Source organism: Aquipseudomonas ullengensis (genome assembly GCF_014174475.1).
GTDB classification, from domain to species: domain Bacteria; phylum Pseudomonadota; class Gammaproteobacteria; order Pseudomonadales; family Pseudomonadaceae; genus Aquipseudomonas; species Aquipseudomonas ullengensis.
The window spans coordinates 1-54,775 of record NZ_JACJUD010000008.1; the positions used below are offsets into that span (position 1 = coordinate 1).

55 protein-coding genes and 2 tRNA genes (1 of these 57 cut by a window edge) are annotated in these 54,775 nt (G+C 63.4%); 31 read left to right on the forward strand and 26 right to left on the reverse strand.

Annotated elements, in window-relative coordinates:
- The first annotated feature begins 254 nt into the window (after positions 1-254).
- Positions 255-1,223, forward strand: a complete 969-nt coding sequence (locus H3H51_RS19760; protein WP_183090801.1) for an integron integrase — start codon at positions 255-257, stop codon at positions 1,221-1,223.
- 117 nt (positions 1,224-1,340) lie between these two features.
- Here the strand turns inward: H3H51_RS19760 and rimO are convergent, their stop codons facing one another.
- Positions 1,341-2,663: a 30S ribosomal protein S12 methylthiotransferase RimO gene (gene rimO, locus H3H51_RS19765; protein WP_183090802.1), complete on the reverse strand. Its 1,323-nt coding sequence runs from the start codon at positions 2,661-2,663 to the stop codon at positions 1,341-1,343.
- Positions 2,664-2,897: 234 nt separating this feature from the next.
- Between rimO and H3H51_RS19770 the strand changes: the two genes are divergently transcribed.
- Complete coding sequence (locus H3H51_RS19770) at positions 2,898-4,799, forward strand: potassium transporter Kup (protein WP_183090803.1); 1,902 nt, start codon at positions 2,898-2,900, stop codon at positions 4,797-4,799.
- A gap of 64 nt (positions 4,800-4,863) precedes the next feature.
- Here H3H51_RS19770 and H3H51_RS19775 read toward each other — a convergent pair whose 3' ends face one another.
- The 5 genes from H3H51_RS19775 to H3H51_RS19795 form a co-directional block, all read right to left on the reverse strand.
- Positions 4,864-5,412, reverse strand: a complete 549-nt coding sequence (locus H3H51_RS19775; protein ID WP_183090804.1) for a cytochrome b — start codon at positions 5,410-5,412, stop codon at positions 4,864-4,866.
- Positions 5,413-5,492: 80 nt separating this feature from the next.
- Positions 5,493-6,752, reverse strand: a complete 1,260-nt coding sequence (locus H3H51_RS19780) for a virulence factor family protein (RefSeq protein ID WP_183090805.1) — start codon at positions 6,750-6,752, stop codon at positions 5,493-5,495.
- Between the two features lie 7 nt (positions 6,753-6,759).
- Positions 6,760-9,414: a bifunctional lysylphosphatidylglycerol flippase/synthetase MprF gene (gene mprF, locus H3H51_RS19785; RefSeq protein WP_183090806.1), complete on the reverse strand. Its 2,655-nt coding sequence runs from the start codon at positions 9,412-9,414 to the stop codon at positions 6,760-6,762.
- Positions 9,415-9,558: 144 nt separating this feature from the next.
- Positions 9,559-9,635, reverse strand: a tRNA-Met gene (locus tag H3H51_RS19790).
- A 122-nt stretch (positions 9,636-9,757) separates the two neighbouring features.
- Positions 9,758-9,834, reverse strand: a tRNA-Met gene (locus tag H3H51_RS19795).
- Between the two features lie 110 nt (positions 9,835-9,944).
- On the opposite strand from H3H51_RS19795, the gene dinB reads away from it, so the two are divergent.
- Positions 9,945-11,027: a DNA polymerase IV gene (gene dinB, locus H3H51_RS19800; protein WP_220791102.1), complete on the forward strand. Its 1,083-nt coding sequence runs from the start codon at positions 9,945-9,947 to the stop codon at positions 11,025-11,027.
- A gap of 200 nt (positions 11,028-11,227) precedes the next feature.
- Here the strand turns inward: dinB and H3H51_RS19805 are convergent, their stop codons facing one another.
- Genes H3H51_RS19805 through H3H51_RS19820 form a run of 4 tightly spaced genes read right to left on the reverse strand, consistent with a single transcriptional unit; the run spans position 11,228 to position 15,864 of the window.
- Entirely contained in the window at positions 11,228-11,632 is a 405-nt protein-coding gene (locus H3H51_RS19805) for an META domain-containing protein (protein ID WP_183090808.1), read from the reverse strand.
- Entirely contained in the window at positions 11,629-12,066 is a 438-nt protein-coding gene (locus H3H51_RS19810) for a hypothetical protein (RefSeq protein ID WP_183090809.1), read from the reverse strand. The genes H3H51_RS19805 and H3H51_RS19810 overlap by 4 nt, the downstream gene beginning before the upstream one ends.
- A 37-nt stretch (positions 12,067-12,103) precedes the next feature.
- Positions 12,104-13,090, reverse strand: coding sequence for a 2-hydroxyacid dehydrogenase (locus tag H3H51_RS19815; protein WP_183090810.1), 987 nt, complete (start codon positions 13,088-13,090; stop codon positions 12,104-12,106).
- Between the two features lie 14 nt (positions 13,091-13,104).
- On the reverse strand, positions 13,105-15,864 hold the full coding sequence (locus H3H51_RS19820; RefSeq protein WP_183090963.1) for a response regulator: 2,760 nt from the start codon (positions 15,862-15,864) through the stop codon (positions 13,105-13,107).
- Between the two features lie 159 nt (positions 15,865-16,023).
- Here H3H51_RS19820 and cysM point away from each other — a divergent pair, with 159 nt between their 5' ends.
- The 5 genes from cysM (at position 16,024) to H3H51_RS19845 (ending at position 22,140) form a co-directional block, all read left to right on the forward strand.
- Positions 16,024-16,917: a cysteine synthase CysM gene (gene cysM, locus H3H51_RS19825; RefSeq protein WP_183090811.1), complete on the forward strand. Its 894-nt coding sequence runs from the start codon at positions 16,024-16,026 to the stop codon at positions 16,915-16,917.
- A gap of 79 nt (positions 16,918-16,996) precedes the next feature.
- On the forward strand, positions 16,997-18,349 hold the full coding sequence (rlmD, locus tag H3H51_RS19830) for a 23S rRNA (uracil(1939)-C(5))-methyltransferase RlmD (RefSeq protein ID WP_183090812.1): 1,353 nt from the start codon (positions 16,997-16,999) through the stop codon (positions 18,347-18,349).
- Positions 18,350-18,432: 83 nt separating this feature from the next.
- On the forward strand, positions 18,433-20,679 hold the full coding sequence (gene relA, locus H3H51_RS19835; protein WP_183090813.1) for a GTP diphosphokinase: 2,247 nt from the start codon (positions 18,433-18,435) through the stop codon (positions 20,677-20,679).
- A 71-nt stretch (positions 20,680-20,750) separates the two neighbouring features.
- Complete coding sequence (mazG, locus tag H3H51_RS19840) at positions 20,751-21,581, forward strand: nucleoside triphosphate pyrophosphohydrolase (protein ID WP_183090814.1); 831 nt, start codon at positions 20,751-20,753, stop codon at positions 21,579-21,581.
- Between the two features lie 19 nt (positions 21,582-21,600).
- Positions 21,601-22,140, forward strand: coding sequence for a DUF2058 domain-containing protein (locus tag H3H51_RS19845; protein ID WP_183090815.1), 540 nt, complete (start codon positions 21,601-21,603; stop codon positions 22,138-22,140).
- Between the two features lie 54 nt (positions 22,141-22,194).
- Here H3H51_RS19845 and H3H51_RS19850 read toward each other — a convergent pair whose 3' ends face one another.
- From H3H51_RS19850 to purM, 4 genes are all read right to left on the reverse strand, one after another.
- Positions 22,195-22,470, reverse strand: a complete 276-nt coding sequence (locus tag H3H51_RS19850; protein ID WP_183090816.1) for a Rho-binding antiterminator — start codon at positions 22,468-22,470, stop codon at positions 22,195-22,197.
- Positions 22,471-22,572: 102 nt separating this feature from the next.
- Complete coding sequence (locus H3H51_RS19855) at positions 22,573-23,289, reverse strand: DUF3108 domain-containing protein (RefSeq protein ID WP_183090817.1); 717 nt, start codon at positions 23,287-23,289, stop codon at positions 22,573-22,575.
- Positions 23,290-23,297: 8 nt separating this feature from the next.
- Positions 23,298-23,945, reverse strand: a complete 648-nt coding sequence (gene purN, locus H3H51_RS19860; protein WP_407926524.1) for a phosphoribosylglycinamide formyltransferase — start codon at positions 23,943-23,945, stop codon at positions 23,298-23,300.
- Positions 23,945-25,003 (reverse strand): phosphoribosylformylglycinamidine cyclo-ligase, encoded by a 1,059-nt coding sequence (purM, locus tag H3H51_RS19865; RefSeq protein WP_183090818.1) that lies wholly within the window; start codon positions 25,001-25,003, stop codon positions 23,945-23,947. Before purM ends, purN begins: the two co-directional genes overlap by 1 nt.
- A gap of 207 nt (positions 25,004-25,210) precedes the next feature.
- Between purM and H3H51_RS19870 the strand changes: the two genes are divergently transcribed.
- The 3 genes from H3H51_RS19870 (at position 25,211) to hda (ending at position 28,120) form a co-directional block, all read left to right on the forward strand.
- The gene (locus tag H3H51_RS19870; RefSeq protein ID WP_183090819.1) at positions 25,211-26,248 is read left to right on the forward strand and encodes a DUF2066 domain-containing protein; all 1,038 of its coding nucleotides are present in this window, start codon (positions 25,211-25,213) and stop codon (positions 26,246-26,248) included.
- Positions 26,249-26,324: 76 nt separating this feature from the next.
- A complete protein-coding gene (locus tag H3H51_RS19875) occupies positions 26,325-27,419 on the forward strand; it encodes an AI-2E family transporter (RefSeq protein WP_183090820.1) in 1,095 nt (364 codons plus the stop codon).
- On the forward strand, positions 27,416-28,120 hold the full coding sequence (gene hda / locus H3H51_RS19880) for a DnaA regulatory inactivator Hda (protein ID WP_183090821.1): 705 nt from the start codon (positions 27,416-27,418) through the stop codon (positions 28,118-28,120). Before H3H51_RS19875 ends, hda begins: the two co-directional genes overlap by 4 nt.
- 64 nt (positions 28,121-28,184) lie before the next feature.
- Here the strand turns inward: hda and H3H51_RS19885 are convergent, their stop codons facing one another.
- From H3H51_RS19885 to arsC, 3 genes are read right to left on the reverse strand one after another with little or no spacing between them, the layout of a single operon-like run.
- A complete protein-coding gene (locus H3H51_RS19885; RefSeq protein WP_183090822.1) occupies positions 28,185-28,595 on the reverse strand; it encodes a DUF2069 domain-containing protein in 411 nt (136 codons plus the stop codon).
- Entirely contained in the window at positions 28,588-29,193 is a 606-nt protein-coding gene (gene wrbA, locus H3H51_RS19890; protein WP_183090823.1) for an NAD(P)H:quinone oxidoreductase, read from the reverse strand. The genes H3H51_RS19885 and wrbA overlap by 8 nt, the downstream gene beginning before the upstream one ends.
- Positions 29,190-29,543 carry an arsenate reductase (glutaredoxin) gene (arsC, locus tag H3H51_RS19895; protein WP_183090824.1) on the reverse strand — a complete coding sequence of 118 codons (354 nt, stop codon included), beginning with the start codon at positions 29,541-29,543 and terminating at the stop codon, positions 29,190-29,192. The genes wrbA and arsC overlap by 4 nt, the downstream gene beginning before the upstream one ends.
- 92 nt (positions 29,544-29,635) lie before the next feature.
- Between arsC and H3H51_RS19900 the strand changes: the two genes are divergently transcribed.
- Both H3H51_RS19900 and H3H51_RS19905 read left to right on the forward strand, forming a co-directional pair.
- Entirely contained in the window at positions 29,636-30,853 is a 1,218-nt protein-coding gene (locus H3H51_RS19900) for a YihY family inner membrane protein (protein ID WP_183090825.1), read from the forward strand.
- Between the two features lie 175 nt (positions 30,854-31,028).
- A complete protein-coding gene (locus H3H51_RS19905; protein WP_183090826.1) occupies positions 31,029-31,223 on the forward strand; it encodes a hypothetical protein in 195 nt (64 codons plus the stop codon).
- Between the two features lie 67 nt (positions 31,224-31,290).
- On the opposite strand, the gene H3H51_RS19910 is transcribed toward H3H51_RS19905, so the two are convergent.
- The gene (locus H3H51_RS19910) at positions 31,291-31,683 is read right to left on the reverse strand and encodes a hypothetical protein (protein ID WP_183090827.1); all 393 of its coding nucleotides are present in this window, start codon (positions 31,681-31,683) and stop codon (positions 31,291-31,293) included.
- 112 nt (positions 31,684-31,795) lie between these two features.
- A complete protein-coding gene (locus H3H51_RS19915; protein ID WP_183090828.1) occupies positions 31,796-33,205 on the reverse strand; it encodes a PilZ domain-containing protein in 1,410 nt (469 codons plus the stop codon).
- A 30-nt stretch (positions 33,206-33,235) separates the two neighbouring features.
- On the opposite strand from H3H51_RS19915, the gene H3H51_RS19920 reads away from it, so the two are divergent.
- Both H3H51_RS19920 and H3H51_RS19925 read left to right on the forward strand, forming a co-directional pair.
- The gene (locus tag H3H51_RS19920; protein ID WP_183090829.1) at positions 33,236-33,703 is read left to right on the forward strand and encodes a TlpA family protein disulfide reductase; all 468 of its coding nucleotides are present in this window, start codon (positions 33,236-33,238) and stop codon (positions 33,701-33,703) included.
- 4 nt (positions 33,704-33,707) lie between these two features.
- Positions 33,708-33,980 (forward strand): acylphosphatase, encoded by a 273-nt coding sequence (locus H3H51_RS19925; RefSeq protein WP_183090830.1) that lies wholly within the window; start codon positions 33,708-33,710, stop codon positions 33,978-33,980.
- A 12-nt stretch (positions 33,981-33,992) separates the two neighbouring features.
- Here H3H51_RS19925 and H3H51_RS19930 read toward each other — a convergent pair whose 3' ends face one another.
- Together H3H51_RS19930 and H3H51_RS19935 are read right to left on the reverse strand one after the other, a co-directional pair.
- Positions 33,993-34,943: a hypothetical protein gene (locus H3H51_RS19930; RefSeq protein ID WP_183090831.1), complete on the reverse strand. Its 951-nt coding sequence runs from the start codon at positions 34,941-34,943 to the stop codon at positions 33,993-33,995.
- 23 nt (positions 34,944-34,966) lie between these two features.
- The gene (locus H3H51_RS19935; protein WP_183090832.1) at positions 34,967-36,682 is read right to left on the reverse strand and encodes a proline--tRNA ligase; all 1,716 of its coding nucleotides are present in this window, start codon (positions 36,680-36,682) and stop codon (positions 34,967-34,969) included.
- Positions 36,683-36,783: 101 nt separating this feature from the next.
- Here H3H51_RS19935 and H3H51_RS19940 point away from each other — a divergent pair, with 101 nt between their 5' ends.
- Positions 36,784-37,191: a PaaI family thioesterase gene (locus H3H51_RS19940; protein ID WP_183090965.1), complete on the forward strand. Its 408-nt coding sequence runs from the start codon at positions 36,784-36,786 to the stop codon at positions 37,189-37,191.
- Between the two features lie 54 nt (positions 37,192-37,245).
- Here H3H51_RS19940 and H3H51_RS19945 read toward each other — a convergent pair whose 3' ends face one another.
- On the reverse strand, positions 37,246-38,535 hold the full coding sequence (locus H3H51_RS19945) for an OprD family porin (RefSeq protein ID WP_183090833.1): 1,290 nt from the start codon (positions 38,533-38,535) through the stop codon (positions 37,246-37,248).
- A 796-nt stretch (positions 38,536-39,331) separates the two neighbouring features.
- On the opposite strand from H3H51_RS19945, the gene H3H51_RS19950 reads away from it, so the two are divergent.
- Positions 39,332-39,757, forward strand: a complete 426-nt coding sequence (locus H3H51_RS19950) for an HIT family protein (protein WP_183090834.1) — start codon at positions 39,332-39,334, stop codon at positions 39,755-39,757.
- A 4-nt stretch (positions 39,758-39,761) separates the two neighbouring features.
- Positions 39,762-39,968, forward strand: coding sequence for a SlyX family protein (locus H3H51_RS19955; RefSeq protein ID WP_183090835.1), 207 nt, complete (start codon positions 39,762-39,764; stop codon positions 39,966-39,968).
- A gap of 47 nt (positions 39,969-40,015) precedes the next feature.
- Here H3H51_RS19955 and H3H51_RS21340 read toward each other — a convergent pair whose 3' ends face one another.
- From H3H51_RS21340 to H3H51_RS19975, 4 genes are all read right to left on the reverse strand, one after another.
- Entirely contained in the window at positions 40,016-40,624 is a 609-nt protein-coding gene (locus H3H51_RS21340; RefSeq protein ID WP_183090836.1) for a cold shock domain-containing protein membrane protein, read from the reverse strand.
- A 166-nt stretch (positions 40,625-40,790) separates the two neighbouring features.
- Positions 40,791-41,855, reverse strand: coding sequence for a GGDEF domain-containing protein (locus tag H3H51_RS19965; protein WP_183090837.1), 1,065 nt, complete (start codon positions 41,853-41,855; stop codon positions 40,791-40,793).
- Positions 41,856-41,961: 106 nt separating this feature from the next.
- Complete coding sequence (locus tag H3H51_RS19970; protein ID WP_183090838.1) at positions 41,962-42,435, reverse strand: Dps family protein; 474 nt, start codon at positions 42,433-42,435, stop codon at positions 41,962-41,964.
- Positions 42,436-42,586: 151 nt separating this feature from the next.
- On the reverse strand, positions 42,587-43,705 hold the full coding sequence (locus H3H51_RS19975) for an HD-GYP domain-containing protein (RefSeq protein ID WP_183090839.1): 1,119 nt from the start codon (positions 43,703-43,705) through the stop codon (positions 42,587-42,589).
- Between the two features lie 332 nt (positions 43,706-44,037).
- On the opposite strand from H3H51_RS19975, the gene aspS reads away from it, so the two are divergent.
- From aspS to queE, 13 genes are all read left to right on the forward strand, one after another.
- The gene (gene aspS / locus H3H51_RS19980; RefSeq protein WP_183090840.1) at positions 44,038-45,813 is read left to right on the forward strand and encodes an aspartate--tRNA ligase; all 1,776 of its coding nucleotides are present in this window, start codon (positions 44,038-44,040) and stop codon (positions 45,811-45,813) included.
- Between the two features lie 90 nt (positions 45,814-45,903).
- The gene (locus H3H51_RS19985; RefSeq protein ID WP_183090841.1) at positions 45,904-46,650 is read left to right on the forward strand and encodes a YebC/PmpR family DNA-binding transcriptional regulator; all 747 of its coding nucleotides are present in this window, start codon (positions 45,904-45,906) and stop codon (positions 46,648-46,650) included.
- A gap of 156 nt (positions 46,651-46,806) precedes the next feature.
- Positions 46,807-47,331 carry a crossover junction endodeoxyribonuclease RuvC gene (ruvC, locus tag H3H51_RS19990; RefSeq protein ID WP_183090842.1) on the forward strand — a complete coding sequence of 175 codons (525 nt, stop codon included), beginning with the start codon at positions 46,807-46,809 and terminating at the stop codon, positions 47,329-47,331.
- A gap of 28 nt (positions 47,332-47,359) precedes the next feature.
- Positions 47,360-47,965: a Holliday junction branch migration protein RuvA gene (gene ruvA, locus H3H51_RS19995; RefSeq protein WP_183090843.1), complete on the forward strand. Its 606-nt coding sequence runs from the start codon at positions 47,360-47,362 to the stop codon at positions 47,963-47,965.
- Positions 47,966-47,968: 3 nt separating this feature from the next.
- Positions 47,969-49,021: a Holliday junction branch migration DNA helicase RuvB gene (ruvB, locus tag H3H51_RS20000; protein WP_183090844.1), complete on the forward strand. Its 1,053-nt coding sequence runs from the start codon at positions 47,969-47,971 to the stop codon at positions 49,019-49,021.
- A gap of 52 nt (positions 49,022-49,073) precedes the next feature.
- Entirely contained in the window at positions 49,074-49,520 is a 447-nt protein-coding gene (gene ybgC, locus H3H51_RS20005) for a tol-pal system-associated acyl-CoA thioesterase (RefSeq protein WP_183090845.1), read from the forward strand.
- 2 nt (positions 49,521-49,522) lie between these two features.
- Positions 49,523-50,218 (forward strand): protein TolQ, encoded by a 696-nt coding sequence (tolQ, locus tag H3H51_RS20010; protein ID WP_183090846.1) that lies wholly within the window; start codon positions 49,523-49,525, stop codon positions 50,216-50,218.
- Positions 50,219-50,226: 8 nt separating this feature from the next.
- A complete protein-coding gene (gene tolR / locus H3H51_RS20015) occupies positions 50,227-50,685 on the forward strand; it encodes a protein TolR (protein WP_183090847.1) in 459 nt (152 codons plus the stop codon).
- Entirely contained in the window at positions 50,685-51,638 is a 954-nt protein-coding gene (gene tolA, locus H3H51_RS20020) for a cell envelope integrity protein TolA (RefSeq protein WP_183090848.1), read from the forward strand. Before tolR ends, tolA begins: the two co-directional genes overlap by 1 nt.
- Entirely contained in the window at positions 51,635-52,939 is a 1,305-nt protein-coding gene (tolB, locus tag H3H51_RS20025) for a Tol-Pal system beta propeller repeat protein TolB (RefSeq protein WP_407926525.1), read from the forward strand. The genes tolA and tolB overlap by 4 nt, the downstream gene beginning before the upstream one ends.
- A gap of 55 nt (positions 52,940-52,994) precedes the next feature.
- Positions 52,995-53,483 carry a peptidoglycan-associated lipoprotein Pal gene (pal, locus tag H3H51_RS20030; protein WP_183090849.1) on the forward strand — a complete coding sequence of 163 codons (489 nt, stop codon included), beginning with the start codon at positions 52,995-52,997 and terminating at the stop codon, positions 53,481-53,483.
- Positions 53,484-53,489: 6 nt separating this feature from the next.
- Positions 53,490-54,305 (forward strand): tol-pal system protein YbgF, encoded by an 816-nt coding sequence (gene ybgF, locus H3H51_RS20035; RefSeq protein ID WP_183090850.1) that lies wholly within the window; start codon positions 53,490-53,492, stop codon positions 54,303-54,305.
- 195 nt (positions 54,306-54,500) lie between these two features.
- On the forward strand, positions 54,501-54,775 hold the beginning of the coding sequence (gene queE, locus H3H51_RS20040) for a 7-carboxy-7-deazaguanine synthase QueE (protein WP_183090851.1). The gene runs 373 nt beyond the window's last position; only the first 275 of its 648 coding nucleotides appear in the window; its start codon is at positions 54,501-54,503; the stop codon falls past the right edge of the window.

A 54,775-nucleotide genomic window follows, 5' to 3' on the forward strand; every position in this document is an offset into this window, starting at 1 on the left:
CGAAGGATTACAGTTCCGTCCTTACGAACGCCACCCCAAGACCAGCGGGAGTTCTTAAGTGGTGCGCCAATTTTCTCAAAGAAACTTGTGAGGCTCACGAAAATACTCCTTCTGTAACCTAACTATTATTAGGCGACATCGCTGTCGCATAACATCCGAGCGATGTGTCGGATAACGTTCCTTGTCGTCTTGCAAGTCCTTGTCTAGCTTGGAGGTGGTCGCGAGGAACGCGACGGCTCTCAGGGGAAAGCGACATGGACGACGGCAAGCCCAAGCTGTTGACGCAGGTGCGTCAGCAGATTCGAGTAAGAAACTATTCCATCCGTACCGAAACTGTCTATGCCGAGTGGGTGAAGCGCTATATCCGCTTTCATCAGTATCGTCATCCGCTGGAGATGGGGGCGGCGGAGATAGAGGCTTTTCTGACGCATTTGGCGGTCACGCGCAATGTGGCCGCTTCTACGCAGAACCAGGCATTGGCTGCGTTGCTGTTTCTCTATAAGGAAGTCTTGAAGGTCGAGTTGCCTTGGCTGGACGGTATTGTGCGCGCCAAGAAGCCTGCGCATTTACCGGTGGTGTTGACGCGGGAAGAAGTGGCGCGGGTATTGGAGCAGCTGGTTGGGGTGCGCTGGATGGTGGCCACGCTGTTGTACGGTGCGGGGTTGCGGCTGCTGGAGGCGCTGCGGTTGCGCGTCAAGGATGTGGATTTCGCGCGGGGCGAGATTCTGGTGCGTGATGGCAAGGGACAGAAGGATCGGGTGACCATGTTGCCGCGACGTCTGGTTGAGCCATTACGCGAGCATCTGCTCAAGGTGGAGGCGCTGCATCAGCGCGATCTGGAGGAGGGCTTTGGGCGGGCCAACTTGCCCTTTGCGCTGGCGCGCAAGTATCCGAATGCGGCTGCGGAATGGGGTTGGCAGTTTGTTTTTCCTTCAGGTAATCGCTCGAAAGACCCTCGCTCGGCCGGTATTTTTCGCCATCACGTGCATGAAAAGACCATCCAGCGAGCAGTCCGTGAGGCGGTTAAGCGGGCCGGATTGATCAAGCCGGCCACGCCGCACACTTTTCGCCATTCGTTTGCTACCCATCTGCTGGAGAGTGGCCAGGACATTCGCACGGTGCAGGAGTTGCTAGGTCATGCGGATGTGAAGACCACGCAGATCTATACACATGTGCTGAATCGCGGCGGCTTGGGGGTTATCAGCCCGCTGGATCGCGTATAGACGGGCGTTATACCCGACAGCTGAGGGGTTGTCGGCTTCGCCGCGGTGTTCCTCAACCCAACTTACGGCCACAAAAAAGCCCCGCATGAGCGGGGCTTTTCAATACCGGGTCTGAATTCAGACCGGCTCGGCCCAGAGGTCGTACTCGTCGGCGTCGGTGACGCGCACCTTGATCTTGTCGCCCGGCTTCACGGCGGTGGTGTCGATGAACACGTTACCGTCGATTTCCGGGGCGTCGGAGTAGGAGCGGCCGACCGCGCCTTGCTCGTCGACTTCATCGATAAGTACTTCGATTTCCTGGCCGATCTTCAGCTGCAGGCGGGCGGCGCTGATGGCTTGCTGGTGGGCCATGAAGCGGTCCCAGCGGTCCTGCTTGACGTCGTCGGGGACGATTTCCAGGTCCATGTCGTTGGCCGGGGCGCCGTCTACCGGGGAGTACTGGAAGCAACCGACGCGGTCGAGCTGGGCTTCGGTCAGCCAGTTGAGCAGGTACTGGAAGTCTTCCTCGGTCTCGCCGGGGAAGCCGACGATGAAGGTGGAGCGGATGGTCAGCTCGGGGCAGATCTCGCGCCATTGCTTGATGCGCGCCAGGGTCTTGTCTTCGAAGGCTGGGCGTTTCATGGCCTTGAGCACTTTCGGGCTGGCGTGCTGGAAGGGGATATCGAGGTACGGCAGCAGCTTGCCGGCGGCCATCAGCGGGATGACGTGGTCGACGTTGGGGTACGGATAGACGTAGTGCAGGCGCACCCACACGCCCATGCTCGACAGCGCCTCGCAGAGCTCCAGCATGCGGGTTTTCACCGGCTGGCCGTTCCAGAAGTCCATCTTGTACTTGAGGTCGACGCCGTAGGCGCTGGTGTCCTGGCTGATCACCAGCAGTTCCTTGACGCCGGCTTTGACCAGGCGCTCGGCTTCGCTGAGCACGTCGCCCACCGGGCGGCTGACCAGGTCGCCGCGCATCGACGGGATGATGCAGAAGCTGCAGCGGTGGTTGCAGCCTTCGGAAATCTTCAGGTAGGCGTAGTGGCGCGGGGTCAGCTTGATGCCTTGCGGCGGCACCAGGTCGATCAGCGGGTTGTGCTCGGCTTTCGGCGGGATCACGTCGTGTACGGCATTGACCACCTGCTCGTACTGCTGCGGGCCGGTGACGGCCAGGACGCTGGGGTGCACGTTGCGGATGTTGCCTTCTTCCACGCCCATGCAGCCGGTGACGATGACCTTGCCGTTCTCGGCGATGGCTTCGCCAATCACCTCGAGGGATTCAGCCTTGGCGCTGTCGATGAAGCCGCAGGTGTTGACCACCACCACGTCGGCATCCTCGTAGGTGGCTACGATCTCGTAACCTTCCATACGCAGTTGGGTGAGGATGCGTTCGGAGTCGACGGTGGCTTTGGGGCAACCGAGCGAGACAAATCCGACTTTGGGGCTGGCGGTGGACATGGGGGCTAACCTCGATGGGCGCTCGCGGTGCTGTGTGAACACGGGGTTCCACGGCATCCGTTTTGGCGCCTCTGATCAAAAAGTGCGCAATTCTAGCGGCAGGTCTCGTGCTTGACCAGCCTTGGTGGATGACTGATCTATGCTCTGCCGGTAGCTGGTGGGCGTATTAGGGCCCTTGCCAGCGCTCCCTGGCCGGCGCAGGATGCGCGCCGTCCGTCTGACTGGAAAGTATTCATGAGCGAAGTTGCCGCCGATCAGCCCAAACATGGCTCCGCTACGTCCTCCTCGATTGGCCTGTTGGTAGGTGCGGTCGGGGTAGTTTACGGCGATATCGGTACCAGTCCGCTGTACACCCTTAAGGAAGTTTTTTCCGGCCAGTACGGTGTGCAGGTCGGGCATGAGGGGGTGCTGGGCATTCTCTCGCTGATCTTCTGGTCGCTGGTCTGGGTGGTGTCGATCAAGTACATGCTGTTCGTCCTGCGCGCGGACAACCAGGGCGAGGGCGGGGTGATGGCGCTGACCGCCCTGGCACGTCGTGCGGCGGCACCTTATCCACGGCTGAAGGCGGTCCTGGTATTGCTCGGCCTGTTTGGCGCCGGGCTGTTCTATGGCGACAGCATGATCACCCCGGCGATTTCCGTACTGTCGGCGGTGGAGGGGCTGGAGATTGCCTTCGATGGCGTCGAGCACTGGGTGGTGCCCCTGGCGCTGATCCTGCTGGTCGGCCTGTTCCTGATCCAGAAACATGGCACCGCACGCATCGGCACCCTGTTCGGGCCGGTGATGGTGCTCTGGTTCGGCGTGCTCGCGGCGCTCGGTATCTACGGCATCCTGCGCCAACCGCAGGTGTTGCAGGCGGTCAATCCGTACTGGTGTGTGCACTTTTTCATCGCTCACCCCGGTATCGGCGTGGCGATTCTTGGTGCGGTGGTGCTGGCCCTGACCGGCGCCGAGGCGCTGTATGCGGACATGGGCCACTTCGGCCGCAAGCCAATTGCCCGCGCCTGGTTCTTCCTGGTGCTGCCGAGCCTGGTGCTCAACTACTTCGGCCAGGGCGCGCTTCTGCTGGATAACCCGGCCGCGGCGCGCAACCCCTTCTATCTATTGGCGCCGTCCTGGGCGCTGCTGCCGCTGGTGGGGCTGTCGACCCTGGCGACCATCATCGCGTCGCAGGCGGTGATTTCCGGGGCTTTCTCGCTGACCCGCCAGGCCATCCAGCTGGGCTACATCCCGCGCATGCACATCCAGCACACCTCCAGCGAGGAGCAGGGGCAGATTTACGTCGGTGCGGTGAACTGGGCACTGATGATTGCAGTGGTGCTGCTGGTGCTCGGTTTCGAGTCATCCGGTGCGTTGGCCTCGGCCTATGGCGTGGCGGTGACCGGCACCATGCTGATCACCACGCTGCTGGTGTCGGTGGTGATGCTGCTGCTATGGAAAACCCCGCGCTGGCTGGCGATTCCGTTGTTGCTCAGTTTCCTGCTGGTGGATGTGCTGTTCTTCGCTGCCAACGTGCCGAAGATCATCCAGGGGGGGGCGTTCCCGGTGTTGGCCGGTATCGCTTTGTTCATCCTGATGACCACTTGGAAGCGTGGCCGCCAGTTGCTGGTGGATCGCCTGGACGAATCCGCGCTGCCATTGCCGTTGTTCATCAGCAGCATTCGCAGCCAGCCGCCGTTCCGCGCCCAGGGCACTGCGGTGTTCCTCACGGCGCGTTCGGATGCGGTGCCGCATGCCTTGCTGCACAACCTGCTGCATAACCAGGTGCTGCACGAGCAGGTGGTGCTGCTCACCGTGGCCAGCGAGGACGAGCCGCGGGTGGCGCCGGATCGGCGTTTCGAGGTCGAGGTTTATGGCGAAGGTTTCTTCCGGGTGATCCTGCACTTCGGTTTCATGGATGAACCCGACGTGCCGGCGGCGCTGCGCCTGTGCCATTTGAACGAGCTGGATTTCAGCCCGATGCGCACCACCTGGTTCCTCAGCCGGGAAACGGTGATCAGCACCAAGCGCTTTGGCATGGCGCGCTGGCGTGAGGTGCTGTTCGCCTTCATGTTGCGCAACGCCAACAGCAACCTGCGCTTCTTCAACCTGCCGCTGAACCGGGTGATCGAGCTGGGAACCCAGGTCGAGATCTGATCGGGCTTGGCTCCAGGCATAAAAAACGGCGCTCAGGCGCCGTTTTTTATTGGTTCGAGAGGGCTTAGCTGCGCCCTGGCAGCATGCGCGTCAGGGTGTTGTCGCGGCTGATGAAGTGATGGAACAGCCCGGCCACGGCGTGCAGGCCGATCAGCCAGTAGCCGGTGGTGCCGGCCAGTTCATGCCATTCCTTGATCTCTCCGGCCAGTGGCTTGTTCTCGGCAATCAGCGCCGGCAGCTGCAGGCCGAAGAACGGAATCGGCTTGCCCGCTGCGCTGAGGATCAGCCAGCCGGCCAGTGGTGCGCCGATCATCAGGGCATACAGCGCCAGGTGCATCAGCTTGGCCGGGATCGCCTGCCAGGCGGGAATGGCCGGCACGATCTTCGGTGTGGGCGCGATCAGGCGAGCCAGCAGGCGCAGCCAGACCAGGGCGAAGATGCTCAGGCCGAGCATGAAGTGCCACTGTTTCAGCAGCTCGCGCGGCTCGCTGCCCTTGGGGAAGTTGCCGCGCAGCTCGATGCAGGCATACACGCCGATAATCAGGATCAGCATCAGCCAGTGCAGGGCAATCGACAGGCTGCCGTAGCGGTGTTCGGTGTTTTTCCAGCTCATCACGGTTCCTTAATGTCCCGCATCTGGCGGCGGGCTTGTGAGTATTTTAGCCAGCGCGGCTTAAGGCTGTCTGAAGCTCGTCAGTTTTTCTGGCGTTGGCGAATGCCCTGCAGCAGGCGTTCGGCCAGGGCCGGGTAGTTGCCGTCGTAGTGGTGGCCGCCCGGCAGTTGCAGCAGTTCGCCAGGTGCGTTGGGCAAGGTGCAGCCGCTTTCCGCGGCCTCTTCGCTGCCATACACGCAGAGCAGCTTGGCACCCGGCAGCTTGAGCAGCTCCGGCCCCGTGGCGGCTTCCGCGCCGACCTTGCCCAGCCAGCCCTGCACCTCGATCTCGAAATTGCCGCTGCGCGCCAGAGCCAGCAGCAGGATGGCGTCGACCTGCTGCTGGTCGCTCGCTTTCAACTGGTTATAGAAGGCTGGCAGCACATCGGCGCCGAAGGAGTAACCCGCCAGGATGAAGCGCTTGGCGCCCCACTTCTCGCGATACAGCTGCATCAGCTGGCTGAGGTCGCGGGCGCCTTGTTGCGGGCTCTTGTGCTGCCAGAAGTAGCGCAGCGCATCGATGCCGACCACCGCATAGCCGCGCTTGGCCATCTCGGCGGCCACGTCGCGGTCCAGGTCGCGCCAGCCGCCGTCGCCGGAATAAAACAGGGTGACGGTATCGCCGTGCTGCGCGGCCGGCACTTCGACCACCGGCATGGCTTCGCCCTGGCCTTGCAGCAGGCTGCGCAGTTGCTCCAGTAGCAGTTGCGGCAGGGGCGTGTCGTAGGCGCCGATCAGGGTTTCGGCGTTGCTCTGGCTGCGCGCGAAGCGGGCGCTGGCGTCGTCCGGGTTGTCGTTCCAGGCGATGGTCCAGTGGCCATGCTCGGCTTTCTGCGGCAGCGCATCGGTGCAGTCCGGGTGTTGCAGGCTGAAGCCCACCGACAGGGCGCGGGCGTTGTCGTGTGCCTGCCCAGCCAGCCAGCGCCAGGCAAAGGCGCCGCCCTGGCCGATACCGGCCACCAGGTCGGGTTCGCCGCCAAGTTGTTGGCTGGCGGCCTGGAAGCGTTGTTGCTGAGCGCTACAGCCTTTCTCCGGCAAGCTCAGGCGGGCGATGCGGGCGTTGCTGCCTTCGGCCAGGGCCAGCAGGTCGCTATCGCTCAGCGTCTGCTCGGGTGGCAGCAGCAGGATCACCCGCTTCTGTGGTGTGCCGGCCGGGCTGGCCAGGGTCAGCGCGCTGCCGTCGGCCAGTTCGCGGTGTTCCAGTTGTGCCTGCGGGCCTGTGCGGCTGTACAGCGCCAGGCCGATGCCGAGGGCGACCAGCAGGGCGAGAAACAACAGGTGACGCCAGTTACGTTTGAGCATTGTGGCCTCAGCGTTTGACCAGTCCGGTAAAGCCGCCGGCAATCAGCGCGGCGGTGTCGGCCAGCGCCACCAGCGGGTCGAGCCCGGGTGGTACGGCCATGTAGCGGGGCTCCCAGTCCGGCTGGAACTTGTCCTTGAAACGGCGCAGGCCCTGGAAGTTGTAGAACTGCTCGCCACGCTGGAACACCAGGGCGCCGAGGCGCTGGGTCAGCGGTGCGCCGCGCCGTGGCTGCAGGCCGGCCAGCGGCACCATGCCGAGGCTGAAGCGCTCGTAACCCTGCGCCTTGAAGTGCAGCAGCAGGCTGAGCATGAGGAACTCCATGGTCAGCTTGGGCGCATCCGGGTGCATGCGCATCAGGTCGAGGCTGGCGACCTTGCGCCCGTTGGTTTCCAGCAAATTGGCGAAGGCCACCGGGCGGCCCTCGAACTCGATGGTGGCGATGCGGAAGTGGCGCAGGTAGTCGGCATCGAAACGGCCTAGGGAGAAGCCTTTCTCGCGCACCTGCTTGCCGAGCATCCAGGCGTCGGAGATCGGTCGCAGCAACTCCAGGGGCGCCGCGCCGGGTTCGTGGATGTGCAGCGCCAGGCCATCGCGCTGGCCACGGCTGAGGGTGTAGCGCAGGTCCTTCATGACCTTGTTTTTGTCTTCCAGGTCGAAGCGCAGCAGGTTGACCCGCGCTTCCTCGCCGAGCTTGACCGCCGTCAGGCCGATGTCCATGTAGAAGGGCAGGTTCTCGGCACGCACCTGGTAGAACACCGGGCGCGCGTGGTGGCGGTCGCAGAGGTCGCGGAACTGCCAGATCAGCTCGGCGCGCTGGGTCACCGGGCCGATGGGATCGAACAGCGCCACCAGGCTACGGCCCTGCAGGGCGAACATCAGGAAGGCGTCTCCGGCCGGATGGAACAGCAGGGCCTTGTCGCCAGTCAGCGCCATGCCGCCGTCGGGCTGCTCCGAGGCGAGGGTGATGGCGTTGGCGCGCTCGCGATCTGCCTCGCTGGGCAGGTCGATGCTCGGTGGCGTCGGGCGTAGCAGCCAGGCGAGCAGCAGGCCGCCGAGCAGCATGCCGCTGGCCAGGGTGGCGCGCAGCGCGCGCGGGGCATCGGCGTCTACCGCGAACTGCCACCACAGCTCGTGTTCGTACGGCACGTCCTGATAGGCGAAGAACATCAGCCACACCGCGGCGGCCAGCACGCAGAGGCTGGCTACCAGGGTGGCGGGGGAGAAGGGCATTTCCAGCAGCCGGCTGGGGCGGTAGAACGCCTGGCGGAAAGCCGCCAGCAGCAGCGCCGTCAGGCTGAGCAGGCTGGCCTCTTCCCAGTCGAAGCCTTTCAGCAAGGACAGCGCTGCGCCGATCAGCAGCAGGATCAGGGTCAGCGCCCAGGCGGCCGACAAGCGCCGGCGCAAGCCGTGGGCCAGCAGCAGGCAGAGCACGCCGACCAGGCTGGCGGCCAGGTGCGAAGCGTCGATTAGGCGGTGTGGAATCAGAAAACTCAGGTGTTCCAGGCGCACGTCCACCGAGGGCGTGACACCGGAGAACAGCAGCACGATGCCGGACAGGAACACCAGCAGCGCCAGCACCGGCGCCGCAGGGCCGGCGGCGACCCGCAATGCCTGGCGCCCGGCGGGGACGTATTGGCGCGCTTCGTTGCCGAGCAACAGCAGGCAGGCGATCACCAGCGGCAGGCCGATGTAGATGAGGCGGTAGAGCAGTAGCGCGGCGGCCAGCGGTGCAGCGCCCAGTTGCCCGGCGAAGGCGGCCAGCAACACCGCCTCGAACACCCCGACGCCGCCCGGCACATGGCTGAGCACGCCGGCGGCCAGGGCCAGTAGGTAGACCAGCATGAAGGCGCCCAGTGGCGGTGCGTCCGGCAGCAGCAGGTAAAGCACGCCGGCGGCGGCGCACACATCGATCAGGGTGATCAGCAGTTGCAGCAGTGACAGGCGCAGGCCCGGCAGGCGCAGGCTGCTCTTGCCCAGGCGGATGTCCACGGTGCCGGCCGGTCCGTCGCTAGGCTGGCGACGGCTAGCCAGCCAGAACAGGGCGCCCACGCTCAGCAGTAGCAGGGTGCAGGCCAGGGCGCTGACCAGCGCAGTTGGCAGGCGCAGGGCGAGGGCCGCGTCGGCCGGATCACTGAGGGCGGCCAGTGCGGCCAGCACCGGCAAGGCGCAACCCAGGGACAGGCTGGCGAACAGGCTGATGCGGGCGATATCGGCGGTGGCGATATTGTCGCGGCTATATAAGCGGTAGCGCACCGAGCCGCCGGTCAGCACCGACAGGCCGATGGCATTGCCCACGGCCGAGGCGCAGAAGTTGCCCAGCAGCAGGCGCGGTAGCGGCAGGCGTACGCCGGCGTAACGGCAGGCCGACCATTCGTAGCCGGCCAGGGCTGCGAAACCGAGCATCGTGGCGCCAACGGCGGCGAGCAGGCGGCTATTGGGGATTTCGCGGATGGCGGCGCGCAGGGCGTTGAAGTCGAGCGCCTGCAGCAGGTGCCAGCAGGCCAGCAGGCCAATACAGAACAGCAGCAGGGTGAAGGCCAGGCCGATGGGCTGGCGATAGACGCTGATGCGCTCCAGCCAGGTGGGCGGCGCAGGTTCGTCAGGTTCGGTGGGCAGGTCTGAGTCGGAAGCGGGTACGGCGGGCGGGGAGTTGGCGCGCATTGAGCACCTCGGGCGATTTGCGCTCTGAGTGCGGTATTGGCGGCAAGTTCCCTTGGGCGGAGCAGGTTTCACCAATCCGTATTAAGGACAGTAAAACCTCGGAAACGAAAAAGGCCACTCGTTTGAGTGGCCTTTCTTCGAAACTGGTTGCGGGAGCAGGATTTGAACCTACGACCTTCGGGTTATGAGCCCGACGAGCTACCAGACTGCTCCATCCCGCACCGGCCATTCTACGGATAAGGGAGCCTCTGTCAATCTGTTTCTGCTTTTTAATCAATTACTTAAATGAATTGAAAGGCAGAAACGAAAAAGGCCACTCGTTTGAGTGGCCTTTCTTCGAAACTGGTTGCGGGAGCAGGATTTGAACCTACGACCTTCGGGTTATGAGCCCGACGAGCTACCAGACTGCTCCATCCCGCGGCGCAAATTCTACAGCCAAAATCCCCTCTGTCAACCGCTGCTGCAGAAAAAACTGTTTTTCGTTCAGATGCTTAGCGCGTTGCGGATGCTAGACTGGCCCGCTCCAGGGCATGCCAGGCGGGGCTTTCCGGACTTTCGTGCGCAAGATTATTCATGTGGATTGCGACTGCTTTTACGCGGCCATCGAGATGCGTGACGACCCGAGCCTGGCTGGCAAGCCCTTGGCCGTGGGCGGCGCGGCGGACCGGCGCGGGGTGATCGCCACCTGCAACTACGAGGCACGGGCCTGGGGCGTGCGTTCGGCCATGCCCACCGGCCAGGCGCTCAAGCTGTGCCCGGACCTGCGGGTGGTCAAGCCGCGGATGGATGCCTATAAGGCGGCCTCGCAGGAAATCCATGGGATCTTTCGCGATTACACCGAGATCATCGAGCCGCTGTCGCTGGATGAGGCCTATCTGGACGTCTCCGATAGCCCGCACTTCGACGGCAGCGCCACGCGTATTGCGCGCGAGATCCGCCGAAGGGTATCGCAGGAGCTGCATATAACGGTGTCCGCGGGCGTGGCACCGAACAAATTCCTGGCCAAGATCGCCAGCGACTGGCGCAAGCCCAACGGGTTGTTCGTGATCACCCCGGATCAGGTCGAGGATTTTGTCGCCGAGCTGCCGGTGAGCAAGTTGCACGGGGTGGGCAAGGTCACAGCGGACAAACTCGGGCGCCTGGGCGTGGTCAGCTGCGCGGACCTGCGCACCTGGAACAAGCTGGGCCTGGTGCGCGAGTTCGGCAGCTTCGGCGAGCGCCTGTGGAACCTGGCGCGGGGGATCGATGAGCGCGCCGTGCAGGTCGACAACCGGCGCCAGTCGGTCAGCGTGGAAAACACTTATGACCAGGACTTGCCCGACCTGAGCGCCTGCCTGCAGCGCTTGCCTGAGTTGTTCGAGCAGCTGAATACGCGCATGGCGCGCCTGGATGCCAGCTATCGGCCGGACAAACCCTTCGTCAAGATCAAGTTCCACGACTTCAGCCAGACCACCCTGGAACAGGCAGGCGCGCGGCGCGATCTGGATAGCTATGAGTTGTTGCTGGGTGCGGCCTTTGCCCGTGGCAACAAGCCGGTGCGTTTGCTGGGGATTGGCGTGCGTTTGCTCGACTTGCGCGGGCGGCACGAACAGCTGGAGCTGTTTGCGCCGTAGGCTGTTGCCTGTTTGGTGGATAAGCAGAGCGTTATCCACCCTACGGAGCGATCAGTCGCAGAACCTGTTTACGAGCTTGCGAGCTAGAGTCAGGCAAGGCGAAATGGGGCGAGGGCGCGGAGTTTACGAGCTGTAAATGAGCAGCCCGAGCCCAATTTCAACGCAGCCTGGCCGACGCGCAGCAGGTCGTATACAGGTGCTCAGCCTTCTTCCGGCCACAGGCGGATCGGCTTGCCGGTGGCAGGCCACAGGCGTAGCTGGCCAATACCGGAAACGTCCCAGCGCTGCACGGTGACGAGGGCGGCGAGGAAGCGCTGTTCCTGTTCCATCAGTGCTGGCGCGCACAGCTTGCGGGTGCTGCCGGCGGCGCCGAACACCAGCTTGTCGTCTTCGCGGGTGTAGCTGGCGAACCAGTGGTTGCAGCCCGCGTTGCCGTAGGCGCGGCCATCTTCACCGAGGGTGATGGTCAGGTGGCTGTTGTCGATCAGCGGGCGTTCGCCAATCCATTCCACCTGGTAGGTCTTTTCGCTTTCCAGCTGCACCGGGTCGGCGGCACAACCGGTCAAACCGGCGGCGAGCAGGGCGATGACTGGGCTGTGCTTCATGCGCTTTTCTCCTGGCAGCGGGGGCAAAGGTGCTTGCCGTTGTGGTTGTGCCAGCCGAGCTCCTGGATGCGTGCTTCGGCGGCAGCCGGGCGGGCCTTTTCGCCCAGGGCGGCGTCCACGGCGAATTCGAAATCCAGTTGCTTGGCGCAGCTGTCGCAGTCGACTTTCCAGTTGAGGATAGCCAGCTCGCGGAATGCCGGGCCGTTGGCGACTGCCACCCACTGGCCTGGAGGATTGATCAGGCGGCGAACCTTCTCCACCTGTAGGCGCAGGGTCAGCTCGCGGCTGCCCTTGAGGGTGACCAGCAGGGTGTCGCCGGTCTGGATGGCGCCGCCGTTGCCCGTCACCTGGTAGCGGCCGGGCGTCAGGGCGCGGCATTCGGTGAGGGTGTGCTGCGGGGTGAGCAGGGAATATCGGAAATCGTGTTCGGCCATGGGTCCTCCAAAATCGCCGCGCATGCTAACACGGCCTTTATGTCACCCGATTGACCGGCTGGCCTGCGGCCCAGGCGCTGATGTTGTCGCGGGTGGTCTGGGCGATAGCGGCCAATGCCTCGCGGGTGAGAAACGCCTGGTGCGCGGTGACGATGACATTGGGAAAGGTCAGCAGGCGCGCCAGCACATCATCCTGCAGCGGCAGGTCGGAGCGGTCCTCGAAGAAGATCTCGGCTTCCTCTTCATATACATCCAGGCCCAGGTAGCCGAGCTGGCCGCTTTTCAGCGCCTCGACCAGCGCCGGTGTATCGACCAGTGCACCGCGCCCGGTGTTGATCAGCATGGCGCCACGCTTCATCTGCGCCAGGCGCCGGGCATCGATCAGGTGGTGGCTGCTGTCGGTCAGTGGGCAGTGCAGGCTGATGATGTCGCTGCTGCTGATCAGTTCGTCCAGCTCCACCTGGCGTGCGCCGAGTTCGGCGAGCCCGCTGACCGGGTAGGGGTCCTGTACCAGTAACTGGCAGCCGAAGCCGGCCATGATACGGGCGAAGGCCAGGCCGATCTTGCCGGCGCCGATCACGCCGATCGTCTTGCCGTGCAGGTCGAAGCCGGTCAGCCCATGCAGGGAGAAGTCTCCCTCGCGTGTTCGGTTGTAGGCGCGCGGCAGGCGCCGGTTGAGCGCCAGAATCAGCGCGACTGAATGTTCGGCGATCGCGTACGGCGAGTAGGCGGGCACGCGCACCACGGCCAGGCCCAGGCGCTGCGCGGCCTGCAGGTCGACATGGTTGTAGCCGGCCGAGCGCAGGGCGATCAGCCGCGTGCCGCCCGCAGCCAGGCGCTCCAGCACTGCGGCGGACAACTCGTCGTTGATAAAGGCGCAGAGCACCTCGCAACCTGTGGCCAGGGCGGCGGTGTGCCGGTCCAGGCGCGCCTCCTGAAATTCCACCTGCCAGTCGGCAGGCAGGTCGGCCGCGGCAAAGCTGTCGCGGTCGTAGGGTTTGCTGCTGAACAGGATGATGCGCATGTTTTCCCCTTGCGCTAGGCGCTGGCGCCGATCACGGCTTCCTGGGCGAGCTTGACGATGGCTGCGTCCAGCTCATCCAGGGCCTGCTGGGCGCCCGGGTCGTCCTGCTTGAGCAGGGTCTCGCTGCGCTGGCAGGCGGCGCGCAGTTGCGGCACACCACAGTAGCGGGTGGCGCCGTGCAGGCGATGCACGCGCTCGATCAGGGCGTTGCGATCACTGGCGTCGCGAGCCTGGCGGATGGCCTGGCGGTCGGCATCCAGCGAAGCCAGCAGCATGCTCAGCATGTCGGCGGCGAGATCGGCCTTGCCGGCGGCCAGGCGCAGGCCTTCCTCGGCATCCAGTACACGCAGCGAACTGTTGGCTGGCGCACTGTCCGCGCTACTGGTCGCGGCATAGGTGCGCAGGGCCAGGCCGGTCCATTTGAGTACCACCTGGGCCAGTTGCCGCTCGCTGATCGGCTTGGTCAGGTAGTCGTCCATGCCGCTTTGCAGCAGGGCGCGTTTCTCGTTGGACAGGGCGTGGGCGGTGAGGGCGACGATCGGCATGGGGCTGCGCTCGCGCTCCTGTTCCCACTGGCGGATTGCCTCGGTGGCCTGGCGGCCGTCCATGCCGGGCATCTGCACATCCATCAGCACCAGGTCGAAGGCCTGCTGCTGCACGCTGTGCAGCGCGGCGTAGCCACTGTCCACGGCGGTAACGTCGGCGCCCATGTCGCTGAGCAGGGTCTGTACCAGCAGCAGGTTGGCCGGGTTGTCGTCTACGCACAGCAGGCGCGGCGCGCGGCTGGTCAGCGGGGCGCGGGTGTCGGTCTTCTGCTGGCGTGGCTGCACCAGGTCGCTGAGCGCGCGCTGCAGCTTGCGCGTGCAGGCCGGCTTGGCCTGCAGTTGCAGGTGCGCGTCAGGCAGTGACTCGTGGTACATCGCCTGTTCGGTGGTCGGGCACAGCACCAGGCTCTTGCAGCCGAGGCGGTCGAGGTCCCAGATGCGCTGGCTGAGCTGCTCTGGCGGCAATTCGTGCACGCTCACGCCGAGCACTGCCAACTCTATTGCCTGCGGGCTTTGCCGGTGCTTGCCGACCTGTTCGAGCAGTTGTTCGAGGTCGTTGCACACCTGGGTCTGCAGGCCGCAATCCTGCAGCTGGTGAATCAGGGCCTGGCGGGTCAGTTCGTGGGACTCCATTACCACCACGTGGCGGCCAAGCAGGGGCGCGCGGCGCAGTTCCTCGCTGTCCTCGCGGGCCTTGGGCAGGCTGATGCTGATCCAGAATTCCGAGCCGGTGCCGGGCGCGCTTTCCACGCCGATTTCACCGCCCATCTGCTCGATCAGGCGTTTGGAAATCACCAGCCCCAGACCGGTGCCGCCGGCCTGGCGACTCAACGAGTTATCGGCCTGGCTGAAGGCCTGGAACAGGGCGCGCAGGTCTTCATCGGACAGGCCGACGCCGGTGTCCTGCACGCTGATGCGCAGTTGCGCGCGGTCGTCGCTTTCGTCCTCGACCATCGCCCGCACGGCGATGGTGCCGTCGCGGGTGAACTTGATCGCGTTGCTCACCAGGTTGGTCAGCACCTGCCGGAGGCGCTGCGGGTCGCCCTGCAGCGACAGCGGGGTGTCGCGGTAGATCAGGCTGACCAGCTCCAGGTGCTTCTCGTGGGCGGTCGGGGCGAGGATGGTCAGGGTGTCCTGGATCAGGTCGCGCAGGTTGAACGGCAGGCTTTCCAGAACCAGCTTGCCGGCCTCGATCTTGGAGAAGTCGAGGATCTCGTTGATGATCCCCAGCAGGCTCTCGGCGGACTTCTCGATGGTGTTCAGGTAGTCCTGCTGGCGCGGCGTCAGGTCGCTTTTCTGCAGCAGGTTGGTGAAGCCGAGCATGCCGTTGAGCGGGGTACGGATCTCGTGGCTCATGTTGGCGAGGAATTCGGACTTGATCCGGCTGGCCTCCAGGGCCTCCTTGCGCGCGAAGTCCAGCTCGATGTTCTGGATCTCGATGGTTTCCAGGTTCTGCCGCACGTCTTCGGTGGCCTGGTCGATGCTGTGTTGCAGCTCTTCCTGGGCATTTTGCAGCGACTCGGCCATGCGGTTGATGCCCGAGGCCAGCTCGTCCAGCTCATGGCTGCCCAGGGGCGGCAGGCGGGTTTCCAGCTGGCCTTCCTTGAGCAGGTTGACCCCCTGCTGGATGCTGCGCAGCGGGCCGTTGATGGTGCGGCTCATACGCAGGGCGAGCAGGGCGGTGACGGCCAGCCCGGCGGCGATCAGCAGCAGGCTGGCGAACAGGCTGCGATAACCCTGCAGCAGCGTGCGATGGTGCGACAGTTCCAGCTCGACCCAGCCGAGCAGGCGGTCGGCGGCAATCGGCTCGACGCTGCCGGTCATGTTCTGGTGGCGCCCATAGACCGGCAGCAGGAAGCGCGTGCTGTCCTGGTTGCTGATCTTGGCCAGGGGCTCGCCGCTGCTCTGCGGCAGCGGGTTGAGCATGTTCGGTCCGGCCTGGGCCAGGCTCTGCCGGTCGCTGGAGAGGAAGCCGACCGCGCGCACGTCCGGCTGGTTGAGGGTTTCCTTGGCCAGGCGTTCGAGCTGCGCGGCATCCAGACGGGCCAGCGCCGGTGCGGCCAGGGGGGCCAGGTGCTGCACCACCAGCTCGCCACGCTCCTGCAACTGGCTGCGCAGGTCGTCCAGCTGGGTCCAGGTGAAATAGCCGCCCAGCACGAGTGCCAGCAGGCTGGTGGGCAGCAGGGTGAGCAGCAAGATGCGGCCCTTGATGCCGAGGTCCTTGAACACGCGGTTCTCCAGCAGATAGGTCTTGCGCGAGTTTAGCGGCTGGCCCGGCGCGCGGACAGCCACAGAATCTGGCCGTCTGCGCTGTCTCGCGTTATGGACGGCGGCGGTTTGCCGCTATCATAGCCGTCTTCCTTATTGTGTTCGGATCGCTCGTTCGCCATGACCCTGCAGTTCCCCACCATCGCCGATTGCATCGGCAACACCCCGCTGGTTCGCCTGCAACGTCTGCCTGGCGCCACCTCCAACACCTTGCTGGTCAAGCTGGAAGGCAACAATCCGGCGGGTTCGGTGAAGGACCGCCCGGCGCTGTCGATGATCAGCCGCGCCGAGCTGCGCGGCGATATCCAGCCCGGCGACGTGCTGATCGAAGCCACCTCCGGCAACACCGGCATCGCCCTGGCGATGGCGGCGGCGATCAAGGGCTACAAGATGGTCCTGATCATGCCGGATAACTCCACCGCCGAGCGCAAGGCGGCGATGACCGCCTACGGCGCTGAGCTGATCCTGGTCGACAGCATGGAAGGTGCGCGTGACCTGGCCCTGCAGATGCAAGCCGACGGGCGTGGCAAGGTGCTCGACCAGTTCGCCAATGGCGACAACCCGATCGCCCACTACACCAGCACCGGGCCGGAAATCTGGCAGCAGACCCAGGGCCGCATCACCCACTTCATCAGCTCCATGGGCACCACCGGCACCATCATGGGCGTGTCGCGTTACCTCAAGGAGCAGAGCCAGGCGGTGCAGATCGTCGGCCTGCAGCCGCAGGAAGGTTCGGCGATTCCCGGTATTCGCCGCTGGCCCGAGGAATACCTGCCGTCGATCTTCGACGCCAGCCGGGTCGACCGCGTGGTGGACATGGCGCAGAGTGAAGCCGAGACGGTGATGCGCCGCCTGGCCCGCGAGGAGGGCATCTTCTGCGGGGTTTCCTCCGGTGGCGCGGTGGCGGCCATGCTGCGCCTGTCGCAGGAAGTGGAGAACGCGGTGATGGTGGCGATCATCTGCGACCGTGGCGACCGTTACCTCTCCACCGGTATCTACGACGACCCGCAGTAAGTCGCTGCGCCCCACACAAGTGTGCGGTGCCGGCGCCCGCCGCACCGAGCGTTAGAGTATTCCCAGGTAGGTGTTCCCGATGGCCAAACGCAGTTCCGGTCTGCGCTTCCAACCCGCTGGTGGCGAGCGCAAGGCGCAAGTGCCGGTGGGCAAGAAACAGAAGCTGACGATCGAGCGGTTGGCCCATGACGGGCGCGGCATCGCCTTCATCGACGGGCGCAGCTGGTTCGTCGCCGGTGCCTTGCCGGGCGAGGCTGTCGAGGCGCGTGTACTCAGCGCGCGCAGCCAGGTCATCGAAGCCCGCGCTGAGCGCATTCTGCAGGCCGTGCCGTTGCGCCGCCAGGCGCCGTGCGCGCATGCCGGCACCTGTGGCGGTTGTTCCGTGCAGCATTTGCCGCACGACGAGCAACTCGCCCTGAAACAGAGCAGCCTGGCCGAGCAACTCCGGCGTTTGGCCGGGCTGGAACCGGACGAATGGGCAGCGCCGCTGGTCGGCCCCGAGTTCGCCTATCGCCGCCGCGCGCGTATCGCCGTGCGCTGGGACGTCAAGAACAAGCATCTCGAGGTGGGCTTTCGCGCCGCCGCCAGCCAGGACATCGTCGCCATTGCCGACTGCCCGGTACTGGTACAGCCCTTGCAGCCTTTGATGCGTGCCTTACCGGCATTACTGCGTGGCCTGGACAAGCCGCAAGTGGTGGGGCACGTCGAGCTGTTCCATGGCAGTGCGGTGGCCGTGCTGGTGCGCCATACCGCCGAGCTGGTCGAGGCCGATCTGGCGCGCTTGCGCCAGTTCTGCAGCGAGCACCAGGCCCAATTGTGGCTGCATGGCGTCGGCGAACCGCAGGCGGATCAAGCGGACGCGGCGTTGAGCTATCGTCTGGAACCCTGGAACCTGGAGCTGCAATACCGCCCCGGTGACTTCGTGCAGGTTAACGCGCTGGTCAATCAGGCGATGGTCGCGCAGGCGCTAGACTGGTTGGCGCCGCACACTGGCGAGCGCGTGCTGGATCTGTTCTGCGGCCTGGGCAACTTTGCTCTGCCGCTGGCCCAGCGGGTTGGCGAGGTGGTTGCGGTGGAAGGTGTGCAGGTAATGGTGGAGCGGGCGTGGGCAAATGCCACGGCCAATGGTTTGGGCAATCTGCACTTTTTCCAGGCCGACCTGTCGAAACCGCTGGCCGATGCCAGCTGGGCGCGCCAGGCCTTCGATGCGGTGCTGCTCGATCCTCCGCGTGACGGCGCATTCGAGGTGGTCAAGCAGATGGGTAAGCTGGGCGCGCGACGCCTGGTCTATGTGTCCTGCAATCCGGCGACCCTGGCCCGCGACACGGCCGAGCTGGTGAAGCAGGGCTACCGGCTGAAACGCGCCGGAATTCTCGACATGTTCCCGCAGACGGCGCATGTCGAGGCGATGGCATTATTCGAGGCGGGCTAGGATGCCCGCGTAATCCGACTGGCCCAAGTAGAGGCTCAGCGATCATCCGGCAGGGCTCAAGCCCGCCGTAGGGAAGGTGCAAGATGGTACAGGTGAGAGCGCATCAGCCCATCAATCTTGATGGCAGCATCAACCTGGAGGCATGGCTGGACCATGCTCTGAGCGTCGATCCGGCGCTGGACCGCGAGGCGCTGAAAGTCGCCTGCGAGTTCGCCCGCGATGCCGAGCAGCAGGCCAATGCCGCGCAGAATCTGTGGGTCGAGGGCACGTCGAGTTTCCAGATCGGTCTGGAAATCGCGGAAATCCTCGCCGACCTCAAGCTCGACCAGGATTCCCTGGTGGCGGCGGTGATCTACCGTGCCGTGCGCGAAGGCAAGACCACCCTCAAGCGCGTGCATGAGCTGTTCGGCCCGGTGGTGGCCAAGCTGATCGAGGGCGTGCTGCGCATGGCGGCGATCAGTGCCTCGCTGAATCCGCGCGACTCCCTGGTGCTCGGCTCGCAGGCGCAGGTGGAAAATCTGCGCAAGATGCTGGTGGCCATGGTCGATGACGTGCGTGTGGCGCTGATCAAGCTGGCCGAGCGCACGTGCGCGATCCGCGCAGTGAAGAACGCCGACGACGAGAAGCGTCATCGCGTCGCCCGCGAAGTCTTCGACATCTATGCACCGCTGGCCCACCGCCTGGGCATCGGCCATATCAAGTGGGAGCTGGAGGACCTGTCCTTCCGTTACCTGGAGCCCGAGCAGTACAAGCAGATCGCCAAGCTGCTGCACGAGCGCCGCCTGGACCGCGAGCAGTACATCGCCGAGGTGATGCAGCAGCTGCGCGACGAACTGACCGCCACCGGCGTCAAGCCGGACATCAGCGGGCGGGCCAAGCACATCTATTCGATCTGGCGGAAGATGCAGCGCAAGGGCCTGCAGTTCAGCCAGATCTATGACGTGCGCGCGGTGCGCGTGCTGGTGCCGGAAGTGCGCGACTGCTACACCGCGCTGGGCATCGTGCACAGCCTGTGGCGGCACATCCCCAAGGAGTTCGACGACTACATCGCCAACCCCAAGGAGAACGGCTACCGCTCGCTGCACACCGCGGTGATCGGCCCGGACGGCAAGGTCCTGGAAGTGCAGATCCGCACCCAGGCCATGCACGAGGAAGCCGAACTGGGCGTGTGCGCGCACTGGAAGTACAAGGGCACCGACGTCAAAGGCAACTCCGACCACTACGAAGAGAAAATTTCCTGGCTGCGCCAGGTGCTCGAGTGGCACGAGGAGCTGGGTGATATCGGCGGCCTGGCCGAACAGCTGCGGGTGGATATCGAGCCGGACCGGGTCTACGTGTTCACCCCGGACGGTCACGCCATCGACCTGCCCAAGGGCGCCACGCCGCTGGACTTCGCCTACCGCGTGCACACCGAGATCGGCCACAACTGCCGGGGCGCCAAGATCAACGGGCGCATCGTGCCGCTCAGCTACAGCCTGCAGACCGGCGAGCAGGTGGAGATCATCACCGGCAAGAACGGCTCGCCGAGCCGCGACTGGCTGAACTCCAACCTCGGCTACATCACCACCTCGCGGGCGCGGGCGAAGATCGTCCACTGGTTCAAGCTGCAGGCCCGCGACCAGAACGTTGCGGCCGGCAAGCTGATGCTCGAGCGCGAGCTGGCGCGCGTGGCGCTGCCCGCGGTGGACTTCGAGAAGCTGGCCGAAAAGTGCAACCTGAAGAACGCCGAAGACATGTACGCCGCCCTCGGCGCAGGCGACCTGCGCCTGGCCCATGCGGTCAACCAGGCGCAGCAACTGGTCGAGCCGGAGCGTGGCACCGAGCAGCTGGAGCTGATCCCGCGGCGTGCGGCCGGCAGCTACAAGCCGGGCAAGCGCGGCGATATCCAGATCCAGGGCGTCGGCAACCTGCTCACGCAGATGGCGGGCTGCTGCCAGCCGCTGCCGGGCGACCCGATCGTCGGCTATATCACCCTCGGCCGTGGCGTCAGCATCCATCGCCAGGACTGCTCCTCGGCGCTGCAACTGGCCAGCCGTGAGCCGGAGCGGATCATCCAGGTCAGCTGGGGCCCGGTGCCGGTGCAGACCTATCCGGTGGATATCGTCATTCGCGCCTACGACCGTTCCGGCCTGCTGCGCGACGTGTCGCAACTGCTGCTCAACGAGCGCCTCAACGTGCTGGCGGTGAACACCCGCTCGAACAAGGAGGACAACACCGCCTCCATGCTGCTGACCATCGAGATTCCGGGGCTGGATGCCCTGGGGCGTCTGCTGGGTCGCATCTCGCAGCTGCCCAACATTATCGAGGCGCGGCGCAATCGCAGCAGCTAACCGGTAGGGCGGGTGAACCCGCGTATCGCCACGCGGGTTTCACCCGCCCTACGGCCTAAAGAGAACCTGTCATGTACCAACTCGACGACCTGCTGCACCTGATGGCCCGTCTGCGCGACCCGCAGAACGGCTGCCCGTGGGACCTCAAGCAGGACTACGCGAGCATCGTCCCGCACACCATCGAGGAAGCCTACGAGGTGGCCGATGCCATCGAGCGTGGCGACTTCGAGCACCTGCCGGGCGAGCTCGGTGACCTGCTGTTCCAGGTTGTCTATTACAGCCAGCTGGCGCGTGAGGAAGGGCGCTTCGAGTTCGCCACGGTGGTCGACGCCATTACCCGCAAGCTGATCCGTCGCCATCCCCATGTGTTCGTCGATGGCGACCTGTATGGCGCACCCGATGCGGCCAGGCTCGAAGAGGCAGCGGTCAAGCAGCGCTGGGAAGAACTCAAGGCCGAGGAGCGCGCCGAGAAGGCCGCTGCGCCCGAGCAGTTGTCGCTGCTCGATGACGTGCCCACCGCGCTGCCGGCCCTGAGCCGCGCCGCCAAGTTGCAGAGGCGCGCGGCGCAGGTGGGTTTCGATTGGCCGGAAGCGCTGCCGGTGGTGGACAAGGTCCGCGAGGAGCTGGATGAAGTGCTTGAGGCCATGAGCGAGAACGACCCGCAGGCGATTGCCGAGGAGATCGGCGACCTGCTGTTCGTGGTCACCAACCTGGCGCGCCATCTCAAGGTCGACCCGGAAGCGGCCCTGCGCGCGGCCAATGGCAAGTTCGAGCGGCGCTTCCGTTTTATTGAACAGGCATTGCGCGAGGCGGCTCGGCCCATCGAGAATTGCAGCCTGGAAGAGCTGGATGCCCTGTGGGGCGAGGCCAAGAAACTGGAAAAGCAGTCCCCGGGCTGCTGACGATCAAGAGCGAGTACCCATGAGCATTTCCCTTCGCGACCAGCTACTGAAAGCCGGTCTGGTCAATGAAAAGCAGGCCAAGCAGGCCGACAAGCAGAAGCAGAAGCAACAGCGCCTGGAGAAGAAGAACCAGGTCGAAGTCGACGATTCGCAGAAGCAGGCCGCCCTGCAAGCCATGGCCGAGAAGGCCGCGCGCGACCAGGAACTGAATCGCCAGCAGCAGGAGAAGATCGCGCAGAAGGCTCTGGCCGCGCAGATCAAGCAGCTGATCGAAACCTCGCGCCTGCCGAAGATGACCAGCGAGGACTACTACAACTTCGTCGACGAGAAGAAGGTCAAGCGCATCGCCGTCAACAGCATGATGCGCGACAAGCTCAGCCGTGGCTCGCTGGCCATCGTGCGCCTGGGTGGTGGTTACGAAGTCATCCCGCGTGAAGCGGCGCTGAAGATCCAGGAACGTGATGCCCAGCGCGTGCTGTTGCTCAATACGCCGACCGAGGCGCCGGATGCCGATGATCCGTACGCGGCCTACCAGGTGCCGGACGACCTGATGTGGTGATGCGTTTTGTGTGAAAAAAACCGGGCCAGGCCCGGTTTTTTTATGCAGGGCTGTTCAGCAGTGCTGGTTGCCTAGCAGCACCCGGCCGAAGCTGGCGTAGGCATCCAGCGGGGTGATGGCGAGCAGGTGGTCGAGGCGCAGCTGCTGTTCGCCGCTGTTGTCGCGCACGATGAAGAACTCTTCCTTGCTCGGGGCCGTGTGGGTGTTCACGGCCGTCGCCTGCAGCTCGCCGCCGTCTACCAGCTCGATGCGTAGGCGGTAGTGGTGCATGCAGGCGATTTCCAGGTAGTCGTAGAGGTCGCAGGACAGCGGTTGATAGGCGTCGCTCATCACGGGCTACTCCGGGAAGCAAAGGCTCAAGCCTAGTCGCCTGGCGCCGAACGGGCACAAAAAAGCCGGGCAGTGCCCGGCTTTTTCATTCAGGCGCAGTGCCTAGTCCTTTTTACCCTGTACGGTGCGGCCGTTGACCTTACCGTCCTTGAGCATGATCTGGTATTCCTTGCCGTCCTTCTCCACCTGGTACAGGCGCACCAGCAGGAAATCCCAGTCCTTGGCGAACCACAGCACGGTCTTGCGGCTGCTCTGGGTCGGGTCGCGCACGCGCTCGACCTTGATCGCATCGATCAACCCGGCCTGGGTGCGCACGCGCTCCTCGCCGAGGACGCGGAAGTCGTAGGTTTCGAGTTCGTCGCCATCGACTACCTGGTAGCTCATGCTCTGCTTGCCGTCAGCGACGTCATGCTGCAGGGCCAGTTGGTAGGTCGACTTGTCCAGCAGGCCGCGGTTGAGGGTCAGGCGTACCGGGTCGCCGCGATCGGTGCCGAGTATCTGCTTCTCGGTCCAGTCGAAATCCAGCTCGACTTCCTTGCTCTTGCCCAGGCCGCTGCGCTGGAAGCGGTAGGTCAGGGGCAGGAAGGCGCCGTTTTCCACGCGCAGGGTGCTGGTTTCATTGAGGCTGGCGACCAGCATGGAGGCTTCGAAACCCAACTCCCAGCGGCCGTTGTCCAGCGCCTTGAGGCTGCGGCTGGCGGTGCCGGTGATGGGCACCTGTTTCCAGTCGGCGGTGTAGCTGGCGGAGAACGGCTGTAGGTCGGCTGCCTGCAGCGGCAGGGTCAGTACAGCGAGCAGCATCAGCAGAACGCGGGGCATGGAGGCTCCTATGGACGGATGAGATGACCGCTGGCGGGTAGCGTCTGGCCATCCAGCACGGTGCCGGATGAGTCGAGGCGCAAGCGGCCAGCAGCGAACCAGTGCATGGCCAGCGGGTAAATGCGGTGTTCTTCGGCATGTACGCGCTGGGCCAGGGTGTCTGGCGTGTCGTCGGACTTTACCGGGACTACTGCCTGTACGACCAGAGGGCCACCATCGAGTTCCTCTGTCACGAAGTGCACGCTGCAACCATGCTCGCTGTCACCAGCCTCCAGCGCGCGCTGGTGGGTGTGCAGGCCTTTGTACTTGGGCAGCAGCGAGGGATGGATATTCAGCAGGCGGCCCTCGTAGTGACGGACGAAGCCGCCACTGAGGATGCGCATGAAGCCGGCGAGGACCACCAACTGCGGATCGAAGCCGTCGATGGCCTCGACCAGCGCGGCGTCGAAGGCTTCGCGGCCGTCGAACTGCTTGTGGTCGAGCACCAGGGTGGCGATGCCGGCCTGTTTCGCCCGCTCCAGGCCGTAGGCGTCGGCGCGGTTGGAAATCACCGCGCGGATGCGGGCCGGGCTGTCAGCGGTGGCGATGCTGTCGATCAGGGCCTGCAGGTTGCTGCCAGACCCGGAAATCAGCACCACGACATTGCAGTCGACCATCAGTGGCTTTTCAGGTTGTTCAGAATGACCTGGGCAGCGCCTTCGGCAGCGGTGCCGATCTGGCCGATGACCCATGGGGCTTCGCCCGAGGCGCGCAGGTTGGCGAGGGTTGCTTCGACCTGATCCTGGGCCACGCAGATGACCATGCCGACGCCGCAGTTGAGTACGCGGTGCATCTCGTGCTCGTCGACGTTGCCTTGCTGTTGCAGCCAGTCGAATACCACCGGGCGATTCCAGCTGGCCACGTCGACCACGGCCTGGGCGCCTTGCGGCAGCACGCGCGGGATATTGTCGAGCAGGCCGCCGCCAGTGATGTGGGCCATGGCTTTGACTGCGCCAGTGTCCTTGATCAGCTTGAGCAGCGGCTTGACGTAGATGCGGGTCGGCGCCATCAGCAGGTCGGTCAGCGGTTTGCCATCGAGCTGGGTGGCTTCGATGTCGACGCCAGCGACTTCGATGATCTTGCGGATCAGCGAGTAGCCGTTGGAGTGCGGGCCGGAGGAGGGCAGGGCGATCAGCGCGTCGCCAGTGGCGACTTTCGAGCCGTCGATGATCTCGGCCTTTTCCACCACGCCGACGCAGAAGCCGGCCAGGTCGTAGTCTTCGCCTTCGTACATGCCCGGCATTTCGGCGGTTTCACCACCGACCAGGGAGCAGCCGGCCAGCTCGCAACCGGCGCCGATGCCGGTGACCACGGTGGCGGCCACGTCGACGTTGAGCTTGCCGGTGGCGTAATAGTCGAGGAAGAACAGCGGCTCGGCGCCGCACACCACCAGGTCGTTGACGCACATGGCGACCAGGTCCTGGCCGATGCTGTCGTGTTTGTTCAGGTTCAGTGCCAGGCGCAGCTTGGTGCCGACGCCGTCGGTGCCGCTGACCAGTACCGGCTGCTTGTAGCCGGCGGGAATTTCGCAGAGGGCGCCGAAACCACCCAGGCCACCCATGACTTCCGGGCGCGCGGTGCGCTTGGCCACGCCTTTGATGCGTTCGACCAGGGCTTCACCGGCGTCGATGTCTACACCGGCGTCTTTGTAGCTGATGGAGGGTTGCTTGCTCATGGGTACGGGCCTTTGAAAAGGGGGGAATGCTGGGGTCGACCGGGCAGCGATAGGGTCTGCGTGCGAGCCGGTCTGCGAAGGCGCGCGATTTTATCAGGCTTGCCCGCCAGCGGCCACCGGCCCCGACGGTTGCCGGGTGCGAGGCGGCTGTTTAAGGTATAGCCCTTCGCGCGCGAAAACCGCGCAGCTCTCAGTCCGGAACCCACCATGCGTCTATCTGCCTGCCTGCTTGCCTCGTGCCTTGCGCTGTTCAGCCTGTCCGCCAGTGCCGAAATGGTCAGCGATCTCTACCAAGTGCGCGAGGCGGTCACCAGCCAGCAGCCGGATGAGCGCAATGCCGCCCTCGGCAAGGCGCTGGAAACCCTGCTGCTGCGCCTGACCGGCGACAGAAAGGCACTGCAGAACCCTGCGCTGGCGGGCGTACGCCAAGACCCCCAGCAACTGGTCAGCCGCTTCAGCTACGAGGGCGACAAGCTGGTGGTGGATTTCGATCCGCTGACCACCGAGAACAAGCTGCGTGAAGCCGGCCTGCCGCAATGGGGCAGCAATCGCCCGGCGATCCTGACCTGGTGGCTGAATAGCACGGCCGAAGGTTCCAGCCTGCTCGGTGATGCTCAGGAAGCCGCCGCTCCGCTGCGTCAGGCTGCGCAACACCGTGGCTTGCCGCTGCGCCTGCCGCTGGCCGACCTGTCCGAACAGATGGTCGCGACTCCGGAAAACCTCGGCGCCACCCAGGCCGATGCCCTGCAACCGATCTCCGAGCGTTACGCCGCTGATGCCCTGCTGGCGGTGCAGGCCCATGAGGATGGCGGTCAGTGGCAGGCGCAGTGGCGCCTGTGGCTGGCCGATAGCCGCGAGCAGGGCACGGCCCAGGCTGCCGACCTGAATGCATTGAGCGACGCCGTCATGCTTGCCGTGAGCGAGCGCCTGGCGCCGCGTTTCGTGGTCAAGCCGGGTAGCGCAAGCGCCATGACGGTTGAGGTGCAAGGCGCCAACCTGGCGCGCTATGCCGAGCTGGAGCGTCTGCTGGAACCCTTCGCCGCGCGCCTGCAGCAGGTGAACGGTGATCGCATGACCTGGCAGGTCAACGCCAGCGCCGAGCAACTGCGTGCCCAGCTGGGCCTGGCCGGTTTGCAGGAGGTTCCGGCCGACGCCGCGCCGCTGGATGCCAGTGCCCAGCCGGGTAGCACGGCAGCTCCTACCCCTGCGCCAGCCCCGAGCAACCTGCTGCGTTTCAGCTGGTAAAACTACCAGCCGGTGCGCTGAGCGCACCGGCACCTGGGCCTGAGCACCCTCAACGAAGCAAGGCGGAGTGCCCGCAATGACTGATTCGCGTCGCTGGATGTGGCTGATTGGAGTGTTCCTGCTCGGTTGGCTGATCTACCTGCTGTCCCCGGTGCTATCGCCGTTCCTGGTGGCCATGTTGCTGGCTTATATGGGCGACCCGCTGGTGGATCGCCTGGAGCGCCACAAGCTGTCGCGCACCTGGGGCGTGGTGCTGGTATTCAGCCTGTTCAGCCTGCTGTTGCTGGTTCTGCTGCTGGTGCTGATACCCATGCTCGGTCGTCAGCTGGTGCGCCTTTATGAGCTGGCCCCGCAGATGCTCGACTGGCTGCAGCACCAGGCCTTGCCCTGGACGCAGGCGCAGCTGGGGCTGCAGGAAGGTTTCTGGCGCTTTGACCAGATCAAGGAGGCCTTGTCCGGGCACCTGGGCAAGACCACCGACATCGTCGGTGCCGTACTGGCCCAGGCCACGGCCTCGAGCCTGGCGCTACTCGGCTGGCTGGGCAACCTGCTGCTGATCCCGGTGGTGGCGTTCTACCTGCTACGCGACTGGGATCTGATGGTCGCCAAGCTACGCGGCTTGTTGCCGCGCTCACGCGAGAGTCGGGTGGTGCAGCTGGTCGGCGAGTGCCATGAAGTGCTTGGTGCCTTCATGCGCGGGCAGTTGCTGGTGATGCTGGCGCTGGCCTTCATCTATGCCAGCGGCCTGATGCTGGTCGGCCTGGAACTGGGCCTGCTGATCGGTGTGCTCGCCGGGCTGGCGAGCATCGTGCCGTACATGGGCTTCGTGGTCGGCTTTGGCTCGGCCGTGGTGGCGGCGCTGTTCCAGTACGGCGGCTTCGAGGCCTATCCGCTGATTGGCGTGCTGGTGGTATTCGGCATTGGCCAACTGCTCGAAGGCACGGTGCTGACGCCCATGCTGGTCGGCGACCGTATCGGCCTGCATCCGGTAGCGGTGATCTTCGCCATCCTCGCCGGTGGCCAGCTGTTCGGCTTCGTCGGCGTCCTGCTAGCCCTGCCAATGGCCGCAATTATCATGGTGCTGCTGCGCCATGCGCATGATTTCTATAAACTTTCCGAACTTTACGGAGAGTCTTCCGGCGATTCGCAAGAACCGCCGTCCCCTGCATGAAACCAATCCAGCTTCCCCTCGGCGTACGTCTGCGCGACGACGCCACCTTTGCCAACTACTACCCGGGCGCCAACGCCGCGGCGCTCGGCTATGTCGAGCGCCTGTGCGAAGCCGATGCCGGCTGGACGGAAAGTCTGATCTACCTATGGGGTGGTGAGGGCGTCGGTCGCAGCCATCTGCTGCAGGCGGCCTGTCTGCGCTTCGAGCAGCGTGGCGAGTCGGTGGTGTATCTGCCGCTGGCCGAGGTGGCCGATTTTGGCCCGGAGATGCTGGATAACCTGGAGCAGTGCGAGCTGGTGTGCCTGGACGATCTGGATGCGGTGGTCGGTCGGGCGGACTGGGAAGAGGCGCTGTTCCACCTATTCAATCGCCTGCGCGACAGTGGTCGGCGCCTGCTGCTGGCCGCGGCCGCCGCGCCGCGCGAGCTGCCGCTGGGTTTGGCCGACCTGCAGTCGCGGCTGACCCTGGCGCTGGTGTTCCAGCTGCATTCACTGTCCGACGAGGACAAGCTGCGCGCCTTGCAATTGCGCGCCTCGCGCCGCGGCCTGCACCTGACCGACGACGTCGGCCGCTTCATCCTTACCCGTGGCGAGCGCAGCATGAGTGCCTTGTTCGAATTGCTCGAACGGCTCGATCAGGCTTCGCTGCAGGCCCAGCGCAAGCTGACCATTCCCTTCCTCAAGGAAGTGCTCGGCTGGTAGGTCTTGAGTAGGTGCGAGGCGGGCATCCAGTCCCGCGATTAGTGTCTGCGCAGGTTTATGCCTTTCAGGCTTCGCCGGCCAGCTTGCGGTCGTGCTGGAAGCGCCAGCGGGTGTAGAGCAGGGCGCTGCAGAACAGGCTCAGGCTGAGCAGCGTTTCCAGCACGCCGAACAGCATGCGCGCCGGGTCAATGGCGGCGAGGATGCCCTGGATGAAATAGATGTTCACCACGAAGCACGCCCAGGCGTGGGTACGGGCGTGGCCGAGTATCAGGCCGGGGGCGAGCAGGAGTAGCGGTACCAGTTGGATCGCCAGGACTACCCAGGTGCGCGCGCCGTGCAGGTCGGCAAACAGCAGGTTCCAACCCAGCAGCAGTGCCGCCAGGGCCAGGAAGCTGAACAGGCTCAGGGCATGGCTCAGCTTGAGGCGTGGTTGCAGCCAGTCGAGGGTGGGAAGGGGTTTTGCTTGCTTAGCCACGCGGAGACTCCAGCTTCAGGGCAGTTGCGGCCAGACGCTGGCCAAGGGCGCGGCACAGGCCGATTTCATGTTCGTCGAGGGTGCGTTTGCCATCGGCGCCGGCATGGTGGCTCGGGCCGTAGGGCGTGCCGCCACCGCGGGTTTCCAGCAGGGCGCCTTCGCTGTAGGGCAGGCCGCAGACCAGCATGCCGTGGTGCAGCAGCGGCAGCAGCATGGACAGCAGGGTGCTTTCCTGGCCACCGTGCAGGCTGGCGGTGGAGGTGAAGACCCCGGCTGGTTTGCCGACCAGCTCGCCGGTCAGCCACAGGCTGCTGGTGCCGTCGATGAAGTACTTGAGCGGTGCGGCCATGTTGCCGAAGCGCGTCGGGCTGCCCAGGGCCAGGCCGGCGCAGTGCTTGAGGTCGTCGATGCTGGCGTAGAGCGGGCCATCGTCGGGGATGGCGGGCGCGGTGGCTTCGCAGTCGGCGGAGATTGCCGGCACCGTGCGTACACGCGCTTCCATGCCTCCTAGCTCGATGCCGCGAGCAATCTGCCGGGCCATCTCGGCGGTGGCGCCGTGGCGGCTGTAGTAAAGCACCAGGATGTAGGGCGAACTCATGCCAGCAGCTCCAGGACTTTTTCCGGTGGCCGGCCGATCACGGCTTTGTCGCCGGCAACCAGAATCGGGCGTTCGATCAGCTTGGGGTGCTGAGCCATGGCTGCGATCAGCTGCGCCTCGCTGAGGCTGCTGTCGGCCAGGTTGAGGGCCTTGTATTCGTCTTCGCCACTGCGCAACAACTGGCGTGCACCGATCCCCAGTTTGCCCAGCAGAACCTGCAGTTCACTGGCGCTGAGCGGGGTTTCCAAGTAGCGCACCACGGTCGGCGTCAGGCCGCGGGCTTCGAGCAGCTCCAGCGCACCACGGGATTTCGAGCAGCGCGGGTTGTGATACAGGGTCAGATCGGTCATGGGCGGGTGCCTATTGGCGAATGAGGGCGCTATTCTACCCGCGTCGGCGCTTTTGGGCGCTGCGAGCATTCAACGGGTTCTAAGGAGAGGGTATGCGGCAGCGGCTGGACGATGTGGTGGAGTTCTGGCGCTTCCTGTTCCAGCGTTTCCTAGCCGACCGTGCCATGCATAGCGCCGCCGCGCTGACCTACACCACGCTGTTTGCGGTGGTGCCGATGATGACCGTGACGTTTGCCATGCTCTCGGCGATTCCGGTGTTCCAGGGCATGGGCGAGCAAATCCAGGCCTTCATCTTCCACAACTTCGTGCCATCTTCCGGTGAGACGGTGCAGGAATACCTGCAGGCCTTCACCACCCAGGCGCGGCACCTGACCTGGGCTGGCGTGGTGTTGCTGGCGGTGACCGCGTTCATGATGCTGGTGACCATCGAGAAGGCTTTCAATGCCATTTGGCGCGTGCGTCAGCCGCGTCGCGGGGTTTCCAGCTTCTTGCTGTACTGGGCGATTCTCAGCCTTGGCCCGCTGTTGTTGGGCGTGGGTTTTGCCGTCAGCACCTACATCGCTTCGCTGTCGCTACTGTCCGGCCCGGATGCGCTGATCGGCGCCAAGACCCTGTTGGGTTTCGCGCCGTTGCTGTCGAGCGTAGCGGCGTTTACCCTGATCTATGCGAGTGTGCCCAATGCGCGGGTGCCGCTGCAGCATGCGCTGCTGGGCGGGCTGTTCACTGCGGTGTTGTTCGAGATCGCCAAGGCGCTGTTCGCTCAGTACGTGCGCCTGTTTCCCGGCTACCAGCTGATCTATGGGGCGTTCGCCACGGTGCCGCTGTTCTTGCTGTGGGTGTACCTGTCGTGGTTGATCGTGCTGTTCGGTGCGGAGCTGGTGTGCAACCTGTCTTCGTCGCGGCACTGGCGGCGCCTGGCGTTGCCGCGGGTGCTGGTGCTGCTGGGGGTGGTGGGCGTGTTCCATGAGCGCCAGCGCCAGGGGCAGGCGGTACGCTATGTCGATGTGCAGCGCCAGGGCTGGCGGTTGCCGGAAGATGAGTGGGAGGAAATCCTCGGTTTTCTCGAGCGCGAGCAACTGGTGTGTCGTGCCTCTGGGGGCGGCTGGGTGCTGTGTCGTGATCTGGAGCATTACAGCCTGCATCAGTTGCTGGTCCGGAGTCCCTGGCCGCTACCCGTACCACAGCAGTTGCCGGCGCAACTGGATGAGGCCTGGTACCCGGCGCTGAGCCTGGCACTGCAGAAGCTGCATGGCGAGCAGGAAGTGCTGTTTGGCGGCAGCCTGGCGCAATGGCTGCGGGGCCAGAAGTGAGCGAGGCGGGGTGACGAATTTCGTCAGTTTAGGGCGCGACGCAGCGTGTCATCACGGCTGAGGTGCTCGTAAACACAAGGAATCTACAGCCGGGAAGGCTGGCATGCTTCTGGCAATCTGTCTGATATTTACTGGCAGACTGCCAGTAGCCTGAAGGTGAATCAGGGATGTGGGTATGAGCAGTCAGAAAGGCAAAGTGATTCCGCTGCATGCGCGCGAATCCGATGAGGCGCTGGAGCGCTTGAATCGCATCACCGGTTTGCGTTTTGCACGCTGGCCGCAATCGCTGGTGCCGCTGGCCCGGCAGGCCGCCGAAGAACCGGAGGCGCCGGTTGAGGGTGCTACGGTCGTGCGCTTTGGGGTGTTCTAGGCAGGGTTTGCTGTTTGCAGAAAAACAAAACCCCGCGCAAGGCGGGGTTAGGTGAGTGGCGTGAGGTTCAGGCCAATGCTTGTTGTGCCGAGCCGGCGAGCGACTCGACAGCCTGGACGAACAATTCTTCGACGATCAGTCCCTGCACCGCTACGGCGGAGCGCAGGCGGATCTGCATGTCTTCGATCTTCTGCTTCACCGGCAGGCGGGCGACGCCTGAGAGCATCACCTTGTTGTGCACACTGACCTTGCCGTGGTCCACGGCGATCTCGCGGCGCTGGCTGCCATCCTGGTAGCTGACCATCAGCGACACCGGCAGGTTGGCCAGGCCGGGTAGTTGCAGCCAGGCGGCGACGTTGAATTCCGCCACGCGCCCCTCATAGGGTGTCACGCTGGTGCGCGCGCCATTGATGATGCTCGAGGGGACAGGGCCGATCAGCTTGTCGGTGGCTTGGGTCATGCGGCAGGCTCCGGTTTGGTCTTCTGGCTTATTGGAGTGCGGCGATTATAGGCAGGCGAGTCGGCTGGAAACTGTGCACAGTCGCGCCGTTTCCTGTGATTTTCGTCGCAGATCAGGCCAGGCGCAGCGGATGGCGCACCACGCAGGCAGTGCTCAGATTGGCGGCAGGCAGCGGCATGGCGGCCTGGGTGTTGACGTTGGCCAGTTGCAGCCAGAGGTGTTCATCCTCGACGAACTGCCCGCAGGGTAGCCACAGGCCGTGGTGCCAACCGTTGCCGGGGGCCGGGGTGCTTTGCAGAACACCAGGATGGGTTTGCGCGCTGGGTGCGCGGCGCAGCCATACGGCGCGGGCCAGGCCCTTGAGGTAGCGCAGGCCCAGGTGCAGGCCTTCAAGGTTCTGGTGGCGCCAGCGTACTAGGGCCAGGGTCGGCGTACCGCTGTGCGGTAGTACCAGGACCAACTGGCCGACCGGCAACTGGCTGGCCAATTCGGCTTTGCACAGCAGGCGGGCGCCGCCGGCGCTGGCATCGAGCATTTGCGCTGCGCAACTGCCAGGGCGCTTTTCCAGCAGTTGCGCGTGAATTCCGCTGAGCCCGACGACCAGATTGCAGTCGGCACTGAAATCGGCGCGCGGGTGGCGGCGTTGCTGGCGCCCCAGCCAGTGCTGGCGAACCCGCTCCAGCAACACCCGTTCGGCCGGGGTCTGCAGGGGCGCGGGGTCATGCAGGGCAACCAGCAGGGCGCCCAATTCCAGGCGTCGCAGGTAGACCGGATTACTGACGATGGGCTGCTCGAAGGACAGGCAAGGCTGGTCGTGACTGAGGTCGATCACCGGACCTTCCTGTTCGTCCTCATCATCCCAGGGCAGCAGCCGTGCCAGCTCGGCCAGCGGGGTGATGGCGCCGAACAGCTGCGGGCACTCGCCTTCGGTAAGGTGGAACGGGTTGCTCATGGCCAGCAACAGCATCTGCTGGTAAAGCCCGCGCAGGTTGCCGGCCGGGGTTGGCTGGAAGGGTGCGGCGACGTGTTCGTCGAGGCACTCCTGGTGCTCGCCGATCCAGTACAGCAGATGACTGTCGCGCCACAGTGCGGCGGGTGGCTCCTGATAGAGCTGGTAGTGGCGCATCAGACTCTGCGAGAGAAAGTGCTGAGCCATGTACAGGCACCAGGCCAGGTGCGGGCGCGAGGGTTGTCGGCCTTGGAGGATTTGCAGCAGCAGGCGTTTGAAGCCCACTGCCAGCTCATCGCACAGGCGCACGAAGAGCGGTGAAGGCGGCATGCCTTGATGCAGCAGGGCCGAGTAGTGACGGTATTCTTCGCTGAAGCTTTGCAGGGCGCGCTGCCTTTCAAGTAAGGTCATGGCGCAGCGATTCAGGCGAAACAACAGGTGCAGAACCTGTTGCAGGGCATCCGCATGCGGCTGTTGGCGGACGGCAATGAGCTGCTCAGCCAGGCCGGCAATCGGCGGGGCTTCCTCTTCGAGGATGTCCGGCACTTCCAGGCGCAGGGCATCCAGCGTCATATCAACTCCGCGTGCACGAGGAGCGAATGCATGAGACGGCAACTCCAGATAGTAGTAGGGCTGATTGCCGGGCTGTTCCTGGCCGGCTGTGCCGACGACTGGGGCGTCGATCAGCATGCACGAAAGGTACCGGCTGCACAGCTGGAAGGCCAGTGGTTAGTGATCAATTACTGGGCCGAGTGGTGCGGTCCCTGTCGCACCGAGATCCCCGAACTGAATCGGCTCGATGATCAATTGCAGGGACGCCATGCCCGGGTGCTGGGGGTCAACTTCGATGCCTTGCAAGGCGACGACTTGAACGAGGCAGCCAGCGCACTCGGTATTCGCTTTACCGTGCTGGCCCAAGACCCGGCGCAGCGCCTGGAACTACCGCGCAGCGACGTGCTGCCGACCACCTACATCATCGATGATCAGGGCAAGCTGCGTGAGCGCCTGGTCGGTGAGCAGACTGCCGCTGGGCTGCAGGCCAAGCTGGCGAAACTACAGGCAGGGGAGTAGGGCGATGCGCATCTGTTTGCATGGCTATGTCAGTGGCAAGGTCCAGGGCGTGAGCTTTCGCCAATGCACCGCAGAGCAGGCTGAACGCCTGGATCTGGATGGCTGGGTGCGCAACCTGGCGGATGGTCGTGTGGAGGTGCTGGCGGAGGGTGACGAGGCGCACGTTCGCGAGCTTGCAGCTTGGCTGGAGCAGGGGCCGAGCCAGGCGCGGGTTGATGGTGTCGAGCTGGAAGAGCAGCCGCTGCAGGGCGTAGTCGGCTTTATCGTGCGCCGCTAGCGGCCCGGTTACTCAGTCTTCACCCGGATCGGCGGCCAGGCGGCCGGCATCCTTGAGCAGCGACTTGAGGAATTCCTCTTGCAGCTCGGGGTCGTTGCGGGTCAGTTCGATCAGGCTCTGTTCCAGCTCGCTGGCTTCTTCTTCCAGGCCCAGGTCGGACAGGCGTTTGACCCGGTGTACCCACTGCGCCACTTCGTCGTCTTCCAGATCGTCGTAGATCAGCGCATGGGCTTCCTGCAGCTTGCCGCGCAGGTGGCGGCTGACCAGCAGGCTGGCTTCGCCCTTGGTGTTGTCGAGCGGGTCTTCCACGCTGAGCAGCAGGGTGCCGACACGGCTGGCGTCCTGCTCGGAGAAGGGGCTGTCGAGCAGGTTCAGGCGCAGCACACCATTGCGGTCGGTGCTCAGCTCGTAGGTCTGCTTGTCGGCCTTGACCAGTACCGGGCGATCAGCCCAGGGCAGGCTCGAATACTCGGTGCGCTTGTCGATCTGCTGTTCGTTGAGGTCGGCCAGGTTCTGCTGCGAGCGGCCGTTGGACTGGACGTTCATCGCCGGGTTGAGGCCGGCGAAGCCGTAGCTGATCCAGTCCTTGGTCGCGCTGTCCGGCAGACGGCCGAGCATCACCACGTTGAGCACGTTGGCGCCGATGCCGGCAACCACAGCTACCGCGCCCAGCGGCACTTCATACAGCTCGCGCCAGGGCTGGTAGGGGGTGTAGCGATCGTAGCGACGGGTCACCTCGTACTCGGTGACCTCGAAGGTTTTTTGCTCGTGGATACGCACCCGCCGCTGCGGCAGCTCCAGTACGCGCGGTTCGCCCACGTCGATCTGCAGGCTGTGGTCGAGCAGTTTGCGCTCGACGCGCTCCTCATGCTCGCTGCGCTGTGGCAACTGGTTGGCGCAGCCGCTGAGGAAGAGGGCGCCTGCCAGGGCAGCGCCGATGCGGAGGGTGTGTCGCTTGAACATGCTAGCTCTTGATGTCGCTGTAATCAGCGGCCGGTACGGGTGTTGATGAAGGACAGGATGTCCGCGCTGGCAACCTGCTGGCTTTCGCTGTCACGGCGATGCTTGTACTCGAGGTTGCCCTCGGCCAGGCTGCGCTCGCTGACCACGATGCGGTGCGGGATGCCAATCAGCTCCATGTCGGCGAACTTCACGCCTGGGCTGGTCTTCTTGTCGCGGTCGTCCAGCAGCACTTCGAAGCCGGCGGCCGCGAGTTCGGCGTACAGCGTGTCGGTGGCTTCGCGTACGGCTTCGTTCTCGTACTTCATCGGCACCAGGGCGATCTGGAAGGGCGCCAGGGCGTCGCTCCAGAGAATGCCGCGCTCGTCCCAGTTCTGCTCGATGGCTGCAGCCACCACGCGCGAAACGCCGATGCCGTAGCAACCCATGGTCAGCGTGACCGGCTTGCCGCTTTCACCCAGGACCTTGCAGCCCAGGGCTTCGCTGTACTTGGTGCCGAGCTGGAAGATGTGCCCGACTTCGATACCGCGTTTGATCTCCAGCTTGCCCTGGCCGTCTGGGCTAGGGTCACCGGCAACCACGTTGCGCAGGTCGGCAACGGCCGGCAGCGGCAGGTCGCGTTCCCAGTTGAGGCCGAAGTAGTGCTTGCCGTCGACGTTGGCACCGGCGGAGAAATCGCCGATCAGTGCCACGGAACGGTCGATCACGCAGGCAATCGGCAGGTTCAGTGGGCCCAGCGAGCCAGGACCGGCACCAATGGCTGCACGGATTTCGGCTTCCGAGGCGAATACCAGTGGGCTGGCGACCAGTTCGTGGTTGGCGGCCTTGATTTCGTTCAGCTCGTGGTCGCCACGGACGATCAGGGCAATCAGCTTGCCTTCTTCGGCAGCGCGGACCACGAGGGTCTTGACGGTTTTCTCGATGGCCAGACCGAACTGGCTGACCAGGTCGTCGATGGTCTTGGCGTCCGGTGTGTCGGCCAGGCGCAGTGATTCAGTGGCAGCAGCGCGCTGGGTTTCACGCGGGACGGCTTCGGCCTTTTCGATGTTGGCGGCGTAGTCGGAGGTGTCGCTGAAGGCGATATCGTCTTCACCGGACTCGGCCAGTACATGGAACTCGTGGGAGCCGGTGCCGCCGATGGAGCCGGTGTCGGCCTGCACCGGGCGGAAGTTCAGGCCCAGGCGGCTGAATACATTGCAGTACGCCTGGTGCATGCGATCGTAGGTTTCCTGCAGCGATTCCTGGCTGGTGTGGAAGGAATAGGCATCCTTCATCAGGAACTCGCGGCCACGCATCAGGCCGAAGCGCGGACGGATCTCGTCACGGAACTTGGTCTGGATCTGGTACATGTTGATCGGCAGCTGCTTGTAGCTGTTCAGCTCGTTGCGCGCCAGATCGGTGATCACTTCTTCGTGGGTCGGGCCGACGCAGAATTCGCGGCCATGGCGGTCCTTGATGCGCAGCAGCTCCGGGCCGTATTGCTCCCAGCGGCCGGATTCCTGCCATAACTCGGCCGGCTGGATGGCTGGCATCAGCACTTCGAGCGCACCCGCTGCGTTCATTTCCTCGCGCACGATGGCTTCGGCCTTGCGCAGCACGCGCAGACCCATGGGTAGCCAGGTGTACAGGCCGGAGGCCAGCTTGCGGATCATGCCAGCGCGCAGCAGCAGCTGGTGGCTGATCACTACGGCATCGGACGGCGTTTCTTTGAGGGTGGAAAGCAGGTACTGACTGGTACGCATGTTTGGCCGTTCTGTCGGTTGCGGGGGCGGAGAGTGGCTCGGCATTGTACGGTGCCAGCCATGTGGCGTACAGGACAGACCGGGAGTTGAAGGTGGCAGAGCTGATCGCTGGACAGGTGCAGGCGCTGATTCGCGCGGGTGTGCCGATGGCCGAGGATATCGATCTGCAGATCGACCGGCTGGATGGCGAGCTGGCCGTGGTACGGGTGCCGTTTCAGGCACGTTTGGTGCGGCCGGGTGGCACGGTGTCGGGGCCGACTATCATGGCGCTGGCCGATGCGGCCATGTATGCGGTGGTGCTGGGGCGTTTGGGGCGGGTGGAGATGGCGGTAACGGCCAACCTTAATATCAACTTCCTGGCCAAGCCAAAGGCGATCGACTTGCTTGCTGAGGCGCGCATCCTGCGCCTGTCGCGACGCCAGGCGGTGTGCGAGGTGCAGCTGTATTCGCTGGGTGCAGAGGATGAGTTGGTGGCGCACGTTACCGGTACTTACGCTTTACCGCTCTGAATGAAAAAACCCGGCCTAAGCCGGGTTTTTTGCTGTGTGACCTGAGCGCGAGGCTTACAGGACGTCCAGCGGGTACTCGATGAACAGGCGCCATTCGTTCATGTCTGTACCGAAGTTGTTGTCGGCACGATAGATCGAGTTACGAGCCTTGAACGCCAGGTCCTTGGCTGCGCCTTCTTGAACCACGTATTTAACCTGGTTGAAGATTTCACGCTCGGTGGCATCGCTCTCATTGAGAACTTGGATGTCATAGCCGTAGACGTAAGCGGTTTTCCAGCTTAGGCCTGGAGCGCCGTAGGTGGCGAAGTCCAGTTCGTAGCTTGCTTGAACGGATTTCTCGTCAGCAGCGTTGAAGTCGGAGTAGTAGGAGTTGGCTACCCAGATAGCGCTGCCGCCGTCGCCGATGTCGTAGGCGTAGCCGACGTCACCGCTGTTCTGCTGGTAGGCCAGGATGAAGGCGTGTGCACCGGTGGTGAACTTACCTGCCAGGCTGGCGATGGTGTTGTCGTCGCCTTCAATACCGTTACCGAAGAACATGTCCGACGCAGTAGTGTCGTTCTCGTACTTGGTTTTGTAGATGTTGAAGTCGAAGTTCAGAGCCTGCTCTTCGCCCATCGGAATGGTGTAGTTCACGTTGGCGTACTGCTTCTTGGCGACATCATCGATGTCCGAGTAGTACAGGGCAGCGCTCAGGTTTTCGGTGAACTGGTAGCTACCGCCGGCTACGTCAGTGCTCTTCAGTTCCAGGTCGTCAGCAGAGGCGTCCCACATGGAGCTGTTCTGGGTGAAGTGACCGACGTTCAGCTCGAGACCTTCGATCTCGCTGCTGGTGATCATGGTGCCAGTGAAGCTTTGCGGCAGCAGACGGCTGTCGTCATAGGCCAGAACCGGCAGGTTCGGCATCTGATTGCCGTACTTCAGTACGGTGTTGGACAGGCGTACTTTAACGGCAGCGCCCGCTTGGGCCCAGTCGTCAACCGGCGTGTTGTCGCCTTTGCTGTTGACTTCGTTGGAGTCGCCAATCAGGCCGCCCATGTTGTGGTTGCTAGCGGTGCCGCCACCGCCATCCAGCTTGATACCTTGCATGGCGAATGCGTCAACACCAAAGCCTACAGTGCCCTGGGTGAAGCCAGACTCGAAGGTGCCGATGAAGCCTTGGCCCCAGGCTTTGGCGTCGGAAACGCCTTTGTTGTAATCACGGTTCCAATAGGTGTTGCGCAGGAACAGAACAGCGTCTGCATCTTCCACAAAGCCGTTGGCTTCAGATTGTGCGCTGGCGAAAGCCAGTTGGGTGGTACCGGCGGTCACGGCCAGGGCCAGTGCGCTCCACTTCATCACTTGCATTGTGATTGCTCCTTTGGTTTAGAAGATTTTCTGCGGCCCAATTAATTGTTGTATGGGCTGCTCTTTCTTTTTGTGTCGGCGATAACTTATAGCACGACAACTTTTTTGGCGACAGGTGTCACTAATTGCCTACGTTTTATTTACACCTGCGTCGCAAAACCGCATGTTGCATGTCGCAATTCTGTAGGTTTTGGTCGCCATTAACGATGCCTGTTATCTGTCTGGAAAAGCCTGAAATTCCAAGCGCTTAGGTATTGTCCGGAAACGAGCTTAAGCGGCTTTTCATGCTCTTCCGAGGCGTGTCACCGCTGACGGTGATTCCTGTATAGCAACAACCATGCACAAAACACCTGTCTGCTCTGAAAATTCCTAGGTGAGGGGTTGTTGCATCTACGGTTACAGCTGTCGATATCGCTCTGTGTGGGCTGCGTAGGCATTTAGCTGCTCAAGTTGCAAGGCGGAAGCCTTTCTGTTGGGCGTCTCGGTCAGCGTTACCTGCGATTGCCAGGCAAGGAAGAATTTACTCGCCGGTAACGTTTTTTTCACTAATGTGGGCAGTTTTGGTGCGCAATGGCTTTGGGTTGGTGCGCGGGCCTGTGGGCGGTGCTTGGCAGGCCTTGGATGGGTGCGTTGCGTGCTTTGCCAGTGAGGTGGCTTGCGCTTTTGTTGTGCGGGGCTGGCAGTTGCTGCAAATGGCTGTCCGGATTGGGGTGAATTGCCCTGGCTGCCCGGCTATTCTGCGCACCCTGAATGGTGGCGTTGGGTTGGCGCTGTCCTGAGCTGGAGGAGTTTTCCGATGTTTACCCTGGATTCGCGCTTGCAGGCCGATACGTTAACGGTCGGGGATTTTCCTCTTTGCCGTTTATTGCTGATGAATGACGCGCATTACCCGTGGTTCATTCTGGTGCCGCGTCGTGAGGCGGTCAGCGAGCTGTTCCAGCTCGATATGGCTGATCAGCAGCAACTCTGGCTAGAGACTACGCGTCTCGCTGAGGTGCTCAAGGATGCCTTTGTTGCCGACAAGATGAACGTCGCAACGCTGGGGAATGTGGTCAGCCAGTTGCACATGCATGTCATCGTGCGTCGTCGTGAAGATGCCGCCTGGCCAGCTCCGGTGTGGGGTAAACATCCCGCCGAGGTCTATTCCGCTGAGCAGATTACCGCGATGCGTGATCGTCTGCGCCTGGTGCTGGCCGACGACTTTCGCTTTGCTGAGGATTGAACGGATGAGCATCGAACAGCGCATCATCGAGCTGGAGAGCCGGCAGGCGTTCCAGGATGACACCATCGCCGCCTTGAACGATGAGCTCGTCGAGCAGCAGCGCATCATCGAGCGCTTGCAAGTGCAGGTGCAGGTTCTGGCGCGGCGCCAGGAGGAAATGCAGAGCTCGTTCGGCATCGATGAGGATGAAGCGCCACCGCCTCATTATTAAAGTCACAAAAAAGCCCGCACTAAGCGGGCTTTTTTGTGGGTGCTGCTTTAGCGGCGCGATGGCAGGGCGGCGATGACGTCTTCCGCCTGCAGGCCTTTGTCGCGGTTCATGACTGAGAACTCCACGCGCTGGCCTTCGATCAGGACGCGGTGGCCTTCGCCGCGGATGGCGCGAAAGTGCACGAAGATATCGTCGCCGGTATCGCGGGAAATGAAGCCGAAGCCCTTGGACGTGTTGAACCACTTCACGGTGCCGGTTTCCCGGTTGCCGAGGTCGCGGTTGAGTGGTGCGCGCTCTTGCTGGCTGCGCGGTTCGACATTGATTGCCAGTTGCAGGAGTACGCCCAGAGCCAGGGTGGCCAGGCTCAGGACGGCGGCCGGAAGGTTGCCGATCAGGGGTAGGGGCGCCAGCAGCACCAAGGCTTGCAGAACTACGGTCAGGACCAGCAGGGCCGAGACCACGACCTGGAGTTGACTGCGTACGCCATCGTGGCGAACCGGCAGAAGCGGTGCGAGGAGCAGGTTGGCCAAGCCGTAGATGGCCAGGTACAGCGCGTCGGCGTGTTGCAGGTAGGGCAAGGCGTCATTGCGCAGGCTGGGGGCGAAGGACAGCAGCAGGGCGGCAACGCCCGTCAGCAGGTGGACGATTTTCAACATGGTCGATTGGCTCACTCTGGTGCAAACAATAAGAAGGACGAGCGGGGCGAGCAGGAGCCCGGAGAAATGGGCTGAAACAGCAGCGATGACCCGCCTATGCCGTACCCGCATGATGACGGGTGCAGCACCGGGCGGTATTTAACCGCAAAGCACAGGTCTACTCAAATCAAGCGCTTAGCGCAGCTTCTGCGGAGGAGGGGTGGATCTGGTTGCGGCCGTTGCGTTTGGCCTGGTAGAGCGCATCGTCGGCCCTGGTTACCAGGCTTTCGAAGTTGTCGCCGGGCTCGGCGAGCGCCAGGCCGAAGGACGCGGTAATACTGTCCAGAACCTTGTCGGTGCTGCGTACCTTGATCCGTAGGGCCTGGAGTTTCAGGCGCAGCTGCTCGGCAAAGGCGCTCGCCGAGGCGATGTCGAAGCAGTCACGCAGGATCACACAAAATTCTTCGCCACCGTATCGTGCAGCAATGCCGCGGGCGGGCAGCAGGTCGCGCATCAATTGGCCGACATGTTGCAGCACGCGGTCGCCCAGTGGATGGCCGTACTGGTCGTTGAACTGTTTGAAGTGGTCGATATCCAGCATGACCAGCGCCAGCCCTTGCGGGTCGTTGCTCAGGGCCTGCTCCAGCAGGCGAGTGAACGCATGGCGGTTGAACACGTGGGTCAGGCTGTCCAGCGTTGCAGCAGCCTGGGCGCGTTCCAGCTGGGTGCGCAGGCTCTGGATTTCACCTTGGGCTGCGCGCAGGCGGTAGAGGAACTGCTCCTGCTGATCGTGCATGAGTTGCGTGCTTTGTTGCAGCTCGGTGAGTACGTTGGGCAGGTCGTCGGCGATCGGTTCCTGCAGGGCGGCCAGGCCGAGGGCCAGGCTGGCTTGATAGTGCTGGCTGCCGCTCACGCTGCGCGATACGTCGCCCTGGATGTCATCTACCAGCTCGATGACCTGTTGCTGGCCGGCACGGGCCTCTTCCAGTTCACCATTGATGATGTAGTCGCGGAACAGCTTGGCTGCGGTTTCCGGTGGAAAACTGGCGAAATCCTTGACGGCTTTGTCCAGGCGGCGATTCAGCTCTGGTTCGGTACCTTTGCTGTAGGTGTACCACAGCGCGTAGTGCACGGGATTTGGCGGGATGTCGTGGCGCACCATGTGTGGCACGGCCTGCTTGAGCAGGTCGGCAGCCGCGCGGGTCTCTTCCGGGTAGAGTTCGAGAATGGAAGGCGCTTTCGGCTGGCTCATGCACGTCACTGTGGCAAAGGGGGCAATGTGCGAAGAATAGATCAGTCGGAACACTGCGCCTAGCAAAAGGCCCGCTATGAGCGGGCCTTTTCGGTGTTTCTGCGGGTTATTCGGCAGCCAGCAGGCTGCGCAGCATCCAGGCGGTTTTTTCGTGCACTTGCATGCGCTGGGTCAGCAGGTCGGCGGTGGGTTCATCGCTGACTTTGTCCAGCAACGGGAAAATCCCGCGAGCGGTGCGCACGACGGCTTCCTGGCCCTGGACCAGCAGCTTGATCATGTCCTGGGCGCCGGGTACGCCTTCTTCTTCCTTGATCGACGACAGGCGAGCGTAGGCGGCATAGGTGCCCGGTGCCGGGAAGCCAAGGGCGCGGATGCGTTCGGCGATCATGTCGACGGCCAGCGAGAGCTCGGTGTATTGCCCTTCGAACATCAGGTGCAGGGTGTTGAACATCGGGCCCGTGACGTTCCAATGGAAGTTGTGGGTCTTGAGATAGAGGGTGTAAGTGTCAGCCAGCAGGCGGGACAGGCCCTCAGCGATGGCGGCGCGATCCTGCTCGGCGATGCCGATATTGATTTCCATGTCTTGCTTCTCCTCTCAGGTGGCCGGGGTAGACGCTCCCCGTGATGGTTCGAGCCTATCACAGGCCAATAATTTTCCGGCTCGGGATTGTCTCAATGCAGGTCATACCCGGAGGTTATCGGTCATCCGGGGTTGTCGGGTTGCGCGGTGCTCAGAGGCGGGCCAGTTCGGGTTGCTGTTGCAGCGTGCGGTTGAATACGTCGACCCAATAAGCGCTGAACTGGCGACCTGCCAGGTTGTTAATTTCCAGGATGGCGCGCAGGCGTGGGCGCTTGCTCAGGGTCTGGTGGGCGCGCTCGTGGGTGCGTGCGTCGAAGGTGTCGGCGATGTTGAGGATCAGCGCGCCAGGGGTGATCTCCACTTCCCGCAGGCCTTTGGGGTAGCCGCTGCCATCGACGTGTTCCTGATGTTGCAGAATGATCTCGCTGGCCAGGCTCCAGGCCGGCATGCGGCGCAGCAGCTCCGCGGCCTGGCGCGGGTGGGCGTGCACCTGGCGGCGCTCCTCGCGGTTCAGTTGGTCTTCCTTGTGCAGCAGGTCGAGCGGCAAAAAAGCCATGCCCAGATCGTGCAGGCAGACGGCGGCGGCCAGTTGTGCCGGCTCGACCGGGGTGTCGGCGCTTTCGTTGATTGCCAGGGTTAGCGCCAGCAAGCGCAAGCCGCGACCGTGCCAGAAGGGGGAGCGATGTTCGCTGGCGAGCATCAGTTCGCTGAAGAACTGCAGGTCGGCATCGCTGGTGATCGCATGCATGGCGAGCAACTGTTGCAGTTGGTTCTGGTCCGGCAGCTCCACCGGCTGCAGGCGGGTGCTGGGGTCCAGATGCTGCAGCAGGGTGCGGCGGATTTCCGTCTGCCGCGCGGTGGGTGCGGCGGCCAGGGCCTGCAACGCCTGGCAGAGATTCTTGCGTTCACGTTGGTCGAGGCGCGCAGGGCGGCCATCCAGTGCCTCGCCGATCAGCTCGCGCAAATGGTCGAGGGTCAGCAGGAGTATGTCGCCGAGCAGGCTGTCGAAGGTCAGGCGATCTTCACGCAGGGCGGCGAGCACATCCTCGAGGGCCTGCGGCAGCGGCATCAGCGTGCTGAGCTCGACGATGCCAAGGTTGCCCTTAATCGTGTGTACCAGGCGAAACAGCTCGCGCAGGCGCCCGCTATCCTGCGGGTGGCGTTCGAGTTCGATCAGCAGGGCCTCGCAACGCGGCAGCAATTCGGCCGTTTCGATGCGGAAGTCTTCCAGCAGCTCGCTGGTCAGGTCGACGGGGCGTGGTGTAGCCATGGCTCTCTCCGCGATAGCGGGCGGGAGTCTCAGTATAGAAAGCTCTGGCGAAACGCGTTTTGTCGGTGGCTGCGTCGGGTCGATTAACCCTATATAATCCCGCCCCTTGCCCCGGATACGGGCTTGCGCCTGCGTTAAACCGGCGGCGCCGCTGGTCGATTGAGCGACCAGCCCCGTGCCGAATTGAAGAAAATGCTCGCCGTCGCCCGGTTCTACACGCCAGGCCGGCCAAGCCGACTTCAGGGCACTGTTGCAGCGGCAGCGACCTTCGCCCAATACGTGCCGAATGGTCCCGACGAATTCAAGACTGATTAGAGAAGCGAACCACGATCATGATGCGCAGCCACTATTGCGGCCAGTTGAACGAGTCCCTGGACGGCCAGGAAGTCACTCTTTGCGGTTGGGTTCACCGTCGCCGTGACCACGGTGGGGTGATCTTCCTCGACATCCGTGACCGTGAAGGTCTGGCTCAGGTGGTGTTCGATCCCGATCGCGCCGAGACCTTCGCCAAGGCCGATCGCGTGCGCAGCGAGTACGTGGTCAAGATCGTCGGCAAGGTGCGTGTGCGCCCTGAAGGCGCGCGCAACGCCAACATGGCGTCCGGCGCCATCGAAGTGCTGGGCTATGAGCTGGAAGTGCTCAACGAGGCGGAAACCCCGCCGTTCCCGCTCAACGAATACAGCGATGTGGGTGAAGAAACCCGCCTGCGCTACCGCTTCATCGACCTGCGTCGCCCGGAAATGGCCGAGAAGCTCAAGCTGCGCTCGCGCATTACCTCGAGCATCCGCCGCTACCTGGACGAGAACGGCTTCCTCGACGTGGAAACGCCGATCCTCACCCGTGCGACCCCGGAAGGCGCCCGCGACTACCTGGTGCCAAGCCGCACCCACCCCGGTAGCTTCTTCGCCCTGCCGCAGTCGCCGCAACTGTTCAAGCAACTGTTGATGGTGGCCGGCTTCGACCGCTACTACCAGATCGCCAAATGCTTCCGCGACGAAGACCTGCGTGCCGACCGCCAGCCGGAATTCACCCAGATCGACATCGAGACCAGCTTCCTCGACGAAGACGACATCATCGCCATCACCGAGAAGATGATTCGCAAGCTGTTCAAGGAAGTCCTGGATCTGGAATTCGGCGAATTCCCGCACATGACCCTGGCCGAGGCCATGCGTCGTTTCGGTTCGGACAAGCCTGACCTGCGCATTCCGCTGGAACTGGTAGACGTTGCCGATCAGCTGAAAGACGTCGACTTCAAGGTCTTCAGTGGCCCGGCCAATGATCCGAAGTGCCGTATTGCGGCCCTGCGCGTGCCGGGTGCCGGCAGCATGCCGCGCAAGCAGATCGACGACTACACCAAGTTTGTCGGCAACTACGGCGCCAAGGGCCTGGCCTACATCAAGGTCAACGAGCGCGCCAAGGGTGTTGAGGGTCTGCAGTCGCCGATCGTCAAGAACATCCCGGAAGCCAACCTCAATGTCATCCTCGATCGCGTGGGCGCTGTCGATGGCGACATCGTGTTCTTCGGCGCCGACAAGACCAAGATCGTCTGCGATGCCCTCGGCGCGCTGCGGATCAAGGTCGGCCACGACCTCAATCTGCTGACCTGCCAGTGGGCGCCGATGTGGGTTGTCGACTTCCCGATGTTCGAAGAGAACGACGACGGCAGCCTGACCGCCATGCACCACCCGTTCACCGCGCCGAAGTGCACCCCGGCCGAGCTGGAAGCCAACCCGGCTGCCGCGCTGTCGCGTGCCTACGACATGGTGCTCAATGGCACCGAGCTGGGTGGCGGTTCGATCCGTATCCACGACAAGGCCATGCAGCAGACCGTATTCCGCGTGCTTGGCATCAGCGAAGACGAGCAGCAGGAGAAGTTCGGCTTCCTCCTCGACGCGCTGAAATTCGGTGCGCCGCCCCACGGTGGCCTGGCCTTCGGCCTGGATCGCCTGGTGATGCTGATGACCGGTGCCAGCTCGATCCGTGAAGTGATCGCCTTCCCGAAAACCCAGAGTGCTGCAGATGTAATGACCCAGGCGCCGGGCGAAGTGGATGCCAAGGCGCTGCAGGAGCTGCACATTCGCCTGCGCGAAAAGCCCAAGGCCGAGTAACGTAACGCTGTACCGACAGAAGCCTGGGTTTGCCAGGCTTCTTCGTTATGGGTGCGACACAAACCTGATTTGCAACAGACGGAGTGAGTTATGGCTGGTCATTCCAAGTGGGCCAACATCAAGCACCGCAAAGGGCGCCAAGACGCCAAACGCGGCAAGATCTTCACCAAGCTGATTCGCGAACTGACCGTGGCGGCCAAGGGTGGCGCTGTTCCGGCGGACAACCCACGCCTGCGTTTGGCGGTGGACAAGGCGCTGACGGCCAACATGACCCGTGACGTGATCGATCGGGCGATTGCCCGCGGTGCCGGCAATGACGCCGCCGACAACGTCATCGAGATGAGTTACGAGGGCTACGCGCCGAGCGGTGTGGCCATCATCGTCGAAGCCATGACCGATAACCGCAACCGCACCGCCGCCGACGTGCGCCATGCCTTTACCAAGTGTGGCGGCAACCTCGGCACCGACGGTTCGGTGGCCTACATGTTCGACCGCAAGGGGCAGATCAGTTTCGCCCCGGGCGTCAGTGAAGATGCCCTGATGGAAGCGGCGCTGGACGCGGGTGCTGATGACGTGGAGATGGGCGAGGACGGTTCCGCGCTGGTTTCCACCAGTTTTGCCGAATTCCTCTCGGTCAACGAGGCGCTGACGGCAGCTGGTTTCAAGGGCGAGGAGGCGGAAATCGCCATGATCCCGTCGATCAGTGCGCCGGTCACCGACCTGGAAATCGCCAAGAAGGTCATGAAGTTGATCGACATGCTGGAAGACCTGGACGACGTGCAGAACGTCTACCACAACGCTGAAATCCCTGACGAGATCATGGAACAGCTGGACTGACCTCGGCTCGTGAGCGCAGGCCGGAAGCCGCCCCAGGCGCTTCCGGCTTTTTTATGCGTGACGTCGGGTGACGGCAGCCGTGGCCGGCCCGTATACTCGCGGCTGGATAAATAGACAGTGTGGCGTGGGCTTGTCCGGCGCTGTGGATGAGCAAGCATGACGCTGATTTTGGGGATCGACCCTGGCTCGCGCATCACCGGTTACGGCGTGGTGCGTGATACCGGCCGCGGCTGCGAGTACGTGGCCTCTGGCTGCATCCGCACTGGTAGCGGTGCCTTGCCCGAGCGCCTGCAGATCGTCTTTCGCGGCGTGCGCGAGGTGATCGAGACCTACGGGCCGGTGACCATGGGCATCGAGCAGGTGTTCATGGCGAAGAACGCCGACTCGGCGCTCAAGCTCGGCCAGGCCCGTGGTGCGGCGATAGTGGCCGGGGTGGAGGCGGGCCTGGATATCGCCGAATACACCGCAACCCAGGTCAAGCAGGCAATTGCCGGTACCGGTGGCGCGGACAAGCAGCAGGTACAGATGATGGTCATGCACCTGCTCAAGCTGGTGCAGAAACCGCAGATCGATGCCTCCGATGCCCTGGCTATTGCCCTGTGCCATGCCCACCATCGGCAAAGCCTGATTCCCCATGGTCTGGTCGGCGCCAAGCGGCGCGGCGGCCGTCTGCGTTTGTAGCCCTCTTTGTGACTAAGGAAACCAAGTCGTGATCGGACGCCTGAAAGGCACCCTGGCGGAAAAGCAGCCGCCGCATTTGATCGTGGATGTAAATGGTGTCGGCTATGAGCTGGAAGTGCCGATGACCACCCTCTATCGCCTGCCGTCGCTGGGCGAGCCGGTGACGCTGCACACCCACCTGGTAGTGCGCGAAGATGCTCACCTGCTCTACGGCTTTGCCGAAAAGCGTGAGCGCGAGCTGTTCCGTGAGCTGATCCGCCTCAATGGTGTCGGTCCCAAGCTGGCGCTGGCGCTGATGTCCGGGCTGGAGGTCGATGAGTTGGTGCGCTGCGTGCAGGCAGGCGATACCTCGACCCTGGTGAAGATCCCGGGTGTCGGCAAGAAAACCGCCGAGCGCCTGCTGGTGGAGTTGAAAGATCGTTTCAAGGCATGGGAAAGCATGCCGTCCATCGCCACCCTGGTGGTGGAACCCCGTGCTGGCATGGCAGTCTCAAGCGCGGAGAGCGACGCCGTGAGCGCGCTGATTTCCCTCGGTTTCAAGCCGCAAGAGGCCAGCAAGGCCGTAGCGGCCGTGCAGGAAGATGGTCTGTCCAGCGAGGATTTGATTCGTCGTGCCCTTAAAGGAATGGTTTAACCCGTGATCGAAGCCGACCGTCTGATAACTGCCAGTGGCCGTGAGCGCGAAGAGCAGGTGGATCGTGCCATCCGCCCGCTCAAGCTGGCCGACTACATTGGTCAGCCGAGTGTGCGCGAGCAAATGGAGCTGTTCATCCAGGCTGCGCGTGGGCGTCAGGAAGCACTCGATCACACCCTGATCTTCGGACCGCCCGGCCTGGGCAAGACCACCCTGGCCAATATCCTCGCGCAGGAAATGGGCGTGGCTATCAAAAGCACCTCCGGCCCCGTGCTGGAGCGGCCGGGGGATTTGGCGGCGCTGCTGACCAATCTGGAGCCGGGCGACGTGCTGTTCGTCGACGAGATTCATCGTCTGTCGCCGATCGTCGAGGAAGTGCTGTACCCGGCGATGGAGGACTTCCAGCTCGATATCATGATCGGCGAGGGCCCGGCCGCGCGCTCGATCAAGCTCGACCTGCCGCCGTTCACCCTGGTGGGCGCCACCACGCGGGCGGGCATGTTGACCAACCCGCTGCGTGACCGCTTCGGCATCGTCCAGCGCCTGGAGTTCTACTCGACGGCGGATCTGTCCACCATTGTCACTCGCTCGGCTGGCATTCTCGGGCTACCGATCGAGGCCGAAGGCGCGTTCGAGATCGCCCGCCGTGCCCGTGGCACGCCGCGTATCGCCAACCGCCTGCTGCGCCGTGTGCGGGATTTTGCCGAGGTGCGTGGCACCGGCGAGATCACCCGTTCGATTGCCGACCAGGCGCTCAACCTGCTGGATGTCGATGAACGTGGCTTCGACCACCAGGATCGACGTCTACTGCTGACCCTGATCGACAAGTTCGACGGCGGGCCGGTCGGTATCGACAGCCTGGCCGCGGCCATCAGCGAGGAGCGGCATACCATCGAGGATGTGCTGGAGCCTTATCTGATCCAGCAGGGCTACATCATGCGCACCCCGCGGGGGCGGGTGGTAACGCGGCATGCCTACCTGCACTTCGGTCTCAATGTGCCGAAGCGCCTGGGTGAGGCGCCGGTTGCCGATCTCTTCGCAGGAAGCGACGAATAGTTGAAAAACAAGGGCTTGGCCGATTGGCAAGGCCGGGAGTAAACACTAGAGTATGCGCGCGCAAAACGAGGCTCAGCCTTTTGCCCTGAAAAGTCGGGTGTATTACGAAGATACCGACGCCGGGGGCATCGTCTATTACGTCAATTACCTCAAATTCATGGAGCGGGCGCGTACCGAGCGCTTGCGCATGCTGGGTTTTGCCCAATCACAACTGGCTGGGGAAAACCTGTTGTTCGTCGTGCATTCGGCCGAGGCGCGGTACCATGCGCCCGCCCGGTTGGATGATGAAATTTTTATCACTGCCGAAGTGATCGAGTTAAACCGTGCCAGCCTGCGCTTTCGTCAACAGGTGAGGCGGGCTACGGATGAGGCGCTGCTCTGTGAGGGGCAGTTCGTGGTGGCCTGTGTGCGCGCCGACAGTTTGAAACCCCGTGCCATGCCCGAGGCGCTGCGTGCAGCCTTCGCCCATGACGCGGGTTTATCCCCAGCAGGAGAGTAAGCGTGGAAGCCAACGCCGTTGACCACATGTCGATGTGGAGTCTGATCAGCAACGCCAGTCTGGTGGTGCAGCTGGTAATGCTCGCCCTGGTGGCCGCCTCGGTCACATCGTGGATCATGATCTTCCAGCGCAGCACTATGCTGCGTGCCGCCAAGAAGTCCCTGGAAGTCTTCGAGGAACGCTTCTGGTCGGGTATCGACCTGTCCAAGCTGTACCGCCAGGCCGGTAGCAACCCGGACCCGGATTGCGGCGTGGAGCAGATCTTTCGTGCTGGTTTCAAGGAATTCTCGCGCCTGCGCCAGCAGCCAGGCGTCGATCCTGATGCAGTGATGGACGGTGTGGCGCGTGCCATGCGCGTGGCCATTTCGCGTGAAGAAGAGAAGCTGGAAACCGGCTTGTCATTCCTCGCCACCGTCGGCTCCACCAGCCCCTACGTCGGCCTGTTCGGTACCGTGTGGGGCATCATGAACTCCTTCCGCGGCCTCGCGCAGGTGCAGCAGGCCACTCTGGCCACCGTAGCGCCGGGCATTGCCGAGGCACTGATCGCTACCGCTATCGGCCTGTTCGCCGCGATTCCTGCGGTCATCGCCTACAACCGCTTCGCTGCGCAAGGCGAGCGTCTGATCGGCCGCTACTACACCTTCGCTGACGAGTTCCAGGCGATCCTGCACCGCAAAGTGCACACCAGCGAGGACTGAGGCTCCCCATGGCCAGAATTCGCAACAGACGCAAGCCCGTCGCCGAGATGAACGTCGTGCCGTATATCGACGTGATGCTGGTGCTGCTGGTGATCTTCATGGTGACCGCGCCGATGCTCAACCAGGGCGTCAAGGTCGACCTGCCCAAGGTGTCCAGCGAGGCCCTGCCGCAGGACAACAACTCCCGTGTGCTGACCATCTCCATCAAGGCCGACAAGACCTACTACTGGACCATGGGTGAGGAAGTCGACCCGGATCAGGGAAAGGAGAGCGAAACGGCGACGGCCTTGCCGCAACTAGTGCAGGCAGTTACTGCAATCATGAGTCAGAACGCCAGCCAGGGTAAGAAGGTTCAGGTCTTCGTACGCGGCGACAAGGCGGTCGACTACGGCTCTGTGATGGCCGTGATGGGTGGTCTGCAAGAAGCCGGCGTGGGTAACGTCGGGCTGATCACCGAGGCGCCTTGATGCAGCAGCAGAGCGTTCGCTCCTCGTCGGAAAGTTACTTCTGGCCAGTTGTCTGGGCGGTGACTCTGCACGCCCTGATGTTTGCCATGCTGTTCGTCAGCTTCCATTTTGCCCCTGACCTGCCGCCGCCCAAGCCGATTGTTCAGGTGACGCTGTACTCGCCTAAGTCGCAAAGCCAGGCCACGACCCAGACCAATCAGAAGATTGCTGGCGAGTCCAAGAAGACGGCAGCGCGTCAGTACGAGCAGGAGCAGCTGGAAGCCAAGAAGGAAGAGCAACAGAAGCAGGAGGCGGCGGAACAAAAGAAAGCCGATGCGGCCAAACAGGCTGAAGTAGCCAAGAAAGAAGCCGAGGCCGACGCCAAGAAAGAGGCGGCGGAGAAAGCGGCGGAGCAGAAAAAACTCGCGGATATCGCCAAGAAGAAATCCGAGGAAGAAAAGAAGAAAGCTGCTGAGGAAGCCAAGAAGAAGGCCGCCGAAGCTGCGAAGAAGAAAGCGGCGGAAGACGCCAAAAAGAAAAAAGCTGAGGCAGACCGGAAAAAGAAAGCTCAGGAAGCGGCACGTAAGTCCGCTGCCGATCAGAAGGCGGCGGCATTGGCTGAGCTACTTTCCGATACTACCGAGCGACAGCAGGCCCTGGCGGATGAAGTCGGTGATCAGGTAACTGGTAATTACGATGATCTGATTCGTAGCCTGGTGACACAAAACTGGATTCGCCCGCCATCGGCGCGTAATGGCATGAGTGTTACGGTGCAGGTCAACATGCTGCCTGATGGCTCGATTTCCAATGCCTCGGTGCTGCGCTCCAGTGGTGATGCCGCGTTCGACGGTTCGGCGGTGTCTGCCGTGCGCAACGTGGGCCGAATTACAGAAATGCAGGGCATCAGTCCCAGTGACTTTGCTCCTTATCGTTCGTTCAAGATGACATTCACGCCTGAGGATCTGGACCTGTGAACATTATTCTTCGAGGGCTTGTGCTGCTGCTTTGCTGCACTGCGGGCTTGGCTGTAGCCGATGACAAGAACATTGCCGTCGTCGGTGGCGCCAACCGCGCCATTCCGATTGCCGTGGTGCCGTTTGGTTGGCAGGGCGGCAGCGTGCTGCCGGAAGACATGGCCGATATCGTCGGCAATGACCTGCGCAACTCCGGCATGTACGAGCCGATTCCGCGGCAGAACATGATCAGCCTGCCGACCCAGGCCAGCGAAATCATCTACCGCGACTGGCAGGCCTTGGGCGCCCAGTACGTGCTGGTCGGCAGTATCGTGCCGAGCGGTGCGCGCCTGCAGGTGCAGTACGCCCTGTTCAACGTGGCGACCCAGCAGCAGGTCGTGGCTGGCAACGTCGGTGGCACCCTGGATCAATTGCGTGACATGGCCCACTACGTGGCTGACCAGTCGTTCGAGAAGCTGACCGGTATCAAGGGGGCGTTTTCCACCAAGATGCTTTATGTCACCGCCGAGCGTTTCTCGGTCAACAACACCCGTTACACCTTGCAGCGTTCGGACTACGACGGCGCGCGTGGCGTGACCTTGCTGCAATCGCGTGAGCCGATCCTGTCGCCGCGTTATGCGCCGGATGGCCGTCGCATTGCCTATGTTTCGTTCGAGCAGCGTCGTCCGCGCATCTTCATCCAGCACGTCGACACCGGTCGCCGCGAGCAGATCACCAACTTCGAAGGGCTGAATGGCGCGCCGGCGTTCTCGCCGGATGGCAATCGCCTGGCGTTCGTGCTGTCCAAGGACGGCAACCCGGAGATCTACGTGATGGATCTCGGTTCTCGCCAGCTGCAGCGCGTAACCAACCACTACGCCATCGATACCGAACCGTTCTGGGGTAAAGATGGCCAGACCATCTATTTCACCTCCGACCGCGCCGGCAAGCCGCAGGTGTACAAGCAGAACATCGCGTCGGGTGCCGTGGAGCGCGTGACGTTCACTGGCAACTACAACGCCAACCCGAAACTCTCGGCTGACGAGAAGACGCTGGTGATGATTCACCGTCAGGACGGCTTCACCAACTTCAAGGTGGCAGCCATGGACCTGGTACGTGGCGGTGCGCCGCGCATCCTTTCCGAGACCAGTCTGGACGACTCGCCCACTGTTGCGCCCAATGGCACCATGCTAATCTACGCCACCCGCCAGCAGGGCCGGGGAGTGCTGATGCTTGTTTCGACTAACGGGCGCGCCAGACTCCCGATTCCTACCGCCCAAGGTGATGTTCGGGAGCCGTCCTGGTCTCCTTACCTGAACTGATGCGGTAACAATTTTTTGCTTTAAAACACACCTAGACACCATTAGGAGCTACATCATGGAAATGCTGAAATTTGCTGCACTGGGCCTGGCCCTCGCTGTTACCGTTGGTTGCTCGTCCAAAGGCGGCGACAACGCCGGTGAAGGCGCTGTTGATCCGAACGCTGGCTACAACGCCAACGGCAACGGCGTTGACGGTGCTCTGAGCGAAGAAGCTGCTCTGCGCGCCATCACCACCTTCTACTTCGAATACGACAGCTCCGACCTGAAGCCAGAAGCCATGCGCGCTCTGGACGTTCACGCCAAGGACCTGAAAGGCAACGGCGCTCGCGTCGTTCTGGAAGGCCACACCGACGAGCGCGGCACCCGCGAGTACAACATGGCTCTGGGCGAGCGTCGTGCCAAGGCCGTTCAACGCTACCTGGTTCTGCAGGGCGTTTCCCCGGCTCAGCTGGAACTGGTTTCCTACGGCGAAGAGCGTCCGGTTGCCACTGGCACCGAAGAGCAGTCCTGGGCTCAAAACCGTCGCGTCGAACTGCGTAAGTAATTCGCCATGCGTAAGTGCCTTCGTACTTTGACCTCTTTGGCTCTCGTCCTGCCGCTCGCGGCACTGGCCGAGGTTCCCGTGGTGGATGGCAGTGCCGGTAACGGCAGCAGCTATCCGCCTGTGGGTTATGGTACGAACGGCGCCTACGCCGGGGGAGGGGCTGCGGCCCCGACCTCGGCGCAGGGTGAGCTGTTCATGCAGTTGCAGCAGATGCAGGAAGAAATTGCCCAGCTGCGCGGCATGGTTGAAGAACAGCAGAACGAGATTCAACGCCTCAAGCAAGAAAGCCAGGCACGCTACCAGGATATCGACAGCCGTTTGCAGGCTGGTGGTACCGCCGGTGCACCTGCACAGAACACACCTACCGAGGGCGCAGTAAACGCCAACGGTACTCCCGCTGCGCCGGCCCAACAGGCTCCGGCAGCCAGCAACGAGCCGGCTGATCCGGCGAAGGAAAAGCTGTATTACGACGCTGCCTTCGATCTGATCAAAGCCAAGGATTTCGACAAGGCCAGCCAGGCGTTCACCGCCTTCCTGCGCAAGTACCCGCAGAGCCAGTACGCCGGCAATGCCCAGTACTGGTTGGGTGAAGTCAATCTGGCCAATGGCAACCTGCCGGAAGCCGGCAAGGCCTTCGCCCAGGTCGCGGCCAATTACCCGAGCCACGCCAAGGTGCCGGATTCGCTGTTCAAGCTGGCCGATGTCGAGCAGCGCATGGGCAATACCGACCATGCCAAAGGCATCCTGCAGCAGCTGATCGCCCAATACCCGGGCTCGTCCGCCGCGCAGTTGGCCCAGCGTGACTTGCAGCGTCTGCCCTGAGTCGCTCTACCCGTTAGCAAGAAACCCGCGCGAGTCGCGGGTTTTTTTATGTCCTTTCCCTGGTAGCCACGCTTTGGATGCGCTGCATGCGTGACGTTAAAAATGTCTCGCGGAAATTTTTCGTTTAGACTCGCCGCCCCGAATCACCCGCAACGGAGGCGGATGGCCTGTTTAGCCGTCACGCCCGGTGCTCATATGCAAGAAACCCTGCGCATCACCGAGATTTTCTACTCGCTGCAGGGCGAAACGCGTACCAGTGGCTTGCCCACGGTATTCGTTCGCCTGACTGGCTGCCCGCTACGCTGCCAGTACTGCGATACCGCCTATGCCTTCAGTGGCGGCGAGATCATGACGCTGGATGCCATCTGCGCGCAGATCGCCAGCTACAAGCCGCGCTATATCTGCGTTACCGGTGGCGAGCCGCTGGCCCAGCCCAACTGCATTCCGCTGCTCAAGCGTCTGTGCGATGC

Excerpts from the sequence above, each read along its gene's own strand:
- H3H51_RS19760 (WP_183090801.1), top strand. The coding sequence starts at position 255 with ATGGACGACGGCAAGCCCAAGCTGTTGACGCAGGTGCGTCAGCAGATT.
- rimO (WP_183090802.1), bottom strand. The coding sequence starts at position 2,663 with ATGTCCACCGCCAGCCCCAAAGTCGGATTTGTCTCGCTCGGTTGCCCC.
- H3H51_RS19770 (WP_183090803.1), top strand. The coding sequence starts at position 2,898 with ATGAGCGAAGTTGCCGCCGATCAGCCCAAACATGGCTCCGCTACGTCC.
- H3H51_RS19775 (WP_183090804.1), bottom strand. The coding sequence starts at position 5,412 with ATGAGCTGGAAAAACACCGAACACCGCTACGGCAGCCTGTCGATTGCC.
- H3H51_RS19780 (WP_183090805.1), bottom strand. The coding sequence starts at position 6,752 with ATGCTCAAACGTAACTGGCGTCACCTGTTGTTTCTCGCCCTGCTGGTC.
- mprF (WP_183090806.1), bottom strand. The coding sequence starts at position 9,414 with ATGCGCGCCAACTCCCCGCCCGCCGTACCCGCTTCCGACTCAGACCTG.
- dinB (WP_220791102.1), top strand. The coding sequence starts at position 9,945 with ATGCCAGGCGGGGCTTTCCGGACTTTCGTGCGCAAGATTATTCATGTG.
- H3H51_RS19805 (WP_183090808.1), bottom strand. The coding sequence starts at position 11,632 with ATGAAGCACAGCCCAGTCATCGCCCTGCTCGCCGCCGGTTTGACCGGT.
- H3H51_RS19810 (WP_183090809.1), bottom strand. The coding sequence starts at position 12,066 with ATGGCCGAACACGATTTCCGATATTCCCTGCTCACCCCGCAGCACACC.
- H3H51_RS19815 (WP_183090810.1), bottom strand. The coding sequence starts at position 13,090 with ATGCGCATCATCCTGTTCAGCAGCAAACCCTACGACCGCGACAGCTTT.
- cysM (WP_183090811.1), top strand. The coding sequence starts at position 16,024 with ATGACCCTGCAGTTCCCCACCATCGCCGATTGCATCGGCAACACCCCG.
- rlmD (WP_183090812.1), top strand. The coding sequence starts at position 16,997 with ATGGCCAAACGCAGTTCCGGTCTGCGCTTCCAACCCGCTGGTGGCGAG.
- relA (WP_183090813.1), top strand. The coding sequence starts at position 18,433 with ATGGTACAGGTGAGAGCGCATCAGCCCATCAATCTTGATGGCAGCATC.
- mazG (WP_183090814.1), top strand. The coding sequence starts at position 20,751 with ATGTACCAACTCGACGACCTGCTGCACCTGATGGCCCGTCTGCGCGAC.
- H3H51_RS19845 (WP_183090815.1), top strand. The coding sequence starts at position 21,601 with ATGAGCATTTCCCTTCGCGACCAGCTACTGAAAGCCGGTCTGGTCAAT.
- H3H51_RS19850 (WP_183090816.1), bottom strand. The coding sequence starts at position 22,470 with ATGAGCGACGCCTATCAACCGCTGTCCTGCGACCTCTACGACTACCTG.
- H3H51_RS19855 (WP_183090817.1), bottom strand. The coding sequence starts at position 23,289 with ATGCCCCGCGTTCTGCTGATGCTGCTCGCTGTACTGACCCTGCCGCTG.
- purN (WP_407926524.1), bottom strand. The coding sequence starts at position 23,945 with ATGGTCGACTGCAATGTCGTGGTGCTGATTTCCGGGTCTGGCAGCAAC.
- purM (WP_183090818.1), bottom strand. The coding sequence starts at position 25,003 with ATGAGCAAGCAACCCTCCATCAGCTACAAAGACGCCGGTGTAGACATC.
- H3H51_RS19870 (WP_183090819.1), top strand. The coding sequence starts at position 25,211 with ATGCGTCTATCTGCCTGCCTGCTTGCCTCGTGCCTTGCGCTGTTCAGC.
- H3H51_RS19875 (WP_183090820.1), top strand. The coding sequence starts at position 26,325 with ATGACTGATTCGCGTCGCTGGATGTGGCTGATTGGAGTGTTCCTGCTC.
- hda (WP_183090821.1), top strand. The coding sequence starts at position 27,416 with ATGAAACCAATCCAGCTTCCCCTCGGCGTACGTCTGCGCGACGACGCC.
- wrbA (WP_183090823.1), bottom strand. The coding sequence starts at position 29,193 with ATGAGTTCGCCCTACATCCTGGTGCTTTACTACAGCCGCCACGGCGCC.
- arsC (WP_183090824.1), bottom strand. The coding sequence starts at position 29,543 with ATGACCGATCTGACCCTGTATCACAACCCGCGCTGCTCGAAATCCCGT.
- H3H51_RS19900 (WP_183090825.1), top strand. The coding sequence starts at position 29,636 with ATGCGGCAGCGGCTGGACGATGTGGTGGAGTTCTGGCGCTTCCTGTTC.
- H3H51_RS19905 (WP_183090826.1), top strand. The coding sequence starts at position 31,029 with ATGAGCAGTCAGAAAGGCAAAGTGATTCCGCTGCATGCGCGCGAATCC.
- H3H51_RS19910 (WP_183090827.1), bottom strand. The coding sequence starts at position 31,683 with ATGACCCAAGCCACCGACAAGCTGATCGGCCCTGTCCCCTCGAGCATC.
- H3H51_RS19915 (WP_183090828.1), bottom strand. The coding sequence starts at position 33,205 with ATGACGCTGGATGCCCTGCGCCTGGAAGTGCCGGACATCCTCGAAGAG.
- H3H51_RS19920 (WP_183090829.1), top strand. The coding sequence starts at position 33,236 with ATGAGACGGCAACTCCAGATAGTAGTAGGGCTGATTGCCGGGCTGTTC.
- H3H51_RS19925 (WP_183090830.1), top strand. The coding sequence starts at position 33,708 with ATGCGCATCTGTTTGCATGGCTATGTCAGTGGCAAGGTCCAGGGCGTG.
- H3H51_RS19930 (WP_183090831.1), bottom strand. The coding sequence starts at position 34,943 with ATGTTCAAGCGACACACCCTCCGCATCGGCGCTGCCCTGGCAGGCGCC.
- H3H51_RS19935 (WP_183090832.1), bottom strand. The coding sequence starts at position 36,682 with ATGCGTACCAGTCAGTACCTGCTTTCCACCCTCAAAGAAACGCCGTCC.
- H3H51_RS19945 (WP_183090833.1), bottom strand. The coding sequence starts at position 38,535 with ATGCAAGTGATGAAGTGGAGCGCACTGGCCCTGGCCGTGACCGCCGGT.
- H3H51_RS19950 (WP_183090834.1), top strand. The coding sequence starts at position 39,332 with ATGTTTACCCTGGATTCGCGCTTGCAGGCCGATACGTTAACGGTCGGG.
- H3H51_RS19955 (WP_183090835.1), top strand. The coding sequence starts at position 39,762 with ATGAGCATCGAACAGCGCATCATCGAGCTGGAGAGCCGGCAGGCGTTC.
- H3H51_RS21340 (WP_183090836.1), bottom strand. The coding sequence starts at position 40,624 with ATGTTGAAAATCGTCCACCTGCTGACGGGCGTTGCCGCCCTGCTGCTG.
- H3H51_RS19965 (WP_183090837.1), bottom strand. The coding sequence starts at position 41,855 with ATGAGCCAGCCGAAAGCGCCTTCCATTCTCGAACTCTACCCGGAAGAG.
- H3H51_RS19970 (WP_183090838.1), bottom strand. The coding sequence starts at position 42,435 with ATGGAAATCAATATCGGCATCGCCGAGCAGGATCGCGCCGCCATCGCT.
- H3H51_RS19975 (WP_183090839.1), bottom strand. The coding sequence starts at position 43,705 with ATGGCTACACCACGCCCCGTCGACCTGACCAGCGAGCTGCTGGAAGAC.
- aspS (WP_183090840.1), top strand. The coding sequence starts at position 44,038 with ATGATGCGCAGCCACTATTGCGGCCAGTTGAACGAGTCCCTGGACGGC.
- H3H51_RS19985 (WP_183090841.1), top strand. The coding sequence starts at position 45,904 with ATGGCTGGTCATTCCAAGTGGGCCAACATCAAGCACCGCAAAGGGCGC.
- ruvC (WP_183090842.1), top strand. The coding sequence starts at position 46,807 with ATGACGCTGATTTTGGGGATCGACCCTGGCTCGCGCATCACCGGTTAC.
- ybgC (WP_183090845.1), top strand. The coding sequence starts at position 49,074 with ATGCGCGCGCAAAACGAGGCTCAGCCTTTTGCCCTGAAAAGTCGGGTG.
- tolR (WP_183090847.1), top strand. The coding sequence starts at position 50,227 with ATGGCCAGAATTCGCAACAGACGCAAGCCCGTCGCCGAGATGAACGTC.
- tolA (WP_183090848.1), top strand. The coding sequence starts at position 50,685 with ATGCAGCAGCAGAGCGTTCGCTCCTCGTCGGAAAGTTACTTCTGGCCA.
- pal (WP_183090849.1), top strand. The coding sequence starts at position 52,995 with ATGGAAATGCTGAAATTTGCTGCACTGGGCCTGGCCCTCGCTGTTACC.
- ybgF (WP_183090850.1), top strand. The coding sequence starts at position 53,490 with ATGCGTAAGTGCCTTCGTACTTTGACCTCTTTGGCTCTCGTCCTGCCG.